The following is a 57,671-nucleotide window of genomic DNA, read 5'->3' on the forward strand; positions in this document are numbered from 1 at the left end:
GGTGCACGGCGCGTCCTCGGAGCGGGTGTCGGAGTACGCGAAGGGGCTCGCCGTGGAGGCGGAGCGGGCGCTGCCGAAGCTGGTGGTGCACCGGATGACGCGCAGCCTGCGGCCGGGGAAGGTGTTCGTGGACTGGAGCCAGAACGCCGCCCGCAAGACCACGGCCGCCCCGTACACCGTGCGCGCCCGCGACGTGCCCGCGGTCTCCACGCCGGTGACGTGGGAGGAGGTCGCCGGGTGCGGGCGGGCGGAGCAGTTCGTCTTCCTGACGCCGGACGTGGGGCGGCGGGTGCGGGACCACGGCGACCTGCTGGCACCGCTGTTCGACCGGCGCCGGGCGGCGGCGCTGCCCTGAGCCCCGCCCCCGGACGGCCCGCGCCCCCGGACGGCCCGCGCCCTCGTACACGGACGTGCCCTAGGACGCGGGCGGGCCCTCGGACGCGGGCGGGCCCTCGGACGCGGGCGGGCCCTCAGACGCGGGCGGGCCCTCAGACGCCCTGCCAGGTGGCCCGGTCCCGGGCCATGGCGTGCAGGGCCTCCACGTCCGCCGGTTTCAGCACCCCGCCCGTCCGGGCCAGGTCCGGCAGCTCCCGGTCCGTGAGGACGCGCACCGAGCGGGGCGGGGCGGTGACGGTCACGTGCGCCGCCCCGACGAGGACGAGCACCGGGCGGACCTCGGCCGTCAGGGCGTACGAGGCCCGGTCGGCGTCGGCCCGGACCCGGTCCAGCAGGGGGCGGGGGGTCCGGCGGCCCGGCGCCACCAGCGGGTCGGTGATCCGCACCCGTTGGCCGCGGGCGGGCAGCACGTGGAGGGCGAAGAGACCACCGGGCCCGATCAGCAGGTGGTGGACGCGGTCGCCGCCGGGCAGCGGGAGGGAGTGCAGGGTACGCAGGCCGGCGCCGTCGAGGCGGTCGAGGGCCGTCCCGGTGGCCTGCTCGGCGGCCAGCGCCCGGCGGCGCGGGTCGGGGCGCAGCCGGTGTGCCGGCCCCGGCTCGCGTTCCAGGGCGACCAGGAGGGCCTCGCCGGGCCGGTTGGGGGCCAGGTCGTCGTCGGGGTGCAGGGTGAGCCGGGCCAGCTCGGCCGGGGTCGGGACCGGCGGCGGGCCGACCGTGACCGGGCCGGTGACGAAGGGGGCGAGGGCCTGGAGCACCTCGGCCCTGCGGTCGTCGCTCAGCAGGTTGACGCGGGCCTCCTCGCGGTCGTACCAGGCGACGTTCCCGCCGTCCGGGAGGCAGACGTAGAGCCGTTCCCGGCCGTGGCGCCGGGTCGGCACGACGCGCAGTCCGTCCATGCCATCACCACCCCCGTCCATGGGACCAGGCGAGGTGCCGCCGGGGCAAGAAGCCGGTTGCTTTCGGGATGAGTTGGGCAGACCCTGGGCGGGACCGGGGAGGTGGCTGTGCGTACCCGTGGGAATGGTCCGGACGTGCCGGCCCCGGAACGGCCGTGGGACGAGATCGTGCCGGGCCTCTGGATGGGCGGGCACGAGTTCCGGCCCACGCCGGGGCGGCTCGAGTTCGCCGTGGTGCGGGACGAGTTCGACCTCGTGCAGACGCTGCTGCGGCTGCCCGGGCACGGGCCGGACGAGGGGGTCGAGCACCATGTGTGGCCGATTCCGGACGGGCCCCTGGACGGCACCCAGCTCGCCGGGGTGATCCGGCTGGCCCGGGCCGCGGACGAGGCGCTGGACGGCGGCCGCAAGGTCCTCGTCCGCTGCTACCACGGGTACAACCGCTCGGGTCTCGTCGTCGCGCACACCCTGATGCGCCGGGGCAGCGGCGCCGAGGAGGCGATCCGGCTGGTCCGGGCCCGGCGCTCGCCCTGGGCGCTGCACAACGAGCTGTTCGTGGCCTATCTCCGGGCCGGCCTGGCCACCGTGCGGCTGCTGGAGGAACTGGCCGAGTAGCCCGGCGGGCCCGTGCGCACGCAAAATGGCCTTCCGTACGGCGTCGCGTGCGGTGCCGCGATGCCCGCGGTGCCGCCCGCGGCCGTGCGGGACCGCCGACGCCGATCACCGAACCCCTGGAGTGCAGTGCTCCCGAGCCGCCGCGGGCGCCCCGCCCGCGTCCCCGCCGCCCTCGCGCTGCTCCTGGCGGCCGCCGCGACCGGCGTGCTGGCGGCCTGCGGGGACACCGGCGGCCTGGAGAGCGCCGGGGCGACGCCCGCCGCGCACAATCCGGCCCGGCTGTGGCCCGGCCTGACCCCGGCGTCCAGTCCGGCGTACGACATCGGCGAGGTGGAGCACGCGCCGGTGAAGGGCGTCGCCGTGCCCGGTGGCGACATCCGCAGGGCGGACCCGGTGGCCGCGGTGCGGGCCGAGATCGCCGCGCACCCGGACGACTACGCGGGCGCCGGGGCGCGGTACCACGAGACGTCGGTGCGGATGGCGGACTGCGGCGCGGACGGCGCCGGTGACGAGCCCGGCGGCTGCCCGGTGCTGCGGCCGTACTACCGCGACCTGACCGGTGACGGGCGGCCCGAGATGACGCTGGGATTCCGGCTGCTGCCGGACCGGCTGACCGCCGTGCGGGTCTACACCGTCGAGAAGGACCGGCTCGTACGGGTGATGTCCTACGAGGACGCCGTGAGCGCGGTCGAGCTGGCCGGGCGGACGGTGATCGTCCGCTCGCCCTCGGAGGTCGCGGGGTACGAGTACCGGCTTCAGTGGACCTGGGACGCCGACCAGCGGGCCATGCTGCTGACCAGCGACGAGATGCTGCGCACCGACGACGGAGGACGGCACGCCAAGCGACCTTCCGCTTCGCCGTCGCCCTCCGTGCCGCGCGCGGCCGAACCGTCCGCGTCGCCCTCGGCGAGCGCCCGGTGAGGCTCGCCCTTCCCCGGTGGACCGGACCGCTGGCCGTGAAGGCGGCCGTCTTCATCACCGTGATGTGCTGCGGGCTCGCCGCGCTGCTCGGCGTCCTGGTGCACGTCTCGGTGACCAACCGGACCGTCGGCCAGGCGCGTGACGCGGCCCTGTCCCGGCTGGGCGAGGCGACGGAGTCCTACGAGGCGGGGGACCCGCTGCGGCGCGGGGCCGGCATCGACCCGGCGGGGCTGCCGCGGCCGCTGCGCGAGCTGGCCGCCTCGGGCCGGCGCGGCACGATGCTCGCCGAGTACGCGGGGCGCCCCACGATGTGGGCGGCGGGGTCAGCCGACGGCGGCCGGGCGCTGGCGGTGCGGGTCGACCACTCCCAGGGCCAGGCCACCATCGACGGCCTGGACGGCACGCTCGTGTGGTCGTCGGCGCTGGCGATCGGGGCGACGCTGCTGGTCGGCGCGTTCGCGGTGACGCGGGTGACGCGGCGGCTGCACGCGACGGCGCGGGTGGCGCGGCGGATCAGCGCGGGCGACCTCGACGCGCGGGTGGGCGATCCGCGCGCGCAGGATCCGACGCGCCCGCAGGACGAGGTGGCCTCGGTCGCCGCCGCGCTGGACTCCATGGCGTCGTCGCTGCAGGGCAAGCTGCTCGCCGAGCAGCGGTTCACCGCGGACGTGGCGCACGAGCTGCGCACCCCGCTCACCGGACTGCACGCGGCGGCCGAGCTGCTGCCGCCGGGCCGCCCCACCGAGCTGGTGCGGGACCGGGTGGCGGCGCTGCGCACGCTCACCGAGGACCTGCTGGAGATCTCCCGGCTGGAGAGCGGGCGGGAGCGGCCGGCGACGGAGCCGGAGGAGCTGGTCGCGCTGGTCCGGCGGGTCCTGCGGGGCTCGGGCACCGGCACGCGCGTGGACGTCGTACGGGACGCGCGGGTGGAAACCGACCGGCGGCGTCTGGAGCGGGTGCTGGGCAACCTGGTGGCGAACGCCCACCGGCACGGGCGGGCGCCGGTGGTGCTGACCGTGGACGGTGCGGTGATCACCGTGCGGGACCACGGGGACGGCTATCCGGAGTACCTGCTCGCGCACGGGCCGCAGCGCTTTCGCACCGAGGGCGGGACGAAGGGGCACGGCCTGGGGCTGACGATCGCGCTGGGGCAGGCCGAGGTGCTCGGGGCGCGGCTGGAGTTCACCAATCCGCCGGACGGCGGTGCGCTGGCCCGGCTGACGCTGCCTCAGCAGCCCTGACCACGGCGTCTTCCCCGATGGCTCAGTGCGGCGGGCGGGGCCTGCGGTGCGCTCCTAATGTGGCGGTTAGTCACCTGAAGACCCGTTCGCTCCCGGGAGGTACTCCCATGTCGCCACTGTCCGCACCGGCCTCGCGTTCACCCCTGGTCCGCGGCCTCGCCACCGTCCTCGCGGCCGGCGCGCTCGCCACCGCCGTCGCCGTCACGCCCGCAGCCGCGAACGACGCGTGGGGCGGCGACACCGGTTCCACGTCCGCCGTCACCGGCGGTGGAAACCGGGGAGGAGACGGGGGAGGAAACGGCGGCGAAGCGTGGGGCGGGAGCGACGGCCGCCAGGAGCAGGGCCGCTACCGGGGTGTCGTGACGGCCGACCGGCTCGCGCTGCGCACCTCGCCGAGCCGTGGTGCGGACGTCATCCGGTACGCCCACCGCGGCGAGGTCGTCTCCATCTACTGCAAGACGCCCGGCTCCAGGGTGCAGGGCAACCCGCTGTGGTACCTCCTCACGGACGGCACCTGGGCCTGGGGCGCGGCCCGGTACATCGACAACATCGGCCCCGCGCCGCGCTGGTGCTGAGCCGGACGCCGCGCACACCGCACCATTTGGGTAAGTTCCGGACATGACCAAGGCCGGAACCGGAACCGGGATCACCGTGGCACAGGCGGACACCCCCGCTCCCGTCGCCCGGCTCCCCCGGCGCCGGGGCATCGAACTCGCGCTCATCCTCATGGCCGTCCTGCTGTCGGTCTTCGGCTACTGCAACGTCGGCCTCGCCCAGCACGACGCCCTTCCCCCCGGCGCCGCCGGTTACGGCGCCGGGCTCGGGGTGCTCGCGTTCCTCGCCCACCTGGCGGTACGGCTGCGCGCCCCGTACGCCGATCCGCTGCTGCTGCCCATCGGGGTGCTGCTCAACGGCCTCGGCCTGGTGCTGATCTACCGGCTCGACCTGGAGACGCCGGGCGACCGGGCGGCCCCGACCCAGCTGGTCTGGTCGACGCTGGGTGTCGCGCTGTTCATCGTGGTCGTCCTGCTGCTGCGCGACCACCGGGTCCTGCAGCGCTACGCCTACGTGTGCGTCGCGGCGGCGCTCGCCCTGCTCACCGTGCCGATCTTCTTCCCGGCGGTGAACGGCGCCCGCATCTGGATCCGGATCGAGGGCTTCTCCATCCAGCCCGGGGAGTTCGCCAAGGTGCTGCTCGCGGTGTTCTTCGCCGCCTACCTGGCCGCCAACCGCAGCGCGCTGGCCTACGCGGGCCGCCGGGTGTGGCGGCTGCAACTGCCCACCGGCCGGGTGCTCGGCCCCATCCTGGCGGTGTGGCTGGTCAGCGTCGGCGTCCTGGTCCTGGAGCGGGACCTGGGCACCTCGCTCCTCTTCTTCGGCCTGTTCGTGGTCCTGCTCTACGTCGCCACCGGCCGCACCGGCTGGATCGCCGTCGGGCTGCTGCTGGCCTCGCTGGGCGCGGTCGCCGTGGGCTGGCTGGAGCCGCACGTGCACGGCAGGGTGGAGGACTGGCTGCACCCCTTCGCGTCCATCGAGGCGGGCCACGGCCCGAACCAGCTGGCCCAGTCCCTCTTCGCCTTCGCGGCGGGCGGGGTGACGGGCACCGGTCTCGGCCTCGGCCACTCGGTCCTGATCGGCTTCGCCGTCAAGTCGGACTTCATCCTGGCGACGGCCGGTGAGGAGCTGGGCTTCCTCGGCCTGAGTGCCGTCTTCCTGCTGTACGGGCTGCTGGTGGAGCGCGGCTACCGGGCGGGGCTCGGCGCCCGCGACCCCTTCGGCCGGCTGCTCGCGGTCGGACTCTCCTCGATCGTCGCGCTCCAGGTGTTCGTCATCGCGGGCGGCGTGACCGGGCTGATCCCGCTGACCGGCATGGCGATGCCGTTCCTGGCGCAGGGCGGGTCCTCGGTCGTCACCAACTGGGCGATCGTGGCGCTGCTGATCCGGGTCAGCCACGCGGCCCGCAGCCAGGCCGGCGGGCGGGCGGAGCCGTGAGCGGGGAGCGCCTGCGGTGACCCGGAACATCCGGCACGCCGCCGTCTTCTGCGCCCTGCTGCTGGTCGCCCTGGTGGTCAACGCGGCCCGGGTGCAGATCGTCCAGAAGCCGGAGTACGACGACAACCCGGCCAACCGCCGCCCCGACATCGCCCGCTACCAGCAGCCGCGCGGCGACATCCTGGTCGGCGGCAGGGCGGTCACCGGCTCCCGGGACACCGGTGAGCACCTGCGCTTCGAACGGACCTACGCCGACGGGCCGATGTACGCGCCGATCACCGGCTTCGCCTCCCAGGCGTACGGGACGACGCTGCTCGAGCACGCCGAGGACGGCCTGCTGTCCGGCGCCGACCCGATGCTCGCGCCGCTGCCGCTGTGGAACGACGTGACGGGGGCCCACAACCCGGGCGGCGACGTGGTGACGACGATCGACGGGGCCGCGCAGCGGGCCGCCTTCGAGGGGCTCGGCGGGCGCAAGGGCGCGGTGGCCGCGATCGAGCCCGCCACGGGTCGCGTCCTGGCCCTGGTCTCCACCCCCTCCTACGACCCGCAGCTGCTCGCCGGCAACAGCGCTGCCGCCACCCGCACCTGGAACCGGCTGAACGCCGACCCCGACAAGCCGATGCTCAACCGGGCGGTGAGCCGGACCTATCCGCCGGGTTCGACGTTCAAGGTGGTCACCGCGGCGGCGGCGCTGGACGCGGGCGTGATCCGGGACCTGGACGCCCCGACCCGCTCCCCCGACCCGTACACCCTGCCCGGGACCCGGACGAAGCTCACGAACGAGGCCGACGGGTGCCGGAACGCCTCGCTGCGGGAGGCGTTCGAGTGGTCCTGCAACACGGTGTTCGCCAAGCTCGGCGTGGACGTGGGCGTGCGCGGCATGACGGCGATGGCGGAGGCGTTCGGCTTCAACGACGACGGGCTGCGGGTCCCCTTCCCCGTCGCGCGGAGCACCTTCGACACCAGCGTGGACCGGGCGCAGCTCGGCCTGTCGTCGATCGGCCAGTACAACACCCGGGCGACGCCGCTGCAGATGGCGACGGTGGCGGCGGCGGTGGCGGGCGGTGGCCAGGTGCGCTCGCCGTACCTGGTGGAGCGGACGCTGCGGGCGGGCGGCAGCCTGGTGGCGGCGGCCGGGTCACGGCCCTCCCGCGAGGTGATGCGCCCCTCGACGGCGGCGCTGCTCAAGGAGCTGATGACCGGCGTGGTGGACAAGGGCACCGGCGCGAAGGCGGCGATCCCGGGCGCCACCGTCGGCGGCAAGACCGGCACCGCCCAGCACGGCGTCGGCAACTCGGGCACGCCGTACGCGTGGTTCATCTCCTGGGCGCGGGGCGCCGGGGACATCGAGCCGAAGGTCGCGGTCGCGGTGGTGGTCGAGGGCTCGGCGGCGGACCGGGAGGGGATCAGCGGGGGTGGGCTGGCGGCGCCGATCGCGCGGGCGGTGATGGAGGCGGTGCTCGGGGGATGAGACGGGGGTACCGCCCGCCGAAGCTCCCGACCTAACGTTCGGTACATGACTGAAGACGCCGTGTACGAACTCGCCCAGGTCAACATCGCCCGCCTCAAGGCCCCGCTGGACTCACCGCAGTTGAAGGACTTCGTGGACGCCCTCGATCCGGTGAACGCCGCGGCCGACGCGGCGGACGGCTTCGTGTGGCGGCTGCAGAGCGAGGGCGGGGACGCCACCGACATCCCGGTCTTCGGGGACTCCTGGCTGATCGTCAACCTGACCACGTGGCGGGACGCGGACGCCCTGACGGCGTTCATGTACCAGGGGCGGCACCGGGAGATGCTGGCCCGGCGGCGCGAGTGGTTCGAGCGGCTCGCGGAGGCCGTCACCACCCTGTGGTGGGTGCCGGCCGGCCACCGTCCGACGGTCGCGGAGGCCGAGTCCCGACTGCTCCACCTGCGCACCCACGGTCCCACGCCGTACGCCTTCACCCTGCGGACGTCCTACCCGGCCGGGGCGTCGGAGCCGGTCCCGGGCGAGGTGCCGCAGGGGCTGGGCTGCTCGGTCTGAGGACCTGAACACCTCTCACTTCTTTACTCGCGGTCAACAAGTTCCGCGCAGGGGATTGACGAGCTTACTGACACGCAGTCTCATAAGACGGAGCAAGCTGGAGTGACCGCGGGTAACACGATCCGTTCGACGAGGTGGGACACAGCCATGACGACCCTGACGGAAGCCGACGCGCTCGAGGGCCTGCGCGACGCGCTCGGCCTGCTCAAGGACCGGGAGCAGGTGGCCGAACGGCTGCTCGACTCGTCCGCCAAGCACTCCTTCGACCCGGACAAGGAGCTGGACTGGGACGCGCCGTTCGAGGACGGCAAGTGGTTCTGGCCGCCGGAGCTGGTGTCGCTGTACGACACGCCGATGTGGCAGCGGATGAGCGAGGAGCAGCGCATCGCCCTCTCCCAGCACGAGGCCGCCGCGCTCGCCTCGCTCGGCATCTGGTTCGAGCTGATCCTGATGCAGCTCCTGGTCCGGCACATCTACGACAAGGCCGCGACGAGCGCCCACGTGCGCTACGCGCTGACCGAGATCGAGGACGAGTGCCGGCACTCGAAGATGTTCGCCCGGCTGATATCGCGCGGGCAGACCCCGTGGTACCCGGTGAGCCCGGTCCACCAGCACCTGGGGCGCCTGTTCAAGACGATCTCCACCACGCCCGGCTCCTTCACCGCCACGCTGCTCGGCGAGGAGGTCCTGGACTGGATGCAGCGCCTGACCTTCCCGGACGAGCGGGTCCAGCCGCTGATCCGGGGCGTCACGCGCATCCACGTCGTGGAGGAGGCCCGGCACGTGCGGTACGCCCGTGAGGAGCTGCGCCGGCAGATGGTGACGGCCCCGAAGTGGTCGCAGGAGTTCACCCGGGTCACCTCCGGCGAGTTCGCCCGTGTCTTCTCCAAGGCCTTCATCAACCCCGAGGTCTACACGAACGTCGGCCTGGACAAGCGGGAGGCCCTGGCCCAGGTCCGGGCCAGCGGCCACCGCAAGGAGATCATGCAGACCGGCGCGAAGCGCCTGACCGACTTCCTGGACGACATCGGCGTCCTGCGCGGCGCCGGCCGCAAGCTGTGGCGGTCCTCGGGCCTGCTGGCCTAGGGCCTGTCCGGCCGGTCCGCCTCGCCGACGTGGGTGGACGCCCGGTCGTGCGGGTTACGCTGCGGTTCATGACCCCGCAGGCCCCCACCCCCGCCTACCGCCGCCTCAGCGTGGAGGAGCGCCGCGTCCAGTTGCTGGACGCGGCGCTCGCCCTCTTCGCGCACCGGCCCCCGGAGGAGGTCTCCCTGGACGACGTCGCCGAGCAGGCGGGGGTCTCGCGGCCACTGGTGTACCGGTACTTCCCCGGCGGCAAGCAGCAGCTGTACGAGGCCGCGCTGAGCTCCGCCGCCGACGAGCTGCGGCTCTGCTTCGACGAACCCCGCGAGGGCCCGCTGCTGGCCCGGCTCTCCCGCGCCCTGGACCGCTACCTCACCTTCGTCGACGAGCACGACACCGGCTTCAGCGCCCTGCTGCGCGGCGGCAGCGTGGTCGAGACCTCGCAGACCTCGGGCATCGTGGACGGCGTACGCCGGGCCGCCGCCGACCACATCATGCGCCACCTGGACGTCGCCGAGCCCGGCCCCCGGCTGCGGATGACCGTCCGGATGTGGATCACGGCGGTGGAGGCGGCCTCGCTGATCTGGCTGGACGAGGACAAGCAGCCGCCCTTCGACGAGCTGCGGGACTGGCTGGTGGAGCAGTTCCTCGCCGTACTGACGGTCACCGCCCGCCGCGACCCGCAGACCGCGGCGCTGGTCGAGACGCTGGCCGCGGACCTCTGACACCGGGCGGCGGCCCGACCGGGGGCGACGGCTTCCGGCACCTGGGCCCCGATCACCGACACTGGAGCCGTGAAGAGCGAAGACACCCCCTTCGAGGGCGGCCCCATGGACGGACGCGTGCTGCCCGTCCTGGTCGGCATGACCGGGCATCCCCCGAAGACGTACCGCATCCCCGTCCCGGACCCGGACGGCGGCCCGCCCACGGTGCTCGTCTACCGGCGCGTGCCCCGCGACTCCCGGGGCGGGCTGCGGTTCGCCCGCTGGAAGTACGCGTACGCCCCCGACGGGGTGAAGGGCTCCGGCCGGAAGTGGCCCTGGTCGAAACCGGAGCGCCCGGCGGCCGCCGATCCAGACGCCACGCCGGGTGGCAAGCCGGACGACGCGGACGGGTGACCCCGTTGCGCCGATCCGCGCACACTCGGCGCGCGAAGCCCGCCGACCCGCCACATGCTCACCGTGCGGAGCGGAACCGCCGCCCCGCAGCGGAGGTGATGGCGTGTCAGGAAGGCTTCTGCGTCTGGTGTGTACGGCGGCGCTCACGGCCGGGATCGTCCTCGCGCCGGTGCCAGCCGCGGCCGAACCCGAACCCGGCCCGGCCGAGGGGGCGGCCGGCGACCGTACCGTGGCCGGACTGCTGACGGACCTCCAGCGGCTGTACCGGGAGGCCGAGCGGGCCACCGAGACCTACAACGGCACCGAGGAGCGGCTGAAGCAGCAGCGCGCCCGGGTGCTGCGGCTGAACGCGGAGCTGACCCGGACCCGGCTGTCGCTGCGGGACAGCCGGGGCGCGGCCGGGCGGCTGGCCCGGCAGCAGTACCAGAACAGCAGCGACTTCTCCCCCTACCTGCGGCTGCTGCTCGCCCGCGACCCGCAGCACGCGCTCGACCAGGGACATGTGATCGGCAGGCTGTCCGAGGAGCGGGCCGAGACGGTGGGGCGGCTGACCGGCGACACGAAGAAGGCGGACGAGCTGGCCGGGCGGGCCCGCGCGGCCCTGGCCCGGCAGGCCGCCCTCGCCGAGCGCCAGGAGCGGGAACGGGACGGCGTGCGCGAACGCCTGCGCGCCGTCGAGGAGCTGCTCGCCTCCCTCACCCCGGAGCAGCTGGCCGCCCTGGCGGAGCTGGAGAAGAGCGGGATCGCCGAGGAGCAGGAGCGGTTCCTGGCGTCCGGCGCGCTCGGCGACGACGCGAAGCCGTCCGCCGGGGGCGAGAGCGCGGTGCGCTTCGCGGTGGAGCAGCTCGGCAAGCCGTACGAGTGGGGCGCCGAGGGCCCGGCGTCGTACGACTGCTCGGGACTGACCTCGGTGGCCTGGGAGCGGGCCGGGACGCCGATCCCGCGCACCAGCCAGGAGCAGTGGGCCCGCCTCGACCACGTGCCGCTGGACGAGCTGCGCCCCGGGGACCTGGTCGTGTACTTCCCCGAGGCCACCCACGTGGCGATGTACCTCGGCGACGGCATGGTCGTCCAGGCACCGCGCCCCGGCGCCGACGTCAAGGTGTCGCCGATCGCCGCCAACCCGGTCCTGGGCGCCGTACGCCCCGACCCCGGCGGGGAGCCGGTGCGGCGCTACGAGCCACCGCGGCTCCCCCGGGGGGCGTCGGACGGGGCGGACGCGGGGTACGCGGCCTCCTACGCGCCCGCGGCGCCCGAGACCTCGGCCAGGTAGCCCTCGGTCTTCGCCGGGTCGTAGAAGAAGTTCTCGAAGTCCGACGGGTCGTTGAAGCCGTTGGCGAAGCGGTCCGCGATGGGCTGGAGCTGCGTCGCCGCGCCGAACAGGTTGAGGATGTGCTCCGGCGGCGGGGCCAGCATGGTGTTGGTCCACTTGGTGACGTGCTGGGCGGTCTCCCAGTAGCGGTCGAAGGTCTGCTGCATCCAGGCCTCGTCGAACTCCTGGTCGCCGTGCTCGATGATCGAGGCGAGGTAGGAGGCGGCGCACTTGGACGCGGAGTTGGAGCCCTGGCCGGTGATCGGGTCGTTGGCGACGACCACGTCGGCGACGCCGAGGACCGCGCCGCCGCCGGGGAGGCGGCCGACCGGGTTGCGGACGGTGGGGGCGTAGCGTCCGGCGAGGGTGCCGCCGGCGTCGGTCAGTTCGACCTTGGTGGCCCGCGCGTACTCCCAGGGGAGGAACTTCTCCATGAGTTCCAGGGTCAGGGAGAGGTGCTCCGCGGGGTCCTTGACGTCCTTGAAGGCGTCCAGCGGGCCGCCGGGTATGCCCTCCCAGAAGAGGATGTCGGCGCGGCCGGAGGTGGTGAACGTCGGCATGATGAACATCTCGCCCACGCCGGGCACCAGGTTGCAGCGCACGGCCTCCGTCTCCGGGTGCTCGGGGCGCGGGCCCATCCCGTGGACGTAGGCGACGGCGAGGGCGCGCTGCGGCTCGCTGTACGGCGACCTCTCCGGGTCCCGGCCGAACATCTGGACCAGCTCGCCCTTGCCCGCCGAGACTAGGACGAGGTCGTAGGCGCGGGAGAAGTAGTCGAGGTCGCCGACGGCCGCGCCGTGGATGACCAGCTGGCCGCCGCGCTGGGCGAAGGTCTCCATCCAGCCGGCCATCTTCACCCGCTGGTCGACCGACTGCGCGAAGCCGTCGAGGTGTCCGAGCCAGTCGATCGCGCGCTGCGAGGGGCCCGGGTCGAAGGAGCCGGGGGCCGCCACCGAGACGCCGAGTCCCTCGATCTTCGGGGCCTGGGACTCCCAGAAGTTCAGCTGGAGATCGCGCTCGTGCTGGAGTGCCGTGTGGAACATGCACTGCGTCGACATGACCCGGCCGGTGCGGATCTCGTCCGCGGTCCGGTTGGACATCAGGGTGACCTCGTAGCCGTGCGACTGCAGGCCGAGGGCGAGCTGGAGGCCGGACTGGCCGGCTCCGACGACGAGTATCTTCCGCATGCGGTTTTCCGTCTCCTGGTCGAGGGCGTCTGGTCGGGGGTTCGTCTACTCGGGTGTTTCGTCGAGCGCGTGGCCCACGAGGGACAAGAGGGTCTCGATGGCCGAGATCCGACGGCGCGCGTCCATGATCATGACAGGTATGTGCGCCGGGATCGTCAACGCCTCCCGTACGTCCTCCGCCTCGAACAGTTCGCTGCCGTCGAAGTGGTTGACCGCGACGACGTAGGGCAGCCCGCAGCTCTCGAAGTAGTCGAGGGCCGGCCAGCAGTCCTTCAGGCGCCGGGTGTCGGCCAGCACGACGGCGCCGATCGCGCCGCGCACCAGGTCGTCCCACATGAACCAGAACCGCTGCTGGCCCGGGGTGCCGAACAGGTAGAGCACGAGGTCGTCGTCGAGCGTGATGCGGCCGAAGTCCATGGCCACGGTGGTGGTGAGCTTGCCCGGGGTGGCGGTGAGGTCGTCGGTCTCCTCGCTCGCCTCGGTCATCAGCGCCTCGGTCTGCAGGGGCGTGATCTCCGAGACGGCGGCGACCAGCGTGGTCTTGCCGACCCCGAAACCTCCCGCGACGACGATCTTCGTGGCGACCGGCGCGCGGGTGGGATCGGTCTGCCAGGGCTGCACGGGCCCGTCGGTGTCGACGAGCGGGGGGACGCCGAACGCGGCGGCGTCAGAGACGACGGAGTCCACTGAGCACCCTTTCGAGCAGAGCGCGGTCCGGGCGGCCCGTGCCGTGGCCGGTCCCGGTGCCGTACACACGGATCTTTCCCTGGTCCGCCAGGTCGCTGAGGAGCACCCGGACGACGCCGAGCGGCATCTTCAGCAGCGCGGCGATCTCGGCCACCGTACGCATCCGGCGGCACAGTTCGACGATGGCCCGCATCTCCGGCATCACGCGGGAGGTGAGCGCCCCTCCCCCACTGCTGAACGCGTGGGAGGTACCCCCAGTCAGTTCCTTGCGCTCCTCGGCGGCTTCGAGCGCGGCGGTGCCGGCGGTGGCGCCGACGAACGTCTCGACGAGCAGCACGTGGCCGAAGCGGGTACGGCCGCCGGTGAGCGAGTAGGGGCGTACGCGGGCCGGTTTGCGGTCGGCGCCGCGGACGGGGAGGTTGCCCCGGCCGTTCTTGCCGGGTTTTCCGGGACTGCTGCTCATCGGGCGCTCCCCGTCGGCTGGGACGACTCGGACTCCAGGGACTTCCGCAGCTCGGTGCGGAGTTCGGGGGTCAGGACGTGGCCGGCCCGGCCGACGAAGAGCGCCATGTGGTACGCCACGACGCTCATGTCGCACTCCGCCGAGCCGTGCACGCCGAGCAGCGATCCGTCGCTGATCGACATCACGAACAGGCTGCCCTCGTCCATGGCGACCATCGTGTGCTTCACCGACCCGAAGTCCATCAGCCGGGCGGCGCCGACGGTCAGGCTGCCCACGCCGGAGACGACGGTGGCGAGGTCGGCCGCGGAGCCGCGCGGGCCCGCCCGGGGCGTCTCGCGGGCCTGCCGGGCCTCCTCGTTGCGGCCGGGGTCCGAGGACAGGAGCAGGAGCCCGTCGGAGGAGACCACGGCGACCGACCGGATGCCGGGCACCTCCTCGACCAGGTTGGTCAGCAGCCAGTGGAGATTGCGGGCTTCACTGCTCAGTCCGAACGTACTGGGAGCGGTCAACTGCTTGCCTCCTCGACGGTGCCCCCCGTGGCTTCTTCGGTTGTGCCCGCCCCGGCGTCCGGTGCCTGGTCCTGTCCGGTGCGGTCGGCGATCTCCGCCTCGACGTCCCGGCGGCCGGCCTCCGCCCCGCGGCGGAATCCGCCCAGCCGCCGACGGAGCGCGTCGGCGTCGACGGAGCCCGCGGTGCGCGGACGCGGCACCTCGGCCGGGGCGGTGAGCTTCGGGGTCCGCTTGGGCAGGCCCTTGTCGGTGACCGGTTCGGCCTCCGTGGACGGGGCCGGTTCCTGCTGCCCGCCGGCCGCCTCCGCCGGGTCCGGTACGCGGTCGTGGGCGTCGGGGCCGATGGCGTACGGGTCGGGGGCGGTCTCCGGCCGGGTCTCCGGTTCCGCGAGGGCCGGGAGGAACAGGGCCATGGTGGCGTCGTCGGGGAGGTCGCTGCCGGGGGCGGGACCGTCCTGGGCGGACACCGTCTCCGCCGCGGGTTCCGGGGCCATCGGCCCGGCCGGGTCTTCGCGCTCGTCGGGTTCCGGAGTCCGCGGCGCGTCCGCGTGGGAGGCGTCCGCCTCGGCACGGCGTACGGCTTCCTCCGCCGAGGCGACCAGCGGGTCGACGACGGGCTCGGCATCGGGGCCCGCCTCCTCCCCGGCACCTTGCTCCGCCGTCTCAGCCGTCTCAGCCTTCTCCGCCGTACCAGCCGTCTCCGCCGTCCCAGCCGTCTCCGCCTTCTCAGGCTTGTCGGACTTCTCCGTCCGCCCGTGCAGGACGTTGGAGTTGGCCTCCGCGTCGGCGCCGGGCAGGGAGAAGGTGCCGGTGCCGTCGGACACCGGCACGGTCGGGGCCAGCGCGGCGGGCGGGGCGGCGGCCAGCAGCGGGCTCGGCAGGACGACGACGGCCGCGACGCCGCCCTGCTTCTGCTCCCGCAGCCGTACCCGCGCCCCGTGCCGGTGGGCGAGCCGGGCGACGACATAGAGGCCGAGCCCCAGACCGTCCTCGCCCTCCTGGTCGTACGGTGCGTCCGGGTCGAAGTCGGTGAGGCGGGCGTTGAGCCGCTGGAGGCGTTCGGTGGCCATGCCGATGCCCTCGTCCTGGACGGAGAGCATCACCTCGCCGTTCTCCAGGAGCCAGCCGGAGACCTCGACGGGCAGGTCCGGCGGCGAGAAGGAGGTGGCGTTCTCCATCAGCTCGGCCAGCAGGTGGGAGAGGTCGTCGGCGGCGAACCCGGCCACGTGGGCGTGCGGCGGCAGCGCGGCGATGCGCACCCGCTCGTACCGCTCGATCTCACTGACCGCGGCCCGGACCACGTCGACCAGCGGCACCGGCGAGGCGCTGTGCTGGACGTGCTCGGTGCCGGCGAGGACGAGGAGGTTCTCGCTGTGCCGGCGCATGACCGTGGCGAAGTGGTCGAGCTTGAACAGGGTGGCGAGGCGGTCCGGGTCCTGCTCGCGCTCCTCCAGGCTCTCGATGACCGCGAGTTGCCGCTCGACCAGGCCGAGGGTGCGCAGTGCGAGGTTGACGAAGGTGGAGCCGATGCTCTTGCGCACCACCTCCAGCTGGGCGGCGGACTCGGCGAGTTCGGTGCGCAGTTCCTCGCGGGCGTCGGCCATCTTCTGCCGCTGGCCGACCAGGTGCTTGCGGTCGGACTCCAGCGTGGCGACCCGCCCGGCGAGCGTGGCGGCGTGCGTGTGCAGGGCGTTGACGGAGCGGACGACCTGCGCGAACTCGTCGTTGCGGCCGGTGAAGGCGACCGGCTCCTCGGTCGTCGGGTCCGCCGCGCCGGCCAGCCGGGCCGAGCCGCGGCGCAGCACCGACAGCGGGCGGGTGAGGGTGCGGGCCAGGGCGGTGGCGATACCGACGGCGAGCAGGATCAGGGCGCCGAGGACGGCGATCCGGACCTCCAGCGCGGTGACGTCGTCGTCGCGCAACTGCTCCAGGGCCTCGACGCGCTTCTCGTACAGGGCGGACTCGGCACCGCGCATCGCGTCCACGCGGGCGGAGAGCGCGGCGTCCAGCCGCTTGGTACTGGTGCCGAGGTCGCGGTCGGAGAGCGTGGGCTCGTCGGTGAGGCCGGCGAGGTACTTCTCGGCGGAGTTGACCTCGGGCCCGGCGACCGTGGCGTCGAAGCTGCCGCGCGCCTCCTTGGGAGCGCCCTCACGGAAGTCGGCGAGGGCCGCGTCGGAGCGCACCCGGGCCTGCTGGGCGGCGGCGGCGAGGGCGTCGCGCTGCTCGGCGTCGGAGTCCGAGGAGGTGGTCGTCTCGGTCGGCAGGCCGGTGACCGGGTCGATGACGGTCTCGGTGGTGCTCGGCACGTTCAGGGCCGCCAGCAGCAGGCCGCGGGTGGCGGCGGCCTGCTGGACGGCGGTGTCCAGCTCGGCCAGCGCGTACGCGCCGGAGCCCGCGCGGGGCGGCATCTCCTCGCCCAGCTTCTCGGCCAGGGCGTGGAGTTCGGCGATCGCCTCCGAGTACGCCTGGTGGGCCTCCAGCGCGGTGCTCTTGCCGGTGAGGGCGGCGCGGCGCAGCGCGGCGACGGCGTCGAGGTCCTCGCGCAGCGAGGCGGGCGTGTCGGTGTCGGCGCGCAGCTCCTCCACCTGGCGGTCGACACGGGCGCTGCGCTGCTCGGAGGGCGCCTTCGACTTGGGGCGGCCGGCCGCGATGTAGGGGGTGACCTCGTCGCGCTCGTCGGCCAGGGAGTGGGCGAGGGTCAGCGCGCCCTGGGTCTGCTCGGCGAGCGTCACCAGTTCCTGGGAGTCGTGCAGTTGCCCGGAGGCGGCCACGACCGAGGGGGCTCCGGCCCCGGCGACGGCGGCTGCCACGACGGCCACCGCGACGATGAGGCGGTTGCGTACGTGGGTGGCACGGCCCTTGCCGACGGGAGCCTCCGGCGGCTGCGGAGGGGTGGAGGTACCGGGGGTGCGCTCCGCGCTCCCCACGGGGGCCGTCTGCTTGCCTGTGCGACGAGGCCGCGTCTTCTGCACCGGTGCTCGCATTCCTGACTCGTGTACCCGTGGGCCCGGGTGGCGCTCCGTCAACTGGCCGGCCGGGGGCGCGTGCACCCACTGCCGGGCGCTGGGCTGTTCCCCGGCCGCCGGCCGCGCGTCGGGCGGGGAAACCGCGTGAGCGGGGCAGTCCCCCCACCGGTTCCCGACCCTCCCAGTGCCGGTGGGCGGTGAGCGCGCATCATCCGACCCGCCACCCGAAGGAGTGAACCCCGGAGGGGAGTTGAGGAGCAAGTTCCCCTGGCGCATGCCGCACGGTAGCCCGGCGAGCCGGTTGGACGTCTGCGACGGGCGGTGGCACTATGTGCCGCCACGCGCCGACGGAGCTTGGAATTCCACCCCAAATCCGGCGCCTGACCTGCGCTGCCGCCTCGATTCCGGGAGAACCCGAGGAAGGTGCCAGCCTTTTGCGAACGCTGTGAAGGGGTCGTGCAGACTGGCCGGATGCGTACGGAACTCGTCTCGGAACCAGGCCTCGCCGACCGGCCCAACGAGGACTTCGCGAGCGTCGGACTACCCGCCTCGGGACAGGGTGGTTCACTCGTCGTCCTCGACGGTGTGACGCCGCCACGCACCGCGACGGGGTGTCTGCATTCCGTGCCCTGGTTCACGGCGCGCCTCGGTGGAGCGCTGACCGAACTGACCGTTTCACTCCCGGATCTCCCCCTCGTCGAGGCCCTGTCCCGCGGCATCGCGCGTACCGCCGCGGCGCACGCGGAAACCTGTGACCTTTCTCACCCGCGCACGCCGCAGGCAACCGTGGTCCTCGCGCGCTGGTCCCCGGCCGCCGTCGAGTACCTGGTCCTGTCCGACTCCGCACTCCTGCTGGAGGCTCCCGACGGCACCGTCACCCCCGTCCTGGACGACCGGCTGGCCCGGCTGCCCCGCTCGGCCCTCGTGAGCGACGCGGTGATCGACGCCGGACTGCGCAACAAGGAGGGCGGCTTCTTCACGGCCGCTGCCGACCCCGCCGTGGCGGCGCGCGCCGTGACGGGGGTGCTCCCGCGCGGTGCGGTGCGCACGCTGGCGGCGCTCACGGACGGGGCCGCGCGGTGGGTGGAGAAGTTCGGGGAGGGCGACTGGGGGGACTGCCTGGCACTGGTCCGCAAGCAGGGCGCGCAGGCCCTGGTGGACCGGGTGCGCGAGCTGGAGCGTGCGGACGCGGCCGGCGGCCGGGCGTTCCTCGGGCGCAGCAAGACGCACGACGACGCGACGGTGGTCTACGCCGAGTTGTAGGACGGACGGCGCCGGTACTACTTCTCCATCCCCCGGTTGAGTTCGTGCAGCAGCCGGGCCAGTTCCGTCACCTCGCGCGGGTCCCAGCCGGCGAGCCGCCGGGCGTACCGGGCACGGCGGGCCTCCCGGACCCGGCCGACGCGCTCCTGGCCCTCCGGGGTCAGGGTGACCAGCCAGGCCCGGCCGTCGGCGGGGTCGGGCTCGCGGGCGACGAGCCCGAGTTCCTCCAGCGCGCGCAGCTGGCGGGACATGGTGGCCTTGCCGACGCCGATGAAGGCGGCGAGGTCGGTGGCGCGCTGGCCGCCGCACTCGCCGAGCCGCACGAGCAGGCCGTACGCGGACGACTCCAGGTCGGGGTGGACCTCCCGGGCCATCTCGCCCTGGTTGGCCCGGGCCCGCCGCAGCAGGACGGTCAGCTCCCGCTCCAGGGCCAGGAACTCCGGTTGGTTCACACCACTGCCGGACAGGTGGGATTCGCCCCCGCGACCGCCGCCGTTCCCGTCTTCGTGCACGTCAGCCCCTGCCTCGATTTTCCGGTCCTGAAAGTTTCCGCCACGGGCCGCCATCGCCGCAGCTCGCCAAGTATTTCGCAGGCTTAGACCAACGGCGGCTCCCGGTCCTCTTCCACCCGCCGTTTCTACGTGCGTAGAGTCTTCACCGGACCTCCGGATGGCATGCGCACGCCATTCCCATGCCATCCAGGGGTTCTCCCCACTCGCGCATCCCCCACCGAGCACCACCGAGCCATCGGAGGGCACGTCATGCTCGTGCACAGATCCGGATCGGCCCGCGGGCGGCGGTTCGCCGTCACCGGGATCCTGCTCGCCGCGTTCTCCCTCGTGTTCACCCTTCCCGCCGACGCCTCGTCGTCCGCGGACGTCCCGGCCCGCGGCTCCGCCCACATGGGCATGGGCGTCGCGGCCCACGACGGCGAACACGGCACCCCCGTCCCGGGCCGCGCGGCCCAGACGGAGGGCGTCGACGTCTCCAGCCACCAGGGCAACGTCGCCTGGTCGACCCTGTGGAACAGCGGCGTCAAATGGGCCTACGCCAAGGCCACCGAGGGGACGTACTACACCAACCCCTACTTCGCCCAGCAGTACAACGGCTCCTACAACGTCGGCATGATCCGGGGCGCCTACCACTTCGCCACGCCGGACACGACGAGCGGCGCGACCCAGGCCAACTACTTCGTCGACCACGGCGGCGGCTGGTCCAGGGACGGCAAGACGCTGCCGGGCGCGCTCGACATCGAGTGGAACCCGTACGGCGCCACCTGCTACGGCAAGTCGCAGAGCGGGATGGTCTCCTGGATCCGCGACTTCCTGAACACCTACAAGGCCCGCACCGGCCGGGACGCCGTGATCTACACGGCCACCAGCTGGTGGACCCAGTGCACCGGCAACTACGGCGGCTTCGCCGCCAACAACCCGCTGTGGATCGCCCGGTACGCCTCGACGGTGGGCACGCTGCCGGCCGGCTGGGGCTACTACACGATGTGGCAGTACACGTCGTCCGGTCCGACGGTCGGCGACCACAACAAGTTCAACGGTGCGCTGGACCGCGTCGTCGCGCTGGCCAACGGCTGACGGCTCCCCGCCCAGGGCGAAGGCCCGGGCCCCCTCACGGGACCCGGGCCTTCCCTCATCCGGTCGCGTCCGTCACGCCGCGACCGGAACCTCACGCTCCGCACCGTTGGTCGCCGGTGCGAGCGCCAGTTCCAGCACCTGGCGGACGTCGGTGACGGCGTGCACGTCGAGCTTGTCCAGCACCTGGGCCGGGACGTCGTCCAGGTCGGGCTCGTTGCGCTTGGGGATGATCACCGTGGTGATCCCCGCCCGGTGCGCGGCGAGCAGCTTCTGCTTGACCCCGCCGATCGGCAGCACCCGCCCGGTCAGCGAGACCTCGCCGGTCATCGCGACGTCGGTGCGCACCAGCCGGCCGGACAGCAGCGAGGCGAGGGCCGTGGTCATGGTGACGCCTGCGCTCGGACCGTCCTTGGGGACCGCGCCCGCCGGGAAGTGGATGTGCGCTCCCCGGTCCTTGAGGTCGCCCACCGGCAGCTCCAGCTCGGCGCCGTGACTGCGCAGGAAGCTCAGCGCGATCTGCGCCGACTCCTTCATCACGTCGCCCAGCTGACCGGTCAGGGTCAGCCCCGCCGCGCCGGTCTCCGGGTCGGCCAGCGACGCCTCGACGTAGAGGACGTCGCCGCCCGCGCCGGTGACCGCGAGGCCGGTGGCCACGCCGGGCACCGCGGTGCGCCGCTCGGCCGGGTCCTGGGCGGACTCGGGCACGTGGTGCGGCCGCCCGATCAGGGCGCGCAGGTCGCCCTCGGCGACGGTGAACGGCAGCTCCCGCTCGCCCAGTTCGTGCTGGGCCGCCACCTTGCGCAGCAGCCGCGCGATGGACCGCTCCAGGGTGCGCACGCCCGCCTCGCGGGTGTACTCGCCCGCCAGCTTGCGCAGCGCGCCCTCGTCGACGGTGACCTCGTCGGCGTCCAGTCCGGCCCGCTCCAGCTGGCGCGGGAGCAGGTGGTCCCGGGCGATGACGACCTTCTCGTCCTCGGTGTAGCCGTCCAGGCGGACCAGCTCCATGCGGTCGAGCAGGGCCTCCGGGATGGCCTCCAGGACGTTGGCGGTGGCGAGGAAGACCACGTCGGACAGGTCCAGCTCGACCTCCAGGTAGTGGTCCCGGAAGGTGTGGTTCTGGGCCGGGTCCAGGACCTCCAGCAGGGCGGCGGCCGGGTCGCCCCGGAAGTCGGAGCCCACCTTGTCGATCTCGTCGAGCAGGACGACCGGGTTCATGGACCCCGCCTCCTTGATCGCCCGCACGATCCGGCCGGGCAGCGCGCCGACGTACGTACGCCGGTGGCCGCGGATCTCGGCCTCGTCGCGGACGCCGCCCAGGGCGACGCGGACGAACTTGCGGCCCATCGCGTGGGCGACGGACTCGCCGAGGCTGGTCTTGCCGACGCCGGGCGGACCGACCAGGGCGAGCACGGCACCGCCGCGCCGGCCGCCGACCACGCCGAGGCCCCGGTCACCGCGCCGCTTGCGCACGGCCAGGTACTCGGTGATGCGCTCCTTCACGTCCTCCAGTCCCGCGTGCTCGGCGTCGAGCACGGCCTGGGCGCCCTGGATGTCGTAGGCGTCCTCGGTGCGCTCGCTCCACGGCATCTCCAGGACCGTGTCGAGCCAGGTGCGGATCCAGGAGCCCTCGGGCGACTGGTCGGAGGACCGCTCCAGCTTGTCGACCTCCTTGAGCGCGGCCTCGCGGACCTTCTCGGGCAGGTCGGCGGCCTCCACCCGGGCCCGGTAGTCGTCGGACTCCTCACCGTCCTGCTCGCCGTTGATCTCGCGCAGTTCCTTGCGGACGGCTTCGAGCTGGCGGCGCAGCAGGAACTCCCGCTGCTGCTTGTCGACGCCCTCCTGGACGTCCTTGGCGATGGTCTCGGCGACGTCCTGCTCGGCGAGGTGGTCGCGCAGCTGCTGGGTGGCCAGCTTGAGACGGGCCACCGGGTCGGTGGTCTCCAGCAGCTCGACCTTCTGCTCGGTGGTCAGGAACGGCGAGTAGCCGGAGTTGTCGGCGAGCGCGGACACGTCGTCGATGGCCTGGACCCGGTCGACGACCTGCCAGGCGCCGCGCTTGCGCAGCCAGGCGGTGGCGAGCGCCTTGTACTCCTTCACCAGCTCGGCCACCTGGCCGGGCAGCGGATCGGGGACGGTCTCGTCGACCCGGGTGCCCTCGACCCAGAGCGCGGCGCCCGGACCGGTGGTGCCGGCGCCGATGCGCACCCGGCCCCGGCCGCGGATCAGGGCGCCGGGGTCGCCGTCGGCCAGACGGCCGACCTGCTCGACCGTGCCGAGGACGCCGGTGGCGGCGTGGGTGCCGTCGATGCGCGGGACGAGGAGGACGCGGGGCTTGCCGGGCTCGGACCTGGCGGCGGCCTGGGCGGCCTCCACCGCGGCCCGTACCTCGGCGTCGCTCAGGTCCAGGGGGACGACCATGCCGGGCAGGACCACTTCGTCGTCGAGCGGCAGCACGGGCAGGGTGAGCGGTGTGAAGGCGGCGGACTCAGCAGCCATGATCTCCCCTTCGGCAGTCAAGTTGAGTTACATCGACTCAATGAAAGGGAGCCCGGGATTGTTCCCCAAGGCCTGTTCGCTGTGAGCGATCAAGCGCGGAGGGTGCTTCGCGCCTTTCGAGGACAGCACCGTCGCACCGGTCCGCATTCCTCCGGCCGGGCGATGCCAGGATGGGCCGATGCCCCTCACTACCCACGACTCCCCCGAGGCTTCCGAGGCCCCCGAGGTGCTGGACCGCCGCGAGGGCCCGTACGGCGAAGTGGTCCTGCGCCGGCACGGGACGCTGTTGCAGATCATCGCGAACGGCTGCTTCCTGATGGACACCTCCGACGGGCGTTCGGAGCGGCGCCTGGTCGACGCGGCGGCCGACGCGCTGGCCGCCTCCGGCGGGCGGACCGCTCCGCACCTGCTCATCGGCGGTCTCGGGGTCGGCTTCTCCCTCGCGCACGCGGCCGCCGACCCCCGCTGGGGCCGGATCGCGGTCGTCGAGCGCGAGGGCGCCATCATCGACTGGCACCGCTCCGGACCGCTGGCCGCGCTCTCCGCCGACGCGCTGGCCGACCCGCGCGCGGAGATCGTCGAGGCGGACCTGGTCGAGTACGTCAATGAGACATCCGACACGTACGACGCCCTGTGCCTGGACATCGACAACGGCCCCGGCTGGACCGTCACCGAGGGCAACGACGGGCTGTACGCGCCGTCCGGACTGGCGGGCTGCGCACGGCTGTTGAGGCCCGGCGGGGTGCTTGCCGTATGGTCCGCGCAGCCCTCTCCGGAATTCGAAGAAACCTTGCGTAATGCCGGTTTCCAACAGGTGCGTACCGAAGAGATCCCCGTTGCCCGGGGCGTTCCGGACGTCGTGCACATCGGCGTCGGGCCTGGATAGCAAAGGCGCGGTGACTCCCCGTACGCTGCTGCCCTGACGCGGATCATTCAAGCGTCAAGCGCAGTCATGGGATCACCCCACGGATTCCGGAAAGCACACCTCAGGGGCGGGCGATGGAGCAGACACAGACCTCCCACAACGGCACGGCCACCCAGGGCGCCCAGCGCCGGGTGCTGGTGGTCGAGGACGATCAGACGATCGTGGACGCCATCGCGACCCGCCTGCGCGCCGAGGGGTTCCTGGTGCAAACGGCGGGCGACGGTCCGTCCGCCGTCGACACGGCCGAGGCTTGGCAGCCCGACCTGCTGATCCTCGACATCATGCTGCCCGGCTTCGACGGCCTGGAGGTCTGCCGGCGCGTGCAGGCCCAGCGGCCGGTGCCGGTGCTGATGCTCACCGCGCGCGACGACGAGACGGACATGCTGGTCGGCCTCGGCGTGGGCGCCGACGACTACATGACCAAGCCGTTCTCGATGCGCGAGCTGGCCGCCCGGGTGCACGTGCTGCTGCGGCGGGTGGAGCGGGCCGTGGTGGCCGCCTCCACGCCGCGCAGCGGCATCCTGCGCCTGGGCGAGCTGGAGATCGACCACGCGCAGCGCCGGGTGCGGGTGCGCAGCGAGGACGTCCACCTCACGCCTACCGAGTTCGACCTGCTGGTCTGCCTGGCGAACACCCCGCGCGCGGTGCTCTCCCGCGAGCAGCTGCTCGCCGAGGTGTGGGACTGGGCGGACGCCTCCGGCACCCGGACCGTGGACAGCCACATCAAGGCGCTGCGCCGGAAGATCGGCGCCGAGCGCATCCGCACCGTGCACGGCGTGGGCTACGCCTTGGAGACACCGACGCCATGAGCAGCAGAGGACGGGAAGCCGCACGGAGGAGCCCCGGCCCTCGGACCACCGGGGAGCCCTGGGGCGGCGTGCGCCCGTTCTCGATCAAGACCAAGCTGGGCGCGCTGGTCGTCACGTCGGTGCTGATCACCACCGGCCTGTCGGTGATAGCGGTGCACACCAAGACGGAGCTGCGCTTCATCACGGTCTTCTCGATGATCGCCACGCTGCTGATCACCCAGTTCGTGGCGCACTCGCTGACCGCGCCGCTGGACGAGATGAACGCGGTGGCCCGGTCCATCTCGCACGGCGACTACACCCGCCGGGTGCGCGAGAACCGCCGCGACGAGCTGGGCGACCTGGCCGTCACCATCAACCGGATGGCCGACGACCTGGAGGCCCAGGACCTCCAGCGCAAGGAGCTGGTGGCGAACGTCTCGCACGAGCTGCGCACCCCGATCGCGGGCCTGCGCGCGGTGCTGGAGAACATCGTCGACGGCGTCACCGAGGCCGACCCGGAGACCATGCGCACGGCGCTCGGGCAGACCGAGCGGCTCGGCCGGCTGGTGGAGACGCTGCTCGACCTCTCCCGCCTGGACAACGGCGTCATACCGCTGCGCAAGCGCCGCTTCGAGGTGTGGCCGTACCTGTCGGGCGTGCTGAAGGAGGCCAACATGGTCGCCTCCGCGCGCGCGGGCATCGCCTCCGGCTCCGGCAGCCACACCCGCACCGACGTGCACCTGGCCCTGGACGTCTTCCCGCCGGAGCTGACCGCGCACGCCGACCCCGAGCGCATCCACCAGGTCGTCGCCAACCTGATCGACAACGCGGTCAAGCACAGCCCGCCGCACGGCCGGGTGACCGTCCGGGCGCGACGCGGCGAGCTGCCGGAATCGCTTGAGCTGGAGGTTCTCGACGAAGGGCCCGGCATTCCGCGCTCGGAGTGGCGCCGGGTGTTCGAGCGGTTCAACCGGGGTTCGGTGTCGCGGCCGCACGGTCCGGGCAGCGACGGGGGCACCGGTCTGGGCCTCGCGATCGCGCGCTGGGCGGTGGATCTGCACGGCGGCCGGATCGGGGTGGCCGAATCCGAGCGGGGCTGCCGCATCCTCATCACTCTTCCGGGCCTGCCGTCGACGTCCGGTTGACGTAGGGTTCGAAGCGGAGCGTCAAGATCCACTGCGTCCGCCCTGGCAGACACGTGTGATCAGGCACGGGCCCGCGTTTTCGAGGCGCCGGGTCCCGGTCTCCCGATCCCGCACGCGGCAGAACCTCGGTTGTTTCCCGCCATTTCCAGCGCCGAAACGCGGTCTGCAATGTGACTTACGCGACGATGAACGGGCCCAGTCTGACCTTCCGGGGCCGGTAGGCGTAGCCTTGATTCCCGCTGTCCACCATCTTGTGAAGCGGAAGAGGGCGGTTCTCGCCGTGTCGCCACAGTCCCCCAGTAACTCGAGCATCTCGACCGACACCGACCAAGCGGGTACCGCGGGAAAGAACCCCGCGGCCGCGTTCGGTGCCAATGAGTGGCTCGTCGACGAGATCTATCAGCAGTACCTCCAGGACCCGAACTCCGTGGACCGAGCCTGGTGGGACTTCTTCGCCGACTACAAGCCCGGAGCGGCGGCGACCCCGACCGCCGCCGGCACCGTGCCCACGGACACCGGCAGCACGCCACCGGCCGCCCCCGCCCCGCAGGCGCAGGCTCCTGCCCCGGCGCAGCCGCAGGCCGCCGCCCCGGCGCCCGCTCCCGCGAAGCCCGCCGCTGCCGCCCCCGCGGCTCCGGCCGCTCCGGCCGCCAAGCCCGCCGCCGCGCCGCCAAGCTGGCCGCCAAGCCGCAGGCGAAGGCCCCCGCGCCCGCCAAGGACGCCGGCACCGCCCCCGAGGGCCCCGAGCTGGTGACCCTGCGCGGCCCGGCCGCCGCGGTCGCGAAGAACATGAACGCCTCGCTGGAGCTGCCCACGGCCACGTCCGTGCGCGCGGTCCCGGTGAAGCTGCTGTTCGACAACCGCATCGTCATCAACAACCACCTCAAGCGCGCCCGGGGCGGGAAGATCTCCTTCACGCACCTGATCGGCTACGCGATGGTGCAGGCCATCAAGGCCATGCCGACGATGAACCACTCGTTCGGCGAGAAGGACGGCAAGCCGACCCTGGTCAAGCCGGCCCACATCAACCTCGGCCTCGCCATCGACCTGGTCAAGCCCAACGGCGACCGCCAGCTGGTCGTCGCGGCGATCAAGAAGGCCGAGACGCTGAACTTCTTCGAGTTCTGGCAGGCCTACGAGGACATCGTCCGTCGCGCCCGCGACAACAAGCTGACGATGGACGACTTCACCGGCGTCACGGTCTCCCTGACCAACCCCGGCGGCCTCGGCACCGTCCACTCCGTGCCGCGCCTGATGCCCGGCCAGTCGGTCATCCTGGGCGTCGGCTCCATGGACTACCCGGCGGAGTTCCAGGGCACCAGCCAGGACACCCTGAACAAGCTCGGCATCTCGAAGGTCATGACGCTCACGTCGACCTACGACCACCGGGTCATCCAGGGCGCCGCCTCCGGCGAGTTCCTGCGCCAGGTCGCCAACCTGCTGCTCGGCGAGAACGGCTTCTACGACGAGATCTTCAAGGCGCTGCGCATCCCCTACGAGCCGGTCCGCTGGCTCAAGGACATCGACGCCTCGCACGACGACGACGTCACCAAGGCCGCCCGCGTCTTCGAGCTGATCCACTCCTACCGGGTCCGCGGCCACGTCATGGCCGACACCGACCCGCTGGAGTACCAGCAGCGCAAGCACCCCGACCTGGACATCACCGAGCACGGGCTCACCCTGTGGGACCTGGAGCGCGAGTTCGCGGTCGGCGGCTTCGCCGGCAAGTCCCTGATGAAGCTGCGCGACATCCTCGGCGTGCTGCGCGACTCGTACTGCCGCACCACCGGCGTCGAGTTCATGCACATCCAGGACCCGAAGCAGCGCAAGTGGATCCAGGACCGCATCGAGCGCTCGCACACCAAGCCGGAGCGCGAGGAGCAGCTGCGCATCCTGCGCCGCCTGAACGCCGCCGAGGCGTTCGAGACGTTCCTGCAGACCAAGTACGTCGGCCAGAAGCGGTTCTCCCTGGAGGGCGGCGAGTCCGTCATCCCGCTGCTCGACGCGGTCATCGACTCCGCGGCCGAGTCCCGCCTGGACGAGGTCGTCATCGGCATGGCCCACCGCGGCCGGCTGAACGTGCTGGCCAACGTGGTCGGCAAGTCGTACGCGCAGATCTTCCGCGAGTTCGAGGGCAACCTCGACCCGAAGTCGATGCACGGCTCCGGCGACGTGAAGTACCACCTGGGCGCCGAGGGCACCTTCACCGGCCTGGACGGCGAGCAGATCGCGGTCTCGCTGGTCGCCAACCCCTCGCACCTGGAGGCGGTGGACCCGGTCCTGGAGGGCGTCTCGCGCGCCAAGCAGGACATCATCAACAAGGGCGGCACGGACTTCACCGTCCTGCCGGTGGCGATCCACGGCGACGCGGCCTTCGCGGGCCAGGGCGTGGTGGCCGAGACCCTGAACATGTCGCAGCTGCGCGGCTACCGCACCGGCGGCACGGTCCACGTCGTCATCAACAACCAGGTCGGCTTCACCGCCGCCCCGGAGTCCTCGCGCTCCTCGATGTACGCCACCGACGTGGCCCGCATGATCGAGGCCCCGATCTTCCACGTGAACGGCGACGACCCGGAGGCGTGCGTCCGCGTGGCGCGGCTCGCCTTCGAGTTCCGCCAGGCGTTCAACAAGGACGTGGTGATCGACCTCATCTGCTACCGCCGCCGCGGTCACAACGAGACCGACAACCCGGCCTTCACCCAGCCGCTGATGTACGACCTGATCGACAAGAAGCGCTCGGTGCGCAAGCTGTACACCGAGTCCCTCATCGGTCGCGGCGACATCACCCTGGAGGAGGCCGAGCAGGCGCTCCAGGACTACCAGGGCCAGCTGGAGAAGGTCTTCACCGAGGTCCGCGAGGCCGTCTCGCAGCCGGCGTCCGCGGAGCCCGCGGAGCCGCAGGCGGAGTTCCCGGTCGCCGTGAACACCGCGATCACCGCCGAGACCGTCAAGCGGATCGCCGAGTCCCAGGTCAACATCCCCGACCACATCACCGTGCACCCGCGGCTGCTGCCGCAGCTGCAGCGCCGCGCGGCGATGGTCGAGGACGGCACGATCGACTGGGGCATGGGCGAGACCCTCGCCGTCGGCTCCCTCCTCCTGGACGGCGTGCCGGTCCGGCTGACCGGCCAGGACTCGCAGCGCGGCACCTTCGGCCAGCGCCACGCGGTCGTCATCGACCGTGAGACGGGCGACGAGTTCACCCCGCTGCTGTACCTGTCCGAGGACCAGGCCCGGTACAACGTCTACAACTCCCTGCTCTCCGAGTACGCGGTGATGGGCTTCGAGTACGGCTACTCGCTGGCCCGCCCGGACGCTCTGGTGATGTGGGAGGCGCAGTTCGGCGACTTCGTCAACGGCGCGCAGACGGTCGTGGACGAGTTCATCTCCTCGGCCGAGCAGAAGTGGAACCAGACCTCTGGCGTCACCCTCCTGCTCCCGCACGGCTACGAGGGCCAGGGCCCGGACCACTCCTCGGCCCGCCCGGAGCGGTTCCTGCAGCTGTGCGCGCAGAACAACATGACGGTCGCGATGCCGACCCTGCCGTCGAACTACTTCCACCTCCTGCGGTGGCAGGTGCACAACCCGCACCACAAGCCGCTGGTGGTCTTCACCCCGAAGTCGATGCTGCGCCTGAAGGCGGCGGCCTCGAAGGCGGAGGAGTTCACGACGGGCCAGTTCCGCCCGGTCATCGGCGACGACTCGGTCGACCCGGCCGCCGTCAAGAAGGTCGTCTTCACCGCCGGCAAGGTCTACTACGACCTGGACGCCGAGCGGAAGAAGCGCGGCCTGACGGACACGGCCATCATCCGCATCGAGCGCCTGTACCCGCTGCCGGGCGCCGAGCTCCAGGCGGAGATCGCCAAGTACCCGAACGCCGAGAAGTACCTGTGGGCCCAGGAGGAGCCGGCGAACCAGGGTGCCTGGCCGTTCATCGCGCTCAACCTGATCGACCACCTGGACCTGGCGGTCGGCGCCGACGTCCCGCACGGTGAGCGCCTGCGCCGCATCTCGCGGCCGCACGGCTCGTCCCCGGCCGTCGGCTCCGCCAAGCGGCACCAGGCCGAGCAGGAGCAGCTGGTGCGTGAGGTGTTCGAGGCGTGAGCCTCTGACGCCGACCACGGCCGCCCGCCGTGCAGGGCCCGGCTCCGGAACTCCCCGGGGCCGGGCCCTTCGGCGTCCCCGGCGCACGCGGGCGCCCGGTCAGGTGCGCTGGGGTTCGAAGTCCCAGAACGGAGCACGCCGGGCACGGGCGGACAGGGTGCGCGGGTGCTGGGGGCCGAGGACGGCGACCAGCCCTTCCAGGGCCCGACTCTGCACCGCGTCGGCCTGCCCGCGCCGCCCCCGCACGCGCAGTCCGGCCGCGAGGGTCACGCCCGCGAAGAGGGTGAACGGATGGGTGGGACCGAGGACGCGCGCCGCCGTGTCGGCCGTGTCCCGGCTCAGGGTGAGGGCACGCTCCGCGTCTCCGGCGTCCCCGTGCAGGATCGCCGCGTTGAGCGCGCAGCCCAGCGTCCAGGGGTGGTCGTGCCCCACGGCGGCGTCCATGTCGGCCAGCGCGGCGGCGGCGAGGGCAGGTGCGCGGTCGTGCTCGCCCGCCCGGTGCAGCAGCAGGGCGTGGTTGGCGCGGGCGCCCGCGGCGTAGGGGTGACCGGCGGTGAGCGTCTCCTCGTAGCGGCCGACGACGCGCTCGCTCAGTGCCCGGGCCGGGCCGAGGTCTCCCTGCTCCCGGGCGAGGCAGCTCCGGCCGGCGAGGAGCATCAGCACCAGCGGGTCGCTGTCGCCGAGCACCCGCTCCGCCAGCTCCAGTGCCCGGCCGACGTGGTGGACCGCCGCGTCCGTGTCGCCCACGGCGTGGTGGCACAGCGCGAGGTTGTGCGCGGCGAGCAGGGTCTGCCGGTGGTGGGCGCCCAGCGTCTCGCGCACCAGCCGCCAGTTGGCGTCCTGCCTCGACAGGGCCTCCTCGTGGCGGCCGAGCAGCCGGAGGTCGACGGCGCACGTCGTGTCCGAACTCAGCGTCCACGGGTGCCGGTCCCCGAGCAGCCGGCGGCGCTCCCGGAGGGTGGGCAGGTCGACGCTCAAGGCGTCCTCGTAGCGGCCCAGCAGCCGCAGCGAGACGGCCACGTTGTTCCGTGCGTTCAGGGTGCGGGTGTCCTGGTCGCCGAGGAGTTCGCGGTACGTGCCGTGCACCCGCCGCGAGATGTCCAGGGCCTCCGCGTAGTGCCCGAGGCCGCGCAGGTCCGCGGCCAGTCCGCCGAGGGCCCGCAACAGGTCGGGGTCGCGTTCCCCCCGCTGCTCGCTCAGGTGCCGGACGGCCGCCCGCTCGATCTCCATCGTGCGGTGGAAGTCTCCGGCGGCGCGCAGCAGGTTGGCGTAGTGGTAGGTCAGTTCCCAGACGAGGGGGTGCTGGTCGCCGAGGAGCGAACGCCAGATCCGGGTGGCATGGCCGCCGAGCCGGACGCCCGGTCCGTACTCGCCCGACAGGTACAGGTAGCGCAGGCAGTCGAGGACCAGCGTCTGCACGGCCTCTTCGGTGGTCGCGAGGACGTCGGCGTACTTGAGGTGCGGCACGATCTCGGCGTACCTGGGCCACTGTTCGGGGGCCGCCGGCCGGCCGCGCCCGGCCGCGGCCAGGGCCCGCCGTACGACGTCGACGAGTTCGCGCCGGACCTCTTCCGGCATGGCCTTGCGCGCCATCTGGTGCACGACCCGGTGCACGTACAGGTTCTCGCGCTCCGGTTCCGCCGGGTCCGGTTCCACCCGGACGAGGGAGTGCCTGCGCAGGTGGCCGAGGGCCCGGTCCCAGCGCCGGGGGTCGCTCAGCAGTCCGGCCACGGAGTCGGGCAGCCCGTCGTGCGGCATGCTCCGCAGCAGGTGGACGGGGACGAGGCCCGGGGCGAAGAAGGTGCACAGCCGGAGCAGGACGACGGACTCCGGGGCTCTCTCGCGCAGTTCGGCCAGCAGGATCGACCAGGCCGTCCGGAAGGCCGGCGGGAAGTCCTCCGCCGCGTTCCGCGCGTCGCCCTCGGTGCCGTCGCCGTCCGCCAGCAGGACCAGGTACTCGTCGACCGAGCGGTCCGAGTCGTTCAGCCAGCCCACCGTCTGGGCGAGCAGCAGCGGCAGGTCGCCTAGGGCCTCGGCGAGCCGGTCGGCCTCGGCCGGTGTCGGACCGGGCGCGCGACGGCGGATGAAGGCGATCGACTCGTCCCGGGTGTACACGGGGACCTCCAGCAGCCCGCTGCCGTGGCGGCTCCACTCCGGGTTACGCGAGGAGACCAGGACGTGTCCCGGGCCGGTCGGCACCAGGTCCTCGATCTCCTCGGGCTCGTCGGCACCGTCCAGGACCAGCAGCCACCGGGAGCAGGGCTCGCCGCGGCGCAGCGCGTCCCGCACCGCGCGCAGCCGCTCCCCGTACTCCTGACCGGTCCGCAGGCCCAGTCTGGGGGCGAGGTCGGCCAGTTGGCGGCGGCAGTCGGCCCGGTCCTGCGCGTTGACCCACCAGACCACGTCGTACTCGGGGCCGAGCCGGTGCGCGTACTCGGCGGCGAGCTGCGTCTTGCCCACCCCGGACATGCCGTGCAGCGTCAGCATTCCGGTGCCCGGCCGCGCACCGCCCAGCAGGTCGTGGATCTCGTCCAGCAGGGCCTCACGGCCGGTGAAACGGGTGTTGCGACGCGGCACGGCGCCCCACACGCCCGGCGCGTCCGCCGGAAACCGCGGCCCGGTCCCGGCCTCGGCGTCCTCGGTGACCGGCTCGGTCGGCAGGCCGAGACGCTCCAGCAGGTGCCGCTCGGCCTCCTCGGAGCGCAGGCCGTGGAGGGCGACGGGCGCCAGCAGGGAGACCTCCGAGGGGAGCGTGGCCCCGGTGACCGACACGGCCGCGAACCGGTCCGGGTCGGGGGCGACGACCTCACGCAGGACCGCGTTCCACTCCTCGTACGAGTGCGTGCCGTCGCCGAAGTAGGGGGTGTTCAGGACGAGCAGGGCCCGCCCGGGCGCGAGGGTCAGGTCGCGCAGCAGGGCCGCCGGGGGGACCTCGGCCGGGGAACCCCGGCGCAGCGGCACCACCCGCACCCCGCGCCGCTCCAGCCGGTCCCCGATCCAGGCCGCCCAGGCCCGGTCGAGACCGGCGAAGCTGATCGTGACCGTCTGCCGGTCCGGGTCGGGACGCACGGTGGCCGGGGACGGGCGGGGCAGGGGCGTCCGGGGGACGTTCGGCGGCGTCGGGCCGCCCCGGGCCGGTGCGGCCGCGGCGCCGGTGGCCGCGTGGATCTCGCAGCGCAGCTCCGCCTTGCGGACCGGCACGCCCCACTGGTTGCTGACGGTCAGCCAGAGCGAAGCGGGCCCGAGGTCCGTGCCCGCGGAGACCCGGAACCGTGCGGGTCCGTAGGTGCCGCCGAAGCGGTGCAGGACGACGTTCGGTTCGCCCAGGGCGGAGCAGTCCAGGTGCGGGGCGCCGTCCAGGGTGACGGTGAAGGTGAACTCCTCCTCGGGGTGGGGCCACTGGGCAGGCCCGCCGTCCGCGGAGGGGAGCGGGCCGCGCAGATCGACGGTGACGAGGTAGTCGGCGCCCGCCTCCGCCTGCCGGGGCCACGCGACGACGGGCTCGATCAGCAGCGGTTGCCCGGCCGGCCGTCCGGCGGCGCTCACCGGCCGCCTCCCCCCTCGGTGCCGAGCGCGTCCACCGCGGTGAGCCGCAGCGCCGTCCCCGGATGCCCGTAGTAGTGGAACATGAACGCGTACAGGAGCCGCAGTACCCGTTTCTGGCCGACGACGTCGACCTGTCCGTCATCGTTGCGGACCCGGGGCAGCTCCGCCAGGGACCCGAACTCCTCCAGGGCCCGCACCCGGAAGTCCCGCAGCGTCCGCACCACCGGGCGGCGGGGCTGCTCGGCCACCTCGCGCACCAGGCGCCGCGCCATCGCCCGGGCTTCCAGGTCACCGACCTTCCCGGAGCTGACGATGCAGCCGCCCGCGCCCTTGCGCAGGAACAGCTCCGCGAATCCGCGCAGCGCCTCCTCCCCCTGGGCCCGGTTGTCCACGAACCGGCCGGAGTCGCAGGCGTTGAGGCAGACCAGCGAGCCGTCCCGGCGCAGCACCGACATCGGCTCGCCGTTCAGCTCGGCCCAGGTGCGATCACCGAGTGTGAGGCCCGGCACGGCCTCGCCGTAGGTGCCGTGACAGCCCAGGTAGACCAGTCCGGTGCGGTCGTCCTGGCTGTCGAGGTCTCTGAGGAAGGGCGTCATGCGCGGGTGCAGCCGGTGCGCGTACGAGGTGAAGACACGGCCGTCGTCCGCCATGTCCTGGTGGAGGTAGCCGAGCACCCGGCCGTGGCAGTCCCCGGTCTCGGCGGGCAGGCCGCCCTGACTGAGATCGCGCACGGTGGTCCAGCGGGCCACGGCGACCAGCGCCCCCAGCGGGCCGCCCGCCAGGCCGACCCCGGCGTCCCCGGGCAGCAGGAGCAGCTCCCAGGGCAGGTCGTATCCGGTGTCGTCCCACACGACCAGCCGCAGGTGGTCGCCGTGCCGGGCACGGATCCGGTTGATCCAGCCGGCGAGTTCGTACTGGTTGTCCGACCACAGGCGGATGCCCCGCAGCACCTCCGAGGGGTAGTGCCCGTCGCCGTCCTGCCGCAGCCGGGCGAGGCTGACGGCGGGAGCGGGCCGGCGGGTGGGTCCGGCCGCGCAGTTCACCGACAGGTCGCCGCACCAGCCCTGCAGCCGGTAGCCCGGCAGTCCGTCGGCCCCGTCCGCGCGCAGGACGCGCAGCACGGCGAAACCGTCCTCCAGGCGTGCGCCGGGCCGTGCGTCCGTGCCGCCGAGTCCGGCGGGCGGCTCCTGGGCGCGGCGCAGGTTCAGCACCGAAGCGGCGGGACGGCGGGCCACGGCCTTCAGTCCCGGCAGGGCCGCCCGGAGTCCGGCGGTGCCGTTGCCCGGGAGCCTGCGGGTCCCGCGGCCGGGATCACTCACCGGTGGCCTCCGCCCCGGGCGCGTGGCGCCCGTCGACGACGATCGCCCCGAGCCGGTCGGCGAGGACGTACGGCAGGTCGCCGTACGGTTCCCGGCCCGGGTCGACGACCGCCACGTGCAGCCGGGTCCGGTCCATGGCTCCGATCCGGGCGGCGGCCTCCACCGCGTCCTCGACCCCCGAGGCGGCCACCGGGCCGGCGAACCGTCCGGTGTGGCTGGCCTGCAACGGGACGTTGCCACGGCCGTCGGTCACCACCACCAGCCACGCCTCCGCCGGCCCGGTGCCCTGCCGGCGCAGCAGCCGGCGCAGCGTGTGCGCCGCGAGTTCGACTCCGTGGGCGAGGGGCGTCGCCCGGCCTGCCCGCCGGTTCAGCGCGCCCGGCACCCGGGGGTCCAGGACGCTGCGGGCCGTGAAGGACCCCGCGCGCAGCTCGTCGGCCGCGTCCGCCGCGCCGACCTCGATCACCTGCACCCCGGCCCGGCTCGTGTACGCCCACTGCAGGAAGGGGGCGAGGACCTCGGGCCGGTTCCCGTCCCCGGTGCCGCCCCGGCAGGTGTGGTCCAGGAGCAGTACCAGGACCCGCTCGGGGGCGGCGGCGCGCACGTTGCTGTGCAGATCGACGGGGGCGACGGTGAACCGCTCGGTGCCCCGGGCCCGTTGGTGCACGGCGGCCTCGCGCACCGTGCGGACGTGGGCGATGTCCCGCAGGTCCGTGGCGCGCCGGGTGCCGATCACGGTGCCCCGGGTGGAGACCGGCCCGGTGGTGCGCCGCCGGGGACCGCTCAGCGGCACGGCGTCCCGCGCCGCGGCCGGCTCGTCCTCCGGGTAGGGGCTCCCCTCGGCCGCGGAGGGCGCGGCTCCGGCCGCAGTGCCGATTCCCTCGGCGGGTCCGGTGTCCAACAGCCCCCGGTCGCCCTCGCGCGTCCGGAGTCGTCCGTCCCCGCCGGCGGCGCGACGTTCCCGGAGGGTGCCGGGCGGCCCCGTCGGTTCCGGCGCCGGACCGGACGGCGCCGGGTCGCTCTCCGGGCGGCCCGGCGCGCTCCGAGGCACGGCCACCCCGATGAGCCGGGCCGCGGTGTCGCTGTCGTCGGCCGAGGCCGACGGGCGGCCGTGCAGCGCCGCCAAGGTGCGGGCGAGCCGCAGGAGGGCCAGCTCCCGGCGGACGCCGGCGTCGGGCCCGAGCAGCTCCCGTGCCCGGACGATCGCCGCGTCGCCTACGGGCACGGGCCGGATGCCTCCTTCGGCCGCCGAACGCCAGGCGGCCGGGAGCCCCGCGAACAGTTCCTCGCGCGCCTCCCCCTCGCCCGCCACCCCCACCTGCGGTCCCGGTCCTGGTTCCGCGAGTGCCTCGCGCACACCGGGCAGCCGCAGCCCCGCCGCCGACAGCCGTACGGCGAACCGGTCCAGCAGGTGCCGGCTGACCCGTCCCACGTCGGCGCTGCGGCAGACGGCCAGCCAGCGGGCCCGGGGCCGGACCGTCCGGCGCGGTCCACCGCGTTCGACGGTCACGACGTCGGCGCCGAGCAGCTGCACCGCGGCGCGCATCCCGGCGACGCTCAGCCGCGCGAGGTCGGGCACCACGACCAACGGCGGCGCTCCGTCGGCGTCGTCCCCCTCGGTCAGGGGGCCGGGCTCGGTGCGGACGGTGATGCCGTGCTCGCCGCCGCGGATCCTGGTACGGGTCCACAGGTCCTCGTCCCGGTCCGAGGCACCCAGTACGAGCGGCGGGCGCGCCGGTTCGGCGGCTCCGGCGAGGACGGCGCCGAACAGCCGGGCGACCGGGTCGACGAGCCGGGGATCCAGGTCGAGGAGCAGGACCCCGGAGAGGGCCGGATCGGCCGCCGCGCAGACCAGTGCGAGACCGAGCCGCTGCGCCGGGTCGTCGAGCGGGGCCGCTCCGGTGCGGGCGGTGCCGCTCTCCGGCGGTGGGTCGGGCGACGTGGGCGGGAGGGGCGGGACGGATGCCATCTCGGTCAGACCTCGAAGAGGTCCTGGAGGCGGGCCTCGTCGTCCGGCTCCCAGTCGAAGGTGTCGCCGTGCACCGCTTCCGGCCGCCGGTGCCGCAGGGCCATCGGCAGGATCCGCCGCAGATGCCCGGGGGTCACCCGGTCCGCGTCCTCCAGGGCCGCGAGTGCCCGGGCCGCCAGCACGGCCACGATCTCCCCCCGCTGGCCCACCGCCTCGGTCCGTTCCGCGGCCCGGGCACACAGCTCCAGGATCTGGTCGGGGACATCGACGTCACGCACCCGGCGCCGGGCGGCCGTCAGCCGGTCCCGGGTGCGCGCGTCGTCCCGCCGGGCGGCGGAGAGCCACGCGGAGTCCTCGCGCCCGAGTTCCTGCTCGAAGTCGAGCACGGTGCGCAGCAGCCGGTGCCGCTCCGTCGCGTCCAGGGTCTCGGCGGTGACCATCAGCCCGAAGCGGTCCAGCAGTTGGGGCCGCAGCCCGCCCTCTTCCGGGTTCATGGTGCCGACCAGCCCGAACGACAGGTACTTGGCGGTGTCCAGCCCCTCGCGCTGCACGGACAGGACGCCGGTGGCGGCGACGTCCAGGATGATGTCCACGAGGTGGTCGTCGAGGAGGTTGACCTCGTCGACGTAGAGCAGGCCCTTGTCCGCCGCGTCCTCCAGCAGCCCGGGTTGCGGCCGGGGCTCGCCGCGGATGAGCGCGTCCAGGTCCCAGCCGCCGACGACGCGGTCGTCGGTGGCGTTGATGGGCAGGGTGACCGGCAGCTCGCCGTGGGCCATCAGCGCGAAGGCCCGTACGAGGGTCGACTTGGCGGTGCCGCGCGGTCCGGCCATCAGCACGCCGCCGATGCGGGGGACGACGTGGTGGAGCTCCAGCGCCAGCTTGAGCTCGTCCTGGGCGACGACCCGGGAGTACGGCAGGATGCGCGGCCCCGGCACCGCGCCGCTCACGAACCGGCCCCGTCCGCCGCGCCGGTCCCCTGGCCGTCGGGAGCGGCTGCGGTGGAGGAAGCGGGGGCGGTCTGCCAGCGGAGCGTGATCTGGAGCTGGGCCTCGGCCCCGCTCCTGACGAGGGTGGCCACCCCGGCGTCGATCTTGATGGCGAGCTGCATCTCGATCTCGTCCGGCCGCAGCCCCTCCTGCAGCTCGCCGAAGCGCCGTACGGCCTGGGCGGCGCATCTGCGGGCGAGGTCCAGCCCGTCGGTGTAGACGTCCCGGGCCACCCGGACGACCCGCTGTCCGGCGCCGTCCCGGGTCTCCTCGTCGCCGAAGACGAGGTCGAGCCCGCCTGCGGCGGACGGGTCGAGGTGCGCGTCGACCTCGACCGGTATGGGCCCGTCCGCGCCTTCCGGCACGGGTCCCAATAAGATCACCACACGCTCCCCCTGGCCCAACTCGTGTGTGTTACAGGTGTGTTGAGTGGACCCCTGTTCTTCCCCGGGGCGCGGGGGGTTATGCGCCCCGGGGCAACGAACGTGACCGACCGGCCCCGTCCTTCGCGCCGTCAGGTGGTCTGGGGCTCGAAGTCCCAGTACGGACGGTTGCGGGAACGGGCGGAGACGGTGTGCGTGTGCTTGCTGCCCAGCGTCGCGTCGAGGTCGGACAGTGCCTCCTGCTCGACCTTCTCCGCCTGCCGGCGGTCCCGCAGGCCGCGCAGGTCCGCCGCGTACGCGATACGGGTCGACAGCGTGAGCGGATGCGTCCGCCCGAGCGACTCGATGGCCCGCGCCGCCGTGTCCCGGCTGAGTTCCGCGGCCCCCTCGGTGTCGCCCACCAGGTTCCGCAGCGCGGAGGCGTTCAGGGCGCAGCCGATTGTCCAGGGGTGGCTCTCGCCGACCGCCTGTGTCATCTCGGCCAGCGCCTGTTCGACGAGGACGTGGCCGTGCTCGCGTTCGCCGACGTTGCGCAGGATCAGTGCCTGGTTGGCGCGGGCCCCGGCGATGAACGGGTGCCCGGCGGGAAGCATCATCTCGTAACGGGCGACGACTGCCTCGCTGAGCTCGCGGGCCTGGTCGATGTCGCCGTGTTCGCGGGCGTAGCAGCTCTGGCCGGTCGCGAAGATCAGCGTGAGCGGATGTGTCTCGCCCAGTACACGTTCTCCGCGCTCCAGAACACTGCTCAGCATCGTCCCCGGCTCCTCGCCGCCAGGTGCCCGCTCGCCGAGGCGGTACCGGCACAGCGCCAGGTTGTACTCGGCCTTGAGGGTCTGCGGGTTGTCCGGGCCCATCACGATGCGGTTCTCGCGCACGTTCTTCGCCTGGAGGGACTCGGCGTCGGCGTAGCGGCCCAGCAGGCGAAGGTCGATGGCGTACGTGATCTCGGAGCTGAGCGCCCACGGATGGCGGGCGCGCAGCAGTTGGCGACGCGCCTCCATGGTGCTGCGGTCGGTCTCCAGCGTCTCCTCGTAGCGGCCGAGCAGGCGCAGGGAGACACCCAGGTTGTTCTGCGCGTTCAGGGTCCTGGAGTCCTGGTCGCCGAGGAGTTCGCGGTAGGCCGCCAGGACCCACTGGGAGAGTTCCAGGGCCTCGTCGTAGCGGGCCAGGCCGCGCAGGTCGCCGCCCAGGCCCGCGGCGGCGCGCAGGTGGTCGAGGTCCTGCGGTCCGCGTTCCTCCCTGAGGTGCTCGACCGCGTCGCGGCTGAGGGCCTCGGTGCGCGCGTAGTCGCCCATGGCGCGCAGCAGGTTGGTGTAGTGGTAGGTCAGCTCCCAGATCCGCGCGTGGGTCGGACCGAGCAGGCGGCGCCAGGCGGTGAGGGCCCGCTCGCCGAGCTTGATGCCGGCCCGGTACTCGCCGGAGAAGTACATGTAGCGCAGGCAGTTCAGGACCATGCGCTGGACCTTCGTGTCCTTGCTCTTGAGGACGTCCGCGTACTTCAGGTGCGGCACGATCTCCGCGTAGCCCGGCCACAGCCGGGTTTCGGTCGGCCGGCCCGGATCGGCCGCGGCGAGGGCCCGCCGCACGACGTCGATGAACTCGCTCCGGTCGGCGTCCGGCATGTCCTTGTGCACGATCTGGTGGACCATGCGGTGCAGGTAGAGCGATTCCCCGGCGGACACCGGTTCGTCGAGGGACGCCTCGTGGGACTCCAGCCGGACCACCGAGTAGGTGCGCAGCTGGTTGATCGCCTTGTTCCACAGCAGCGGGTCGTTGAGCAGTCCGGCGAGCTGCTCGGGCAGCTCGTCGACGGGCATTTCCTTAAGCAGTCGTACGGGGATGAACCCCGGCGCGAAGAAGGTGCACAGGCGCAGGAGGTCGACGGACTCCGGGACGGTCTCCCGGAGTTTGTTCAGCAGTATCGACCAGGCGGTCTGGAAGGCCAGCGGGAAGTCCGCCGACACCTTCACCACATCGCTGTCGATACCGCCCTCCAGCAGGGCGATGTACTCGTCGACCGACAGGTCGGAGTCGTTCAGCCAGCCCGCCGTCTGGTCGAGCAGCAGCGGCAGGTCGCCCAGCGCCTCGGCCAGTTGGTCGGCGTCCGCCTCCGACAGGCGGGGGGCGCGGCGGCGGATGAACGCCACCGACTCGTCGCGGGGATAGACCCGGACTTCGAGCAGCTTGCTGTTGTGCTCGCTCCACTCGGGGTTGCGCGAGGTGACGATGACGTGTCCGGGGCCGGTCGGCAGCAGGTCCCAGATCTGGTCCGGCTCGTCCGCCCCGTCGAGGACCAGCAACCACCTCGAGTAGGGCTCCCCGCGACGGAGCGCGTCGCGTACGGCGCGCAGCCGCTCGCCGTACTCCTGACCGGTCCGCAGGTTCAGTTTCGGGGCCAGCTCGGCCAGTTGCCGCCGGTAGGTGACGCGCTTCTCCGCGTTCACCCACCAGACCACGTCGTACTCGGACCCGAAACGGTGTGCGTACTCGGCGGCGAACTGGGTCTTGCCCACCCCGGACATGCCGTGCAGGGTCAGCACGCCGGCGCCTGACTCGGCGCTCTGGAGCAGGTGGTAGGCCTCGTTGAACAGCGGCTCGCGGCCGGTGAAGCGGGTGTTGCGCCGCGGCACCACCCCCCACACGTCCGGCATCGCCGCCGGGAACCGCGGCGCGCGCCGGGACTCCACCGAGGTCTCGGCGAGCGCCTCGGACGGCAGGTCGAGCCGGTCCAGCAGGCGGCGCTCCGCCTCCTCGGCGCCCATGTTGGTCAGGGCGACCGGTGCCAGTACGGCCGCGGCGGCCGGGACCGCCGCCGTGGTGACCGACACGGCCGCGAACCGGGAGGGGTCGGGGGCGACGATCTCACGCAGGGCCGCGTTCCACTCCTCGTGGGTACGCGGTCCGAGCTGGAAGTACCACTCGCTGACGATGATGAGGACCCGGCCCTCGGCGAGCGTCAGGTCGCGCAGCAGGTCCACCAGCGGGACGTCGGCCGGGGAGTCCCAGCGCAGGGGCACCACCCGTACGCCACGCCGCTCCAGCCGGTCCCCGATCCAGGCCGCCCAGGCGCGGTTGAAGCCCGCGAAGTGGATCGTGACCGTCTGCCTGGCGGTCCCCCTCTCGGCCGTCTCGACCGGCTTGCGAGCTCCAGACATGCAGTGGCCTCCAGCACGTAGTACCGCAAAATCCTAGGACCCCGGAGCGTCGCGCGTAAGTCCGCCGACCGACGGCAACACCCCCTGTACGGACGATCTTTCCGTACCCGGCCGCCGCGCGTGGGCATTCATCCGTTAGAGGGCGGGAGCGCGGAGGCGTGACGCCGGGTCCACAGTGTGCGCGCGGCGGCCACGTACGCCTGCGCGCGTGCGACGTGGCCCCTGGGCGCGGGGTGTTCCGCCATCCGTTCGTGGGTGGCGGCCATCTCGTCGACGAACCGGCGTCCCCGCACGGTGAGGTCGGGCGAGCCGACGAGGGCGGGCAGGGCGGCCCCGACCTGGGCGCGGTAGCGCGCGTGCTGGGCCCACGCCCAGTCCCGGTCCGGCAGCCCGCCGACGAGTGCCCGGCGCTGGTGGAACGCGGCCAGCGCGAGGTGCGAGTACGTGCCCTGGAGCAGGCCGTCGTAGGGCCGGGGATCGGCGCGCCAGGGGGCGAAGTACCGCGCCGCGGGACCCGCTCGGTGCAGGGTCACCAGGTCGCTGAGGGCGGCGAGCTTGGCGTGCTGCAACTCGTGGACGAGGGTGGCGGCGAGGGTCACGGGGTCGGGCGGGGTGCTGCTGAGGAGGGCGCCGAACGCCTCCCGGCGGGTGGCGCTGCAACTTCCGCGGCCGGTGCCGACGTCGGGCGGCGTCTCCAGCGGGACGAGGCAGCGCAGCAGCGCGCCCGCTTCGGCGAGGCGTTGCGCACCGCCCGCGCGGAGCGCGAGGGCCGTGCCGGACCAGGCCTGGAGCCACCGTTTGCGTTCCGCGTCGTCGAGGGCGAGCGGTGTGCGCAGGTCGCCGTGGCCGGGGCCGTCGGGCAGCTCGCGGTACGGGTCGAGGTCGTCCAGCGGCAGGGGCGGTGCCGTCGGGGTGAGGCCGGGGAGCGCGTGGGCGGGCGTCCAGGCGAGGGCGCCGGACCAGGCGCCGACGCCGCTCTCCAGGTGGACGGTCACGTCGGGGGCGTCGGCCTGGCGCAGGACCAGCCGGCCTTCGGTGCAGGTGACGTCGACGGGTACGTCACCGGACCGGGCCGTGTGCAGGGCGCCGAGCGAGGGGAGGGCGAGGATTCCGGCGCGGGCGGTGAGCCGGGTGCTGAACGGGATGCCGGCACCGGCGGCGACCACCGCGGCGATCGCGCTGAAGTGCGCGAGGTCGCGCCGCAGCCGCCGCTCCCGCTCGCCGCCCGCCGGCCCCGGGGCGGCGTCGAGGCCACGCAGACAGGAGCGCGCCCAGGGGCCGGTGAGGGGATGGAACAGGCGGGCGCGCGCCGGGTTCGCGAACCGCGCGTCGCCACCGGCCGGGGCCGCACCGGCTCCCGCCCGGCTGGGCCACGCACGGGGCGGGGTTTCGCCGGCGGCCCGGGTACCCCACGCACCGGGCGGGGCGTCGGCCACGGCGCTCGTACCCCGCGCACCGGGCGGGGTGTCGGCGGCCTGGGTACTCCACGCACCGGGCAGGGCCTCGCGGTCGCTGCGCGTTGCCGCGCGGCCGGGCGGGTGCTCCGAGGTCGGCGCACCCGGCGCCGGGAGCCGGTCCGCCTCGGTCAGCAGTGCCCAGTCCGCGCGCAGCCTCGCCTTCTGCGCGGCGGAGCAGACGGACCGCTCCGCCCCCTCGGCCGCGTCGAGCACCGCACGCAGCAGGAGCAGCCGTCGCGTGTCCTGGTCCCGCACGAGGAGCGTCAGGGTGTCGGATCCACCCTCGGTCCGGGCGAGTTCGAGAAGGGCCCGCTCGGGAACGACTGGAAACATCACGAAGCGCCCCCTCCGGCCGGGCCCGTCCCGGCGGCAGCCGAACCACTGACAACCGGCCACACCGAGGCCGCGCCCGCCGACGCGGGACCGGCCGAGGCGCCCGAACCGGCCGACACCGGCCCAGCGGGCGCTGGAGCGGGCGCTGGAGCGGCCACCGCCGGTCCGGCTGGCGCCGGTCCGACGGCGGAGGAACCAGCCGGCGCCGGTCCGGCGGCCGACGGACCGACCGGCGCCGGACCGGCGACGGACGGGCCAACCGGCACCAGGCCGGTCGCCGACGAACCAGCCGAGGCCGGCCCGGATTGCGCCGGGCCGCCGGTGGCGGCGGAACCGGCCGGCGCTGGACCGATCGCCATCGGACCGGCCGACGCCGGGCCGATGGCGTACGGTCCGGCCGACGCCGGGGCGACGGCAGACGGCCCGGACGAGGCCGGGGCCGTCGCGGACGGGCCAGTGGCCGCCGGACCGTTCGCGGGCAGACCGTTCGCGGAGGGACTGCTCTGCGGCAGGCCGATCGTCGCGGCCGCACCGCTCTCCGGCGGGCCAGTCGCGGCCGTACCGTTCTCCGGCAGGCCGGTCGCGACCGTACCGTTCTCCGGTAGGCCGGTCGCGACCTGGTCGCCCGGAGCCGGTCCCCCCGTCGCGGCGGTGAGCCGCGAGGACACGTGGCGGATGAAGCGCTGGAGGTCCGCGCAGTACACGGACGGGTTCCGGAAGCCGTGCCCGGCGCGGTAGCGGTGCGCGTAGTGCCCGCCCCCGCAGACCCGCAGCAGCGGGCAGGCCCGGCACTCCCCCGCGAGCGACGCGGGGCCGGCCTGCCGGGCGGCGACACCCGGGTGCCGCAGCGCGTCGTCGAAGGTGTGGCGGAACACGTCGAGGCCGGTGCGCGCGGCGCCGGGATACGCCGACTTGAGGGAGTCGACCTGCTCGATCGACCCGTCGGTCTCCACCACGACCGCGTCGAACGGCGCGAGCCCCAGCGCCTCGGTGGCCGCGGGCAGACCCAGCAGGAGCGCCACGCACTCCTCGAAGAGCCGTACCCGGACTTCCCGCCGCCCGGCGGCCCACCAGCGGTCGAAGACGGCGCACAGCCAGTCGCCGTACCGGACGCCGGTCCGGCCCGGCGGCGGCGCGGTCCAGTTGCCGTGCGGCAGCAGCAGGTCCAGCGCGGGCGGGCGCAGGCCGAGCAGCGACTCGTACGTCTCGACCGGGTCCAGCGTCGGGTCGACGACGGTCAGCAGCCCCGCGTACGACTCGGGGAAGCGCTCGGCGACCAGGCGGGCTCCCCGTGCCGCGGCGGGCCAGGACGGGCGGCCCGCGTGGTCCACCCGCCGTCGGTTGTGGGCGGCGGTGCCTCCGTCGAGGCTGATGCCGACGCGGATGCCGGCGTCGGCGAGTACGGCGAGGCGTTCCTCGGTCAGCAGGGTGGCGTTGGTCTGCACGGTGGCGTGGACCTGACACCCTCGCGGAACCAGCTCCCGCACCCGCCCGGTGACCTCGGCGAGCGGGCCGGCCCCCGCGAGCAGCGGTTCACCCCCGTGCAGAACCAGGGCGAGGTCGCGCAGCGCGTGCCGGTCGGCGTGCTCGGCGATGCGGGTGGCGGTGCGGTCCAGGACGGCGGCGGAGGCGGCGGCGGGACGGTCGCGCCAACTGCCGTCGGGGCCTTCGTAGAGGTAGCAGTAGGTGCACGCGAGATTGCAGCGGCCGTGCATCTTGACGATGAACTGCCGAAAGGGAAAGGGTCCTTCGGTACCGGTCCGCCGACCGGGTACGACCGGGGCCGGATCGGTCATGGCCTGTTCCGACACTCCAGCACCCCCCATGCCGTGACGGTCCGCCGGCGTCGCCGCGAGTCGGCGCCACGGCACCGTGCCGCACGAAGCCGCATTCCCGGCGCGGCGGGTGCCCGAAACTCGGCGCCGCGAAAGTTGTCCTGTTCACATGTCTTCATGCGCCCGGATGACCGCGGCCGCCGGTCAGAAGGAGTTGTCGAAGCCCCACAGCATCTCACTCGGCTCCGCGGCCCGCGCCCGCAGTTCCCCCAGCACCTCGCGCAGCACCGGATGTTCGACGGTGCCCAGCTGTGCGAGGTCCAGTTCCAGCAGGTCCGGCAGTGGCTCCCCGGCGCCCGCAGTCGCCTGCTCCGCCCCGGCCTCGTCCCGTATGTCCATGCCCCGTTCCTCTCCTCCGCTCCGCTGTTCCGCCCTCACTCCAGGTCGGCGAGCCGCTGTGCCGTCTGCCGTGCGGTCGGTTCCCCCGTGGCCAGCCGGTCGTCCGGCAACCGGTCCCACTGCGCCCGCGCCGCCGCGTAGGCCTCCCGGGCCGCGCGGGGCCGCACGGCCGCCTCGAAGGACATACCCCGCCAGTGGTGCGCCTGCGCGGCGAGCTCCACGGCTTCTTGGCGCCGACGCTCGGTTTCGGCCTCCTCCTCGGCTCGGCGGGCCGACTCGGCGGCCGCCCGGAAGGCCTCGACCGCCACGTCCAGCCGCGCCGCGCGGCCCAGGCTCTGGAACGCCTCGAACTGGGCCTGCCCGAGCTCCAGTCGGCAGCGTGCCGCCAGCAACGGGTCATCCGCGTCGGCCGCGGCGAGCCCGAAGAGATGCTCCGCCTCCCGGAGGTCGACCCGGTCGCCGCGCGCCTGGTACCGGACCATGAGCGCCTGTCCGAGGAGCAGCAGCCGGTGGGCGACGCGCCGGCTGCCCGCCGGGGTCTCCATCCGGCAGTCCCGCAGCACCCGTATGGCGCGGGACAGCTGGTCCTGGCGCCGGTCGGCGGGCTCCAGCGTGGCCAGCCGGAGCAGTACGCCGCCCCACTCGGCGAGCACGTCCGCGTGCGCGGGCGCGTCCCGGGACATCCAGTGCGCCGCCTGTGCGAACCGGTCGGCGGCCCGGTGCAGTTCGGGCGGCTCCCCCGACTCGGCGTAGCGTGCGACGGCCACCCGCCCGGCGCGGACCAGCAGCGCCGCGCGCTGCCCCTGCTCGCGGACCCGGCCGAGGGCCTCGTCGGTCCTGGCCTGGGCCTCGTCCAGTGGTCCGCCCGCCGACAGCAGCGCGTCGACGAGGTCGATCAGCACCCGGACCCGGTCACGGACGGACTCGTTGGTGTCCGGTGCCGGGCCGGACACCAGCCCCCGGCGCAGCGACCGCGCCGACTGCTCCGCGTACAGCCGGACCTGGACCGGGTCCGCCGTCACCTCCGACAGGCGCAGCAGGGTGCGGCCGTGGGCCAGCAGCAGCTCCGAGGGGCGGTCGCCGCGGTCGGGCCAGGCGTCGGCGAACGCCTCCAGCATGCCGACGGCACTCTGCAGGAGGGCGCTGTCGCCGCCCAGGCGCCACTGGGTCTCCAGGGAGGCGACCCGTTCCAGGGTGAGCCGCAGCGCCTCCCCCTCGTCCAGGCCGGGTGCCGCGCAGGCGACCGCGTACTCCCGGTCGGCGCGCCGCAGCAGGTCGAGTGCGCCGGACCGGTCTCCGCGGCGTCGCGCGTCGGTGGCGGCGGCGTGCAGTACGCGTGCGAGGACGGCGCGCTCGCGCAGGGCGTGCGGCGACGCGGCGGCCCGTTCGGCGGCCCGGGTGGCCTGCCGCAGCAGCGCGGCACCGCCCTGCACCTCCCACAGCCGCAGGGTGCAGCGCGCGTACTCGCCCCACAGCTCGGGGTCGGCGCCGGGCGGCTGTTCCTGCTCCGTGGCGCCGCGCAGCAGCTGCACGGCGTCGATGACGTCCTGGACCATGCCCTCGCCGTCGAACCGGGCGAGCAGGGCGCGCGCCCGGACGACCGCCCGGTGCGTGGGCCGCTCCGCGGTGACCTGCGGGCCGGTGCGGCTGTCGTACGTCGCGAACTGCTCGGGCAACGGCATGAACCGCTCCAGGATCCGGGCCGCGACCTCCGCGAAGGGCTGCGGGACCGGGACGGTCCCGGCGTCGCCGCCGTTCTCGCCCGGGTACCCGGGCTCGGCTCCGGAGGGCAGCGGGTGCGGGTGTCCGGGGCCGCCGTCGCCGAGCTGGGCCAGCGCGAGGGCCGGGAAGTTGGGTCCGCCCTTGCCGAAGTGCTGTTCGATGTACTCCGAGCAGTGCTTGAGGACCAGCATGGCCTCGTCCCGCCCGAGCCGGGACAGCAGGGCCTCGCGCACCTCGGGGTCGATGTCGTACCACTGGGAGCCGTCGCCGCCCTGGTCCGCGCGGGCCCGGGTGACCAGGCCGCCGACCAGGACCTCGGCGAGTTCGGACGGGCCGGACCCGGGCAGCATCGTCCGCTGGACCAGCTGCATCACCGGGAGGCAGAGCGGGGTCGCCGCGAGGTAGACGGCCAGGCGCGCGGCGGCCGGGGACGCCCCGGCGCTGAACCGGCTGACCCGCTCCAGCGGTGTGCGGCGGCGGTCCGGGCGGGCGGCCGCGGCGGCCGGGTGGTCGGCACGCACCCAGCCCACGGCGCCGGGCACCGGACCGGCACCGGCCAGCAGCCGTGCCCACGACCCGAGGGCCACCGGCTCCGGCGGCAGCACGGGGACGGCCAGCGCACCGCGGCGGGCCTCGGCGGCGCCGGAGGCCGTGCGCACCCGCAGCACGGCGCCGCCGCCCAGGGTGTCGCCGCGCGACAGTCCACCGAAGGTGACGGGCAGCCGGGTGCGGTTCCACATCCGCTGCGGCAGCGGCTGGAGCACGACGACGGGGCCCTGCCGGGACAGGTGGTGGAGCAGCCGGTGGGCGTGGCCGCCGTGCCACAGCGGGCCTGCGCAGTCGCTGACCAGGACGACGATCCGGCGTCCGGTCGGATCGCTGAGCCGGTCGGCGGCGTGCAGCGGCGCACCGTACGGGTCGGCGCTGCGGCTGACCGCCGGGCCCCCGTCCGGCCCCTGGTGCAGATGGCTGACCTGGACGTCCGAGAAGGCTCCCAGCCGGCTGAAGATCTGGGCCAGTTCGGCGAACAGCCGGCCCCACACGCGCATCGAGGAGGAGGCGTCCAGCACCAGTTGCAACCGGGCGTCCCGGCGGGACAGGTACCGGCGGACGGGCAGGATCAGTCCGCCGGCCCGGGCGCTCACCTCCGCGGTGGCGACCTCGTCGAGTTCGGACCGCAGGGGCGTGGCCGGGCTGCGGTACCCCTGCAAGGGGCGCAGGGCTCGCTGGAGTTCGAGCGGCGCGGGCAGCACGGGGGCGGCGGGCACACCCACCGGCAGTGCGCGGGCCGGGTCGGCGCCGTGCGCACCGGGCCCGTCGCCGGGGGCAGCGGATAGAGGGCCACGCGGCGGGCGGCCGGAGCGGCGGGCGGCTCGGGCGCGGACGGCCGGGTCGGGTCCGGTGGCCGTGACACGGGCCCGGCGGGCTGCCGGACCACCGCGGGCGCCACGCGGGCGTCCGGGGCGGGCGGAGCGTCCGTGGCGTCGGCGGAGCGGATCCACCGGGCCAGCCAGAGCGCGTCGCAGAGCTGCTCGGCGTCCGGATCCCGGCCGATCTCCCGCAGCCTCAGGACGAGTCGGGCGAGCGGGTCGTCGGTGGGCACGGCGGCGCGCCCTGCCTCGGAACCCTCGCCGCCGGAGCCGCCGGAGCCGCCGGAGCCGCCGGGGGTGCCGGGGGTGCCGCGGTGGCCGGGACCGTGGCGCGCCGTCTCGTCGGGCATCGCGTCACCTCGGGCGATCGAGCCGCTGGATGAGCAGGTCGGCCAAGCGGTCGCGGCTGGGCGTGGCGGCGGCGTCGGTGAGGTATATCGCGTTGAGCAACTGGTCCGTGGCCAGCAGCTCGCTGCGGGACCGCTCCAGGAACCGCGTGACGAGGTCGTCGCCCGCGCGTGCCGCCTCGTCGCCCAGGTGGGCCCGTACGAAGGTGGCGAGCCGCTGGTGGTCGGGGCGGCCCAGCTCCAGGTGGATGCAGCGCCGCATCAGCGGGGCCGGGAAGTCGCGTTCGCCGTTGCTGGTGAGCACCACGAACGGGAAGGCGCGGCAGCGCACGCGGCCGTCGCGCACCGGCACCTTCACGCCGTCCGCGGTGAGCACCTCGGCCGTGCGGTCCGGCAGCCGGTCCGCGACGCGTTCCAGCTCGGGGATGGCGAACTCGCCCTCCTCCAGTACGTTCAGGAGGTCGTTGGGCAGGTCGATGTCGCTCTTGTCCAGCTCGTCGATGAGCAGGACGCGCGGCTTGTCGGAGGGCAGCAGCGCGGTGCCGAGGGGACCGAGCCGGATGTACCCGCCGATGCCGTCGACCGCGCCCGGCGTCCCGGACCCCGGGCCGTTGTCCGCCTGCGCGGCGATCTGCACGTCCTGCAGCCGGGCGATGGCGTCGTAGTGGTAGAGGCCGTCCTGGAGTTCGGAGCGGCTGACGATGGACCAGCGCAGCACGTTGCCCAGGCCCAGTTCGTAGGCCACCGAGTGGGCCAGGGTGCTCTTGCCCGCGCCGGGGCTGCCGGTGACGAGGAGCGGCCGGCGCAGGTACAGCGCGGCGTTGATCATCTCGAGTTCCTCGGCGCCCGGCCGGTGCAGCTCGGCCAGGTGCCGGTGGGCGCCGAGCCTGCGGTCCTCGGACCCGTCGCCGGAACCCGCCGCGTCCCGGCTCGTGAAGTCCCGCCACGGGGGCGGGTCGGGAAGGCGGTCGATGCCGTCGTGGGGTTCGCCCGCGCCCCGGTAGATGAGCCACTCGCTGGATTCGCTCATGATCCAATCCTCGTCGTCACTCGTCCGGGGGGCGCTGTCGTCGTGGGGCGTCCATCACGGTATCGATCCTGAACGGGACTGGTAAGAGGCACATCGCTCAAGGGGTGCCTCGTCAGGGGGAGTTGAAACGCCAGGGCGCGCGGTCCACGCGGACCCGCGCGGGCCGCGGTCAAGGTGCCTCCAGCAGATCGCCCGCTCCGGGCAGGGGCTGGTGCGGGTCGTCGTACAGCAGCGCTATGCCGTGCGCCCAGAAGGTCTCCGGCCGGCCCGATCGCAGTCTGTGGCGCAGGTCGCGCACCGCCTCGGGCAGTCGGTGGGCTCCGGCCGGGCCCGCGATCTGGTCCAGGGTGCCGCGGTGGAACTCGCCGCAGACCGTCTCCGGCAGCCCGTACCCACGGCGCCACAGCGCCACGCCGAAGCCGCCGCGCACGAGCCGGGCGAGCCCCTCCGCGTCGCCCTCGGCGCCGTGCGCGTCGAAGCGGCACAGCACCGGAACCGTGCCGTGCGACAGGCCCCGCAACTCCTCGACGGGCGGCACCGGTTTGCGCAGCCCGTCGTCGCAGTCCAGGACCGCGGCCGTCACCGGGTGGGCGTGCAGCCAGCGCCAGCGGGCTCTGCGTTCCTCGTCGATGTCCAGGCGGTGGTCACCGCCCGGAGCGGCCGCCGGCCGCACGCCGCCTCCGTCGTTCCCACGGCTCCGGCCGATTCCGCCGCCTTCACCGTGCTCGCCGTACGCGCCGTGTCCGGGTCCGGGGGATGCGCCGTGTCCGGAGTACGCCCCGTATCCGGAGTTCTCGCCGTACTCGGGATTCCCGCCGTGCTCCGGGTTCCCGCCGTACTCCGGGTTCTCGCCGTTCTCGGTCAGCTGGTCGCGGTCGGAGCAGCGCAGGACGACCGGGCGCTGTGTGCCGAGTCGCTCGTCCTCGGGGCCGAGCCGCCATTCGTCCACGTCGAGTGCCAGCAGCGAGTGCTCCGTCGCCACCTGCAGCACCGCCGGCCGGCCCGGCGTGTCGCACTGCCGGAACGCCTCCTTCAGGGGTGCCGACAGATGGGTGGGGAGGTCGGCCAGCGGGACGCGCTGGACCTCCTTGAGCCGGTTCGCCTCCCCGTCGGAGCGCACGACGAAGACCGACCAGTCGCAGCGGTCCGGCTCCCAGCCCCGCCGCACGATCTCCACCAGCACGGACGACTGCCCGGCCGCAGGCCCTTGCGGACCTCCGGCGGGCGCCCCACGCGGCCCGGCGGCCGGGCCCGGGGCGAGCCGGCGCGCCGTCATCCTGGCCATCCGCCGTTCGACGAGGGCGCTCCGGCGGCCGGGGCCGAGCCGCTGGGCGGCCTGCCAGACGCCGGCCCACAGGGCCTCCTCGGCGGCCGGCGTACTGGGCGCGAGGAACGGGCGGTCCGCGGTCATGGCGTGCACCGCGTAGTCGAGCACCAGGTAGAGGGCGCCGTCGTCGCGCGCGTACTCGTACAGGGCACCGAGTCCGTCGCGCCAGCCGCGCGGGGCGGGCAGCGGAGCCGGTGCCTCGAAGTCCTGAAGGGATTCGAGGAGGTCCAGCAGGGAACGGGTGCTGGCCGGCGGCGGCAGGTCCGCCAGCCGTCCGAGCAACTGGACGCGCTCGTCGGGGCTCAGCGTCTGACCGGGCCGGGCCCCGAGCTGGCCCTGCACGTCGGCCCAGGTGTGACGGCGCGCGTCCGGATGGCGCTGCCGGTCGCGGTGGTAGCGGTCGTGGGCGTGCACCACCGCCTGGTACAGGTCGTCGGGTTCGCTCTTCAGCTCTCCGGCGGGCACGGGCAGCGTCCGCAGTTGTTCGAGCCCGGTGGAGGTGCCCCCGCGCGCGTGGTCGGAGCGCGACTTCAGTACGCCGATGACCTCGCCGCGCTCCGGATCGATCACGGGGCCGCCGGAGACGCCGTACGGGAGGTCGTTGTCCCCCAGCCGCATCTGGACGTCCGCGTTCCAGCCGCCGATCGTGCCCTGCACGGTGAGGGTGCCGTCGAGCATCCTCAGCCGTCCGTCGACCACCGTCCAGCCCGCGTACAGGACCTGGCCCTCGCCGAAGTAGGCCGCCGGGCGCTCGGAGAGGTACACGCACTCGTGGTCGACGGGCTCGCTCAGCCGCACGAGCGCGAGGTCGGGGGCGGGCCAGTTCCCGGGCAGGGATCCGGCGCCCTCGGGAAGGGCCGCCGCCACGTGGCCCGAGACCGCGGACATGCCGCGGCCCGGTGCGGGCTCGTACACCACCACGACCTCGCCCCCCTCACCGCCGCATGCCACGTGTGCGCAGGTCAGAACCCAGCTCGGGGCGACGAAGTAGCCACTGCCGAGGAACGTCCCGGGTTCGTCGAGGGCATACCCGGCGTCCGGCCGATGAATGCGAACGGTCGCCGCCATGACGAGGCCACGCAGCGCACGGCGGGCCGCGTCCCGGGCCCCCGGTGCGCCGGGGGCGCGTCCCTGCGTCATGCCCCGCTCCCGGAAGCGGCGGCACCGCTCCCGCCGTGCTCCGGGGCGCGGGCGGACGCGTCCGCGGTGGCGTCGGGGGGCTCACCACCCGGGGCGCGCGTGTCGGGCGCGGACGGATCCGGCGGGCCGCCGTTCCAGGTGAGGGTGACCGAGATGCCCGCCTTGGCCTCGCCGTCGGCGAGGAGGCCCACGACCTTGCCTGCCTTGGCCGTCAACTCGATGCCGAACTGGACGCTCACCTCGTCCGGCCGCACCGAGCGCAGCGGTTCCGCCAGCGAGCGGGCGACACCGGTCACGAGCGCGTTCAGGCTCTCCACGCTCGCTTCGATCCGCTCGGTGAAGCCGGTGTCGCTGTACGACAGCTGTCCGGCCGGTGCCGGCAGCTCGGCCGCGCCCGAGATCCGGGCCCAGACCGGTGTCCCGTCCGGCAGCACGATGCGCGTGACGCGCGTCGCTTCCTGTCCCATGCCATTCCCCCGTCCCCGCGCCCCTCGACGGCCCCGGAAGGCACGGCCCCGTGGGCGCCTATCCTTGTGCTGTCTTCTTCACAACTGACGGAAAGACCCCATCTCTCCACCCTGCAGGCACAGGTTTCTTCCCGCCCGGGAGGCTCTCAACCCTGCAAAGACCCGACGGAGCACGATCCATGTACTTCACCGACCGCGGCATCGAGGAGCTGGAGAAGCGGCGCGGCGAGGAGGAGATCACCTTCGAGTGGCTCGCCGAGCAGCTGCGCACGTTCGTCGACCTGAACCCGGACTTCGAAGTCCCGGTGGAGCGCCTGGCCACCTGGCTGGCACGGCTGGACGACGAGGACGAGGACGAGTAGGGACGCGGGGAGCAGGCGCCTGCGCGGGCGGCGGGCGGCGGGCGGCGACGCACGAGCATGGGCACGGGCGGAAACGTCGAGGCGCACCCCGGGCTGTCGGACCTGACCGGACCGAGCTGTCGGACCTGACCGGACCGTCGCGGCGGATCGTCAGGTGTGCTTGGAGAGCCCGTAGGCCGCGCCGAGCGCACCGTGCCCGACGAGCAGGGCCCCTGCCGCGGTCCAGCCGCCGCTGCGGCGCCGCAGACCCCAGACGGTGAGCGGCAGGCCCGTCGCCACCTGGGCCACGGCCAGGACGCGGGCGCCCGGACCGCCCGTCCAGGGCATCCAGGCGGCCAGGGGGCTCTCGTCGACGGTCGGGCGGCGTCCGGCGGCCTCGGTCCGGCGCACCCCGGGCAGGGCGCGGGCGGCCGCGCCGAGGCGGGCGGCGCCTTCCCCGGGCTCGAGCCCTGCGGGGAGGGCGATTCCCCCGCGCGCGAGCACCGCCAACAGCCCCCGCAGCCTGGCCCGGGCACCGGCCCCGGCCCCGGCCCCGGCCCCGAACGCGTGCTCGGCCTCTGGGTCGGCCCGGGTCAGCCGGTCCAGCGACTCCACGTCCAGGACCGGGTCCAGGCCCAGCCGGGCGGCGAAGGTGCGCATCGCCTCGTCCTCGCCGGCCGGTGTGCCGTTGGCCAGCCACACGTAGCCCACCGGGCGGCGGAATCCGGACGCGAGGACGTATCCGGCCCGGTCGGCGTCCCACCACAGGGCGAGTACGGGCCAGGGGGCGCCGACGGCGAGCGCCGCGGCCCAGCCGGCGACGACCCGGTCGACCGGTTCGCGCCCGTCCCGCCAGGGCCCGCCCTCCGGCACCAGCGCGCTCCACCGCGCACCGGCCCGGACCAGCGGCATCCGTTCGCCCAGCAGCGGGGCGACCACGGCGACGGAATCCGGCTCGGCCCGGCAGAGCAGCAGGGCGCCGGGAGCGAGAGCGGAAACCGACTCTTCCGTCGACATATCGACAAGATAGGGCACAGCGCCCCATTCGGCCGATCGTTGATCACCAGAACGGGTGTCTTGACTTTCCATGCCCGCGATATATCGTGAATTGCGAGGGACGCGATATGGCGCGTTCGGTCGAGGAGGTCTGCACCATGTCCGAGTGGTCCGTCGCGGAGCCCAGGAAGCTCACCTTCGACGAGTCCGTGAGCCGGCTCCACGTACGCGTGGTCGGCGGAACGGTGAACGTGGTGGGCACGGACGAAGGTTCCGCCCGTCTGGAGGTGTCCGAGATCGAGGGGCCCCCGCTGATCGTGACCCACCGGGACGGCGTCCTCACGGTGGCCTACGAGGACCTGCCCTGGAAGGGCTTCCTGAAGTGGCTGGACCGCAAGGGCTGGCGACGCAGTGCGGTGGTGTCCCTGGCGGTGCCGACCGGCACCCGCGTGGAGGTGGGGGCGGTCAGCGCCGCGGCCGTGGTCTCGGGTCTCGACGGACCCGCCGAGGTCAAGGGCGTGTCCGGGGACACCACTCTGGTGAGCCTCGCGGGCCCCGTCCGCGCCGACACCGTCTCGGGGAACGTGGAGGCGCAGGCCCTCACCGGCGACCTCCGCTTCAACTCTGTCTCCGGCGACCTGACGGTGGTGGAGGCGGGCTCCTCCGTGCGGGCCGACTCGGTCAGCGGTTCGATGATCGTCGACCTGGACCCGGCCGGAGGCCCCACCGACATCAGCCTGAACAGCGTCTCGGGCGAGATCGCCATCCGGCTGCCCCAGCCGGCCGACGCCCGGGTCGAGGCGAACACGGCCAGCGGCATGGTCAGCAGCGCCTTCGAGGACCTCCGGGTCGGCGGCCAGTGGGGGGCCAAGCGCATCACCGGACGGCTCGGCGCGGGCAACGGCCGGCTGAAGGCCACCACGGTCTCCGGCTCGATCGCCCTGCTCCGCCGTCCGGCGACGGAGGACGCCCCGTGGGAGCGGGAGCCGGAGGAATCCGGCCCGACGGGCACCGCACGGCACGACTCGGGGGACAATTCCGCTTCCGTCCGGGACCAGGGCGCCACCGACGCCCCTTCCGACGGCACGACCGACAAGAAGGTGCTCTGACATGCCCCCCGTCTTCGCCCACGGCCGCCTCCGCCTCTACCTCCTCAAGCTTTTGGACGAGGCCCCGCGCCACGGTTACGAGGTGATCCGGCTCCTGGAGGAACGCTTCCAGGGCCTGTACGCCCCGTCCGCGGGCACGGTGTACCCCCGCCTGGCCAAGCTGGAGGCGGAGGGCCTGGTCACCCACACCACCGAGGGCGGCCGCAAGGTGTACGCCATCACGGACGCCGGTCGCGCCGAGCTGGCCGACCGCAGCGGCGAGCTGGCCGACCTGGAGCTGGAGATCCGCGAGTCCGTCGCCGAGCTGGCCGCCGAGATCCGGGCCGACGTGCGGGGCGCGGCCGGCGATCTGCGGCGGGAGATGCGGGCCGCGGCCACGGCGGCCCGCCGGGGCACCTCAGGGGCGCATGACGAGGGGGACGGCTCCACCTCCGCTGCCGGGGAAGGCGACGAGAAGGAGGCCTGGCGGGCCGCCAAGGAGGAGATGCGGCGGGTCAAGCAGGAGTGGAAGGAGCAGGCCCGCCGCGCCAAGGACGAGAGCCGCCGCGCCCGCGACGAGGCACAGCGGGCCCGGCACCAGGCCAAGGAGGCCCAGGAGCGGGCCCGGGCCCAGGCGCAGGAGGAGGTCCAGCGCATCGCCCAGCGCGTGCAGGAACAGGTGCAGGACCACTTCTCGCGCGGCGACTGGCCGACGGGACTGCGTGAGGGCCTGAGCGAACTGGCCAAGGAGGTCGGCGACTTCGGGAAGGAGTTCGGCAAGGACTGGGGCTTCGGACGCACCGACACCGGGAGCCCCGCCTCGCGCGCGGAGCGTTCTCCGGGCCCCGAGTACTCCGTCACCCCCGAGGACTTCCCCGCCGGATACACGCCGAGCTGGGCCCACGAGGACGCCGCGGAATCCACCGGTGACCCGGCGCGCGACCTGGACCGGCTGCTCGACCGCTTCCGGGACGACATCCGCGACGCCGCCCGGGACCACGGAGTGACGTCCGACCAGTTGCGCGACACCCGCCGCCGGCTGTCGGAGGCAGCGGCGCACATCGGGGCGATCCTGCGTACGCCGAAGGCCTGAGCGCGGCACGGCGCGGCGCCCCCGGCTCCCCAGGGGCGCCGCGCGCCGGTGAGCCGCCGTGCCACCGGTCAGGCGCAGGCCTTCCCGGCCCCCTCGCCCAGCACCCTGGACAGCGACGCATGGGTCACCCCGTGGTCGGCGAGCACCTCGGCGGGCACTCCGGGACGCAGGGCCAGGGCGAGGAGGAGATGCTCGTCCCCGATGTGCCGGTCACGGCGGGCGACGGCGACCCGCAGCGCCTTCTCCAGGATCTCCTTGGCGCCCCGGCTGAAGCTCCGGTGTCCCGACCACCGGCGCCCGCGCCTGCGGTCGTCGGCGGACATCGCCCCCACACCGTGGGCCTCCTCCACCCTGGCGACGATCTCCGTGACGTCGATTCCCAGTCCGGCGAGGGCCTCCGTCTCGGACTGCGACAGACCCGCACGGCGCCGTGCGTCCCCCAGCTCCCGGCGTACCGCGTCCCGGTGCTCGCCGACGCCGAGGGCCGCCAGCGCGAAGGAGGCGCGACTGCCCTGCCGGTCGAGCAGGGCGAGCAGCAGGTGCTCGGGCTCGACGGTCTCCGCCCTCGCCTCCTCGGCGTGTCCGACCGCCCCCTGCACGACCGCGCGGGCGTCCTTCGTGAATCGCTCGAACATCAATGCCTCCCGTACTTCTTGTGCACGGCCTGCCTGCTGACTCCGAGTTCCGTGGCGATCTCCTGCCACGACCATCCCTGCCGACGGGCGCTGCGCACCTGTACGGCTTCCAGTTGCTCCACCAGCTTCCGCAGGGCGGTGACGGCTCGCAGCCCGATCCGGGGATCACGGTCACCCGCACGCGTGGCGAGATCCGTTGCTTCACTCATACCGTCAACCTAGGTTGACATGACCCGCTTGTCAACCCTGGTTGACATGGGTACTGGCGGTACCGCACGGCCGGGACACGCGAACGGCGGGCCCGGAGAACCGGACCCGCCGTGTCTGGGCGTCTGAGCGTCTGGGGGGAACGCGTCAGGAGTTGCTGAGCACGATCTTGCCGAACTGCCCCCCGGAGGCCATCCGCTCGAACCCTTCACGGGCCCGGTCCATCGGAAGCACCTCGTCGATGACGGGACGCACACCGGTGGCGGCGCAGAAGGACAGCAGGTCCTCCAGCTCGTCCTTGGAGCCCATCGTGGAGCCGACGACCTTGAGCTCCAGGAAGAAGATCCGGGTGAGTTCGGCGTGGGAGGGCCGGTCACCGCTGGTGGCCCCGGAGATGACCAGCGTGCCGCCGGGCCGCAGCGACTTGATGGAGTGCGACCAGGTGGCGGCGCCCACGGTCTCGATCACGGCGTCGACCCGCTGCGGCAGCCGCGCACCGGTCTCGACGGCCTCCACCGCACCGAGCTCCAGCGCCCGCTTGCGCTTGGCCTCGTCCCGGCTGGTGGCGAAGACCCGCAGCCCGGCCGCCTTGCCGAGCACGATCGCGGCCGTGGCGACCCCGCCGCCGGCGCCCTGCACCAGCACCGAGTCACCGGGACGCACCCCGGCGTTGGTGAACAGCATCCGGTACGCCGTCAGCCAGGCGGTCGGCAGGCAGGCGGCCTCCTCGAAGGAGAGCTCCTTGGGCTTGGGCAGGATGTTCCAGGTCGGCACGGCGACCTGCTCGGCGAACGTCCCCGGGTAGCGCTCGGTGAGGATGGAGCGGGGCTCCTCGGGGCCGACGCCGTGGCCGGTCTGGCCGAT

The 57,671-nt window shown here is 73.9% G+C and carries 44 protein-coding genes and 2 pseudogenes (2 of these 46 running past the window's edge); 21 read left to right on the plus strand and 25 right to left on the minus strand.

Going from position 1 to position 57,671, the window contains the following annotated elements:
- A protein-coding gene (gene ligD, locus Sru02f_RS31375) for a non-homologous end-joining DNA ligase (protein ID WP_109033405.1) crosses the window boundary here: on the plus strand, positions 1–355 show its final stretch. It extends 527 nt beyond the left edge of the window; only the last 355 of its 882 coding nucleotides appear in the window; its start codon lies beyond the left edge, outside the window; its stop codon occupies positions 353–355.
- 133 nt (positions 356–488) lie between these two features.
- Here the strand turns inward: ligD and Sru02f_RS31380 are convergent, their stop codons facing one another.
- Positions 489–1,292, minus strand: coding sequence for an NERD domain-containing protein (locus tag Sru02f_RS31380; RefSeq protein WP_167469687.1), 804 nt, complete (start codon positions 1,290–1,292; stop codon positions 489–491).
- A 108-nt stretch (positions 1,293–1,400) separates the two neighbouring features.
- Between Sru02f_RS31380 and Sru02f_RS31385 the strand changes: the two genes are divergently transcribed.
- From Sru02f_RS31385 to Sru02f_RS31435, 11 genes are all read left to right on the plus strand, one after another.
- Positions 1,401–1,907, plus strand: coding sequence for a protein-tyrosine phosphatase family protein (locus Sru02f_RS31385; protein ID WP_174855152.1), 507 nt, complete (start codon positions 1,401–1,403; stop codon positions 1,905–1,907).
- Positions 1,908–2,033: 126 nt separating this feature from the next.
- Entirely contained in the window at positions 2,034–2,828 is a 795-nt protein-coding gene (locus tag Sru02f_RS31390; RefSeq protein ID WP_109033402.1) for a hypothetical protein, read from the plus strand.
- Positions 2,825–4,069, plus strand: coding sequence for an ATP-binding protein (locus tag Sru02f_RS31395; RefSeq protein ID WP_373103625.1), 1,245 nt, complete (start codon positions 2,825–2,827; stop codon positions 4,067–4,069). The genes Sru02f_RS31390 and Sru02f_RS31395 overlap by 4 nt, the downstream gene beginning before the upstream one ends.
- Before the next feature lie 107 nt (positions 4,070–4,176).
- Entirely contained in the window at positions 4,177–4,644 is a 468-nt protein-coding gene (locus tag Sru02f_RS31400; RefSeq protein WP_109033400.1) for an SH3 domain-containing protein, read from the plus strand.
- 43 nt (positions 4,645–4,687) lie between these two features.
- Positions 4,688–6,061, plus strand: a complete 1,374-nt coding sequence (locus Sru02f_RS31405) for an FtsW/RodA/SpoVE family cell cycle protein (protein WP_164278407.1) — start codon at positions 4,688–4,690, stop codon at positions 6,059–6,061.
- Between the two features lie 16 nt (positions 6,062–6,077).
- Positions 6,078–7,535, plus strand: a complete 1,458-nt coding sequence (locus tag Sru02f_RS31410) for a penicillin-binding transpeptidase domain-containing protein (protein WP_109033399.1) — start codon at positions 6,078–6,080, stop codon at positions 7,533–7,535.
- A gap of 45 nt (positions 7,536–7,580) precedes the next feature.
- Positions 7,581–8,087 (plus strand): DUF3291 domain-containing protein, encoded by a 507-nt coding sequence (locus tag Sru02f_RS31415; protein WP_109033398.1) that lies wholly within the window; start codon positions 7,581–7,583, stop codon positions 8,085–8,087.
- Positions 8,088–8,234: 147 nt separating this feature from the next.
- Positions 8,235–9,173 carry an AurF N-oxygenase family protein gene (locus Sru02f_RS31420; protein ID WP_109033397.1) on the plus strand — a complete coding sequence of 313 codons (939 nt, stop codon included), beginning with the start codon at positions 8,235–8,237 and terminating at the stop codon, positions 9,171–9,173.
- Positions 9,174–9,241: 68 nt separating this feature from the next.
- The gene (locus tag Sru02f_RS31425; RefSeq protein ID WP_109033396.1) at positions 9,242–9,895 is read left to right on the plus strand and encodes a TetR/AcrR family transcriptional regulator; all 654 of its coding nucleotides are present in this window, start codon (positions 9,242–9,244) and stop codon (positions 9,893–9,895) included.
- A 69-nt stretch (positions 9,896–9,964) separates the two neighbouring features.
- Entirely contained in the window at positions 9,965–10,288 is a 324-nt protein-coding gene (locus Sru02f_RS31430) for a hypothetical protein (protein ID WP_109033395.1), read from the plus strand.
- Positions 10,289–10,391: 103 nt separating this feature from the next.
- On the plus strand, positions 10,392–11,561 hold the full coding sequence (locus Sru02f_RS31435) for a C40 family peptidase (protein WP_109033394.1): 1,170 nt from the start codon (positions 10,392–10,394) through the stop codon (positions 11,559–11,561).
- Here Sru02f_RS31435 and Sru02f_RS31440 read toward each other — a convergent pair.
- The 5 genes from Sru02f_RS31440 to Sru02f_RS31460 are packed head-to-tail and all read right to left on the minus strand — an operon-like array spanning position 11,525 to position 17,430.
- Positions 11,525–12,787 (minus strand): styrene monooxygenase/indole monooxygenase family protein, encoded by a 1,263-nt coding sequence (locus Sru02f_RS31440; protein ID WP_109033393.1) that lies wholly within the window; start codon positions 12,785–12,787, stop codon positions 11,525–11,527. The two genes, Sru02f_RS31435 and Sru02f_RS31440, sit on opposite strands and share 37 nt — an antisense overlap.
- A gap of 45 nt (positions 12,788–12,832) precedes the next feature.
- Positions 12,833–13,474, minus strand: a complete 642-nt coding sequence (locus Sru02f_RS31445; RefSeq protein ID WP_167469685.1) for a GTP-binding protein — start codon at positions 13,472–13,474, stop codon at positions 12,833–12,835.
- The gene (locus tag Sru02f_RS31450) at positions 13,455–13,937 is read right to left on the minus strand and encodes a DUF742 domain-containing protein (RefSeq protein ID WP_109033392.1); all 483 of its coding nucleotides are present in this window, start codon (positions 13,935–13,937) and stop codon (positions 13,455–13,457) included. The genes Sru02f_RS31445 and Sru02f_RS31450 overlap by 20 nt, the downstream gene beginning before the upstream one ends.
- Complete coding sequence (locus Sru02f_RS31455; protein ID WP_167469684.1) at positions 13,934–14,446, minus strand: roadblock/LC7 domain-containing protein; 513 nt, start codon at positions 14,444–14,446, stop codon at positions 13,934–13,936. The genes Sru02f_RS31450 and Sru02f_RS31455 overlap by 4 nt, the downstream gene beginning before the upstream one ends.
- Positions 14,443–17,430, minus strand: a complete 2,988-nt coding sequence (locus tag Sru02f_RS31460; protein WP_174855151.1) for a nitrate- and nitrite sensing domain-containing protein — start codon at positions 17,428–17,430, stop codon at positions 14,443–14,445. Before Sru02f_RS31460 ends, Sru02f_RS31455 begins: the two co-directional genes overlap by 4 nt.
- 453 nt (positions 17,431–17,883) lie before the next feature.
- On the opposite strand from Sru02f_RS31460, the gene Sru02f_RS31465 reads away from it, so the two are divergent.
- The gene (locus tag Sru02f_RS31465; protein WP_109033391.1) at positions 17,884–18,675 is read left to right on the plus strand and encodes a protein phosphatase 2C domain-containing protein; all 792 of its coding nucleotides are present in this window, start codon (positions 17,884–17,886) and stop codon (positions 18,673–18,675) included.
- A gap of 17 nt (positions 18,676–18,692) precedes the next feature.
- Here Sru02f_RS31465 and Sru02f_RS31470 read toward each other — a convergent pair whose 3' ends face one another.
- On the minus strand, positions 18,693–19,187 hold the full coding sequence (locus tag Sru02f_RS31470) for a MarR family winged helix-turn-helix transcriptional regulator (protein WP_003973682.1): 495 nt from the start codon (positions 19,185–19,187) through the stop codon (positions 18,693–18,695).
- A 249-nt stretch (positions 19,188–19,436) separates the two neighbouring features.
- Here Sru02f_RS31470 and Sru02f_RS31475 point away from each other — a divergent pair, with 249 nt between their 5' ends.
- Positions 19,437–20,264, plus strand: coding sequence for a lysozyme (locus Sru02f_RS31475; RefSeq protein WP_109033390.1), 828 nt, complete (start codon positions 19,437–19,439; stop codon positions 20,262–20,264).
- A 72-nt stretch (positions 20,265–20,336) separates the two neighbouring features.
- On the opposite strand, the gene lon is transcribed toward Sru02f_RS31475, so the two are convergent.
- Entirely contained in the window at positions 20,337–22,760 is a 2,424-nt protein-coding gene (lon, locus tag Sru02f_RS31480) for an endopeptidase La (protein WP_109033389.1), read from the minus strand.
- A 178-nt stretch (positions 22,761–22,938) separates the two neighbouring features.
- On the opposite strand from lon, the gene Sru02f_RS31485 reads away from it, so the two are divergent.
- From Sru02f_RS31485 to Sru02f_RS31500, 4 genes and pseudogenes are all read left to right on the plus strand, one after another.
- Positions 22,939–23,646 (plus strand): spermidine synthase family protein, encoded by a 708-nt coding sequence (locus Sru02f_RS31485; RefSeq protein ID WP_109033388.1) that lies wholly within the window; start codon positions 22,939–22,941, stop codon positions 23,644–23,646.
- 113 nt (positions 23,647–23,759) lie between these two features.
- On the plus strand, positions 23,760–24,494 hold the full coding sequence (locus Sru02f_RS31490) for a response regulator transcription factor (RefSeq protein WP_003973686.1): 735 nt from the start codon (positions 23,760–23,762) through the stop codon (positions 24,492–24,494).
- Positions 24,491–25,618: a sensor histidine kinase gene (locus Sru02f_RS31495; RefSeq protein WP_109033387.1), complete on the plus strand. Its 1,128-nt coding sequence runs from the start codon at positions 24,491–24,493 to the stop codon at positions 25,616–25,618. Before Sru02f_RS31490 ends, Sru02f_RS31495 begins: the two co-directional genes overlap by 4 nt.
- Positions 25,619–25,898: 280 nt before the next feature.
- Positions 25,899–29,722: pseudogene (locus Sru02f_RS31500) on the plus strand (multifunctional oxoglutarate decarboxylase/oxoglutarate dehydrogenase thiamine pyrophosphate-binding subunit/dihydrolipoyllysine-residue succinyltransferase subunit).
- Positions 29,723–29,821: 99 nt separating this feature from the next.
- Here Sru02f_RS31500 and fxsT (Sru02f_RS31505) read toward each other — a convergent pair.
- The 13 genes and pseudogenes from fxsT (Sru02f_RS31505) to Sru02f_RS31565 form a co-directional block, all read right to left on the minus strand.
- Complete coding sequence (gene fxsT / locus Sru02f_RS31505) at positions 29,822–33,268, minus strand: FxSxx-COOH system tetratricopeptide repeat protein (protein WP_109033385.1); 3,447 nt, start codon at positions 33,266–33,268, stop codon at positions 29,822–29,824.
- Positions 33,265–34,587: a CHAT domain-containing protein gene (locus Sru02f_RS31510; RefSeq protein ID WP_244941906.1), complete on the minus strand. Its 1,323-nt coding sequence runs from the start codon at positions 34,585–34,587 to the stop codon at positions 33,265–33,267. Before Sru02f_RS31510 ends, fxsT (Sru02f_RS31505) begins: the two co-directional genes overlap by 4 nt.
- Complete coding sequence (locus Sru02f_RS31515; RefSeq protein WP_109033384.1) at positions 34,580–36,556, minus strand: magnesium chelatase; 1,977 nt, start codon at positions 36,554–36,556, stop codon at positions 34,580–34,582. The genes Sru02f_RS31510 and Sru02f_RS31515 overlap by 8 nt, the downstream gene beginning before the upstream one ends.
- 5 nt (positions 36,557–36,561) lie before the next feature.
- Positions 36,562–37,503 (minus strand): AAA family ATPase, encoded by a 942-nt coding sequence (locus tag Sru02f_RS31520; RefSeq protein WP_244941905.1) that lies wholly within the window; start codon positions 37,501–37,503, stop codon positions 36,562–36,564.
- On the minus strand, positions 37,500–37,907 hold the full coding sequence (locus Sru02f_RS31525) for a CU044_2847 family protein (RefSeq protein ID WP_244941904.1): 408 nt from the start codon (positions 37,905–37,907) through the stop codon (positions 37,500–37,502). Before Sru02f_RS31525 ends, Sru02f_RS31520 begins: the two co-directional genes overlap by 4 nt.
- 149 nt (positions 37,908–38,056) lie before the next feature.
- Positions 38,057–41,080, minus strand: a complete 3,024-nt coding sequence (fxsT, locus tag Sru02f_RS31530; RefSeq protein ID WP_109033383.1) for an FxSxx-COOH system tetratricopeptide repeat protein — start codon at positions 41,078–41,080, stop codon at positions 38,057–38,059.
- A gap of 128 nt (positions 41,081–41,208) precedes the next feature.
- Positions 41,209–42,870 (minus strand): aKG-HExxH-type peptide beta-hydroxylase, encoded by a 1,662-nt coding sequence (locus tag Sru02f_RS31535; RefSeq protein ID WP_109033382.1) that lies wholly within the window; start codon positions 42,868–42,870, stop codon positions 41,209–41,211.
- Positions 42,871–43,496: 626 nt separating this feature from the next.
- Positions 43,497–44,666 (minus strand): annotated as a pseudogene (locus Sru02f_RS31540) (FxsB family cyclophane-forming radical SAM/SPASM peptide maturase); the annotation flags it as partial.
- A 183-nt stretch (positions 44,667–44,849) separates the two neighbouring features.
- Complete coding sequence (gene fxsA, locus Sru02f_RS31545) at positions 44,850–45,044, minus strand: FxSxx-COOH cyclophane-containing RiPP peptide (RefSeq protein WP_003973697.1); 195 nt, start codon at positions 45,042–45,044, stop codon at positions 44,850–44,852.
- 35 nt (positions 45,045–45,079) lie between these two features.
- Complete coding sequence (locus Sru02f_RS31550; RefSeq protein WP_373103628.1) at positions 45,080–48,268, minus strand: SAV_2336 N-terminal domain-related protein; 3,189 nt, start codon at positions 48,266–48,268, stop codon at positions 45,080–45,082.
- Positions 48,269–48,490: 222 nt separating this feature from the next.
- Entirely contained in the window at positions 48,491–49,513 is a 1,023-nt protein-coding gene (locus Sru02f_RS31555) for an AAA family ATPase (protein ID WP_109033380.1), read from the minus strand.
- A gap of 169 nt (positions 49,514–49,682) precedes the next feature.
- The gene (locus Sru02f_RS31560; RefSeq protein ID WP_373103630.1) at positions 49,683–51,980 is read right to left on the minus strand and encodes a VMAP-C domain-containing protein; all 2,298 of its coding nucleotides are present in this window, start codon (positions 51,978–51,980) and stop codon (positions 49,683–49,685) included.
- Positions 51,977–52,447 carry a CU044_2847 family protein gene (locus Sru02f_RS31565; protein WP_109033378.1) on the minus strand — a complete coding sequence of 157 codons (471 nt, stop codon included), beginning with the start codon at positions 52,445–52,447 and terminating at the stop codon, positions 51,977–51,979. Before Sru02f_RS31565 ends, Sru02f_RS31560 begins: the two co-directional genes overlap by 4 nt.
- A 179-nt stretch (positions 52,448–52,626) precedes the next feature.
- On the opposite strand from Sru02f_RS31565, the gene Sru02f_RS31570 reads away from it, so the two are divergent.
- Entirely contained in the window at positions 52,627–52,809 is a 183-nt protein-coding gene (locus tag Sru02f_RS31570) for a DUF6104 family protein (RefSeq protein ID WP_014176503.1), read from the plus strand.
- Positions 52,810–52,959: 150 nt separating this feature from the next.
- Here the strand turns inward: Sru02f_RS31570 and Sru02f_RS31575 are convergent, their stop codons facing one another.
- The gene (locus Sru02f_RS31575; RefSeq protein ID WP_109033377.1) at positions 52,960–53,805 is read right to left on the minus strand and encodes a hypothetical protein; all 846 of its coding nucleotides are present in this window, start codon (positions 53,803–53,805) and stop codon (positions 52,960–52,962) included.
- Positions 53,806–53,942: 137 nt separating this feature from the next.
- Here Sru02f_RS31575 and Sru02f_RS31580 point away from each other — a divergent pair, with 137 nt between their 5' ends.
- The gene (locus Sru02f_RS31580; RefSeq protein WP_159107559.1) at positions 53,943–54,893 is read left to right on the plus strand and encodes a DUF4097 family beta strand repeat-containing protein; all 951 of its coding nucleotides are present in this window, start codon (positions 53,943–53,945) and stop codon (positions 54,891–54,893) included.
- 1 nt (position 54,894) lies between these two features.
- Entirely contained in the window at positions 54,895–55,965 is a 1,071-nt protein-coding gene (locus Sru02f_RS31585; RefSeq protein ID WP_109033375.1) for a PadR family transcriptional regulator, read from the plus strand.
- A 68-nt stretch (positions 55,966–56,033) separates the two neighbouring features.
- Here the strand turns inward: Sru02f_RS31585 and Sru02f_RS31590 are convergent, their stop codons facing one another.
- From Sru02f_RS31590 to Sru02f_RS31600, 3 genes are all read right to left on the minus strand, one after another.
- Positions 56,034–56,600 (minus strand): Clp protease N-terminal domain-containing protein, encoded by a 567-nt coding sequence (locus tag Sru02f_RS31590; protein ID WP_109033374.1) that lies wholly within the window; start codon positions 56,598–56,600, stop codon positions 56,034–56,036.
- The gene (locus Sru02f_RS31595) at positions 56,600–56,809 is read right to left on the minus strand and encodes a helix-turn-helix domain-containing protein (protein ID WP_003973707.1); all 210 of its coding nucleotides are present in this window, start codon (positions 56,807–56,809) and stop codon (positions 56,600–56,602) included. Before Sru02f_RS31595 ends, Sru02f_RS31590 begins: the two co-directional genes overlap by 1 nt.
- A gap of 145 nt (positions 56,810–56,954) precedes the next feature.
- On the minus strand, positions 56,955–57,671 hold the 3' portion of the coding sequence (locus Sru02f_RS31600) for a zinc-binding dehydrogenase (protein ID WP_109033373.1). It continues 249 nt past the right edge of the window; only the last 717 of its 966 coding nucleotides appear in the window; its start codon lies off the right edge, out of view; it ends in the stop codon at positions 56,955–56,957.

This window comes from Streptomyces rubrogriseus (assembly GCF_027947575.1).
GTDB classification, from domain to species: domain Bacteria; phylum Actinomycetota; class Actinomycetes; order Streptomycetales; family Streptomycetaceae; genus Streptomyces; species Streptomyces rubrogriseus.

What these genes read in the sequence shown, in the direction of transcription:
- Sru02f_RS31560 (WP_373103630.1), bottom strand. Translation starts at nt 51,980, where the DNA reads ATGACGCAGGGACGCGCCCCCGGCGCACCGGGGGCCCGGGACGCGGCC.
- Sru02f_RS31570 (WP_014176503.1), top strand. Translation starts at nt 52,627, where the DNA reads ATGTACTTCACCGACCGCGGCATCGAGGAGCTGGAGAAGCGGCGCGGC.
- fxsA (WP_003973697.1), bottom strand. Translation starts at nt 45,044, where the DNA reads ATGGACATACGGGACGAGGCCGGGGCGGAGCAGGCGACTGCGGGCGCC.
- Sru02f_RS31450 (WP_109033392.1), bottom strand. Translation starts at nt 13,937, where the DNA reads ATGAGCAGCAGTCCCGGAAAACCCGGCAAGAACGGCCGGGGCAACCTC.
- Sru02f_RS31495 (WP_109033387.1), top strand. Translation starts at nt 24,491, where the DNA reads ATGAGCAGCAGAGGACGGGAAGCCGCACGGAGGAGCCCCGGCCCTCGG.
- Sru02f_RS31565 (WP_109033378.1), bottom strand. Translation starts at nt 52,447, where the DNA reads ATGGGACAGGAAGCGACGCGCGTCACGCGCATCGTGCTGCCGGACGGG.
- Sru02f_RS31465 (WP_109033391.1), top strand. Translation starts at nt 17,884, where the DNA reads ATGCGTACGGAACTCGTCTCGGAACCAGGCCTCGCCGACCGGCCCAAC.
- Sru02f_RS31425 (WP_109033396.1), top strand. Translation starts at nt 9,242, where the DNA reads ATGACCCCGCAGGCCCCCACCCCCGCCTACCGCCGCCTCAGCGTGGAG.
- Sru02f_RS31515 (WP_109033384.1), bottom strand. Translation starts at nt 36,556, where the DNA reads ATGGCATCCGTCCCGCCCCTCCCGCCCACGTCGCCCGACCCACCGCCG.
- Sru02f_RS31585 (WP_109033375.1), top strand. Translation starts at nt 54,895, where the DNA reads ATGCCCCCCGTCTTCGCCCACGGCCGCCTCCGCCTCTACCTCCTCAAG.
- Sru02f_RS31415 (WP_109033398.1), top strand. Translation starts at nt 7,581, where the DNA reads ATGACTGAAGACGCCGTGTACGAACTCGCCCAGGTCAACATCGCCCGC.
- Sru02f_RS31485 (WP_109033388.1), top strand. Translation starts at nt 22,939, where the DNA reads ATGCCCCTCACTACCCACGACTCCCCCGAGGCTTCCGAGGCCCCCGAG.
- Sru02f_RS31460 (WP_174855151.1), bottom strand. Translation starts at nt 17,430, where the DNA reads ATGCGAGCACCGGTGCAGAAGACGCGGCCTCGTCGCACAGGCAAGCAG.
- lon (WP_109033389.1), bottom strand. Translation starts at nt 22,760, where the DNA reads ATGGCTGCTGAGTCCGCCGCCTTCACACCGCTCACCCTGCCCGTGCTG.
- Sru02f_RS31380 (WP_167469687.1), bottom strand. Translation starts at nt 1,292, where the DNA reads ATGGACGGACTGCGCGTCGTGCCGACCCGGCGCCACGGCCGGGAACGG.
- Sru02f_RS31405 (WP_164278407.1), top strand. Translation starts at nt 4,688, where the DNA reads ATGACCAAGGCCGGAACCGGAACCGGGATCACCGTGGCACAGGCGGAC.
- Sru02f_RS31475 (WP_109033390.1), top strand. Translation starts at nt 19,437, where the DNA reads ATGCTCGTGCACAGATCCGGATCGGCCCGCGGGCGGCGGTTCGCCGTC.
- Sru02f_RS31420 (WP_109033397.1), top strand. Translation starts at nt 8,235, where the DNA reads ATGACGACCCTGACGGAAGCCGACGCGCTCGAGGGCCTGCGCGACGCG.
- Sru02f_RS31440 (WP_109033393.1), bottom strand. Translation starts at nt 12,787, where the DNA reads ATGCGGAAGATACTCGTCGTCGGAGCCGGCCAGTCCGGCCTCCAGCTC.
- Sru02f_RS31580 (WP_159107559.1), top strand. Translation starts at nt 53,943, where the DNA reads ATGTCCGAGTGGTCCGTCGCGGAGCCCAGGAAGCTCACCTTCGACGAG.
- Sru02f_RS31575 (WP_109033377.1), bottom strand. Translation starts at nt 53,805, where the DNA reads ATGTCGACGGAAGAGTCGGTTTCCGCTCTCGCTCCCGGCGCCCTGCTG.
- Sru02f_RS31535 (WP_109033382.1), bottom strand. Translation starts at nt 42,870, where the DNA reads ATGTTTCCAGTCGTTCCCGAGCGGGCCCTTCTCGAACTCGCCCGGACC.
- Sru02f_RS31590 (WP_109033374.1), bottom strand. Translation starts at nt 56,600, where the DNA reads ATGTTCGAGCGATTCACGAAGGACGCCCGCGCGGTCGTGCAGGGGGCG.
- Sru02f_RS31555 (WP_109033380.1), bottom strand. Translation starts at nt 49,513, where the DNA reads ATGAGCGAATCCAGCGAGTGGCTCATCTACCGGGGCGCGGGCGAACCC.
- fxsT (WP_109033383.1), bottom strand. Translation starts at nt 41,080, where the DNA reads ATGTCTGGAGCTCGCAAGCCGGTCGAGACGGCCGAGAGGGGGACCGCC.
- Sru02f_RS31595 (WP_003973707.1), bottom strand. Translation starts at nt 56,809, where the DNA reads ATGAGTGAAGCAACGGATCTCGCCACGCGTGCGGGTGACCGTGATCCC.
- Sru02f_RS31400 (WP_109033400.1), top strand. Translation starts at nt 4,177, where the DNA reads ATGTCGCCACTGTCCGCACCGGCCTCGCGTTCACCCCTGGTCCGCGGC.
- Sru02f_RS31490 (WP_003973686.1), top strand. Translation starts at nt 23,760, where the DNA reads ATGGAGCAGACACAGACCTCCCACAACGGCACGGCCACCCAGGGCGCC.